Origin of the sequence: Amycolatopsis rubida (assembly GCF_900115345.1) — a bacterium.
GTDB classification, from domain to species: domain Bacteria; phylum Actinomycetota; class Actinomycetes; order Mycobacteriales; family Pseudonocardiaceae; genus Amycolatopsis; species Amycolatopsis rubida.
Genome location: NZ_FOWC01000019.1, coordinates 57672 through 115342, shown reverse-complemented (window position 1 = coordinate 115342; position 57671 = coordinate 57672). Strand labels below are relative to the sequence as shown.

24 protein-coding genes and 2 pseudogenes (2 of these 26 cut by a window edge) are annotated in these 57671 nt (G+C 74.0%); all 26 read right to left on the bottom strand.

Annotated features, from left to right (window positions below; translation table 11 throughout):
• On the bottom strand, positions 1-591 hold the 5' portion of the coding sequence (locus BM362_RS40975) for a GNAT family N-acetyltransferase (protein ID WP_167545630.1). Its footprint begins 288 nt before the window's first position; 591 of the gene's 879 nt are visible here — the first part of the coding sequence; the start codon lies at positions 589-591; its stop codon lies beyond the left edge, outside the window.
• Between the two features lie 55 nt (positions 592-646).
• Positions 647-2203: a VOC family protein gene (locus BM362_RS47975; RefSeq protein WP_167545629.1), complete on the bottom strand. Its 1557-nt coding sequence runs from the start codon at positions 2201-2203 to the stop codon at positions 647-649.
• Positions 2200-3360 (bottom strand): annotated as a pseudogene (locus BM362_RS40970) (DegT/DnrJ/EryC1/StrS family aminotransferase). Before BM362_RS40970 ends, BM362_RS47975 begins: the two are co-directional and overlap by 4 nt.
• Positions 3357-4340 carry an aspartyl/asparaginyl beta-hydroxylase domain-containing protein gene (locus BM362_RS40965; RefSeq protein WP_095213645.1) on the bottom strand — a complete coding sequence of 328 codons (984 nt, stop codon included), beginning with the start codon at positions 4338-4340 and terminating at the stop codon, positions 3357-3359. Before BM362_RS40965 ends, BM362_RS40970 begins: the two are co-directional and overlap by 4 nt.
• A 32-nt stretch (positions 4341-4372) precedes the next feature.
• A complete protein-coding gene (locus tag BM362_RS40960; RefSeq protein WP_093576808.1) occupies positions 4373-4936 on the bottom strand; it encodes an ankyrin repeat domain-containing protein in 564 nt (187 codons plus the stop codon).
• Positions 4937-4958: 22 nt separating this feature from the next.
• Complete coding sequence (locus BM362_RS40955) at positions 4959-6746, bottom strand: ABC transporter ATP-binding protein (protein ID WP_093576807.1); 1788 nt, start codon at positions 6744-6746, stop codon at positions 4959-4961.
• Positions 6743-7660, bottom strand: coding sequence for an aspartyl/asparaginyl beta-hydroxylase domain-containing protein (locus BM362_RS40950; protein WP_067594004.1), 918 nt, complete (start codon positions 7658-7660; stop codon positions 6743-6745). The genes BM362_RS40955 and BM362_RS40950 overlap by 4 nt, the downstream gene beginning before the upstream one ends.
• A 4-nt stretch (positions 7661-7664) precedes the next feature.
• Positions 7665-9158: a D-glycero-beta-D-manno-heptose 1-phosphate adenylyltransferase gene (rfaE2, locus tag BM362_RS40945; RefSeq protein WP_093576806.1), complete on the bottom strand. Its 1494-nt coding sequence runs from the start codon at positions 9156-9158 to the stop codon at positions 7665-7667.
• Positions 9155-9424: a phosphopantetheine-binding protein gene (locus BM362_RS40940; protein WP_067594013.1), complete on the bottom strand. Its 270-nt coding sequence runs from the start codon at positions 9422-9424 to the stop codon at positions 9155-9157. The genes rfaE2 and BM362_RS40940 overlap by 4 nt, the downstream gene beginning before the upstream one ends.
• Positions 9421-11055, bottom strand: a complete 1635-nt coding sequence (locus BM362_RS40935) for a carbamoyltransferase C-terminal domain-containing protein (RefSeq protein ID WP_093576805.1) — start codon at positions 11053-11055, stop codon at positions 9421-9423. Before BM362_RS40935 ends, BM362_RS40940 begins: the two co-directional genes overlap by 4 nt.
• The gene (locus BM362_RS40930) at positions 11052-12176 is read right to left on the bottom strand and encodes a glycosyltransferase family 9 protein (RefSeq protein WP_167545628.1); all 1125 of its coding nucleotides are present in this window, start codon (positions 12174-12176) and stop codon (positions 11052-11054) included. Before BM362_RS40930 ends, BM362_RS40935 begins: the two co-directional genes overlap by 4 nt.
• A gap of 413 nt (positions 12177-12589) precedes the next feature.
• A pseudogene (locus BM362_RS49685) lies at positions 12590-12799 on the bottom strand (MbtH family protein); the annotation flags it as partial.
• A gap of 13 nt (positions 12800-12812) precedes the next feature.
• Positions 12813-14090 (bottom strand): condensation domain-containing protein, encoded by a 1278-nt coding sequence (locus BM362_RS40920; protein ID WP_093576802.1) that lies wholly within the window; start codon positions 14088-14090, stop codon positions 12813-12815.
• Positions 14087-15133 (bottom strand): TauD/TfdA family dioxygenase, encoded by a 1047-nt coding sequence (locus BM362_RS40915; protein WP_093576801.1) that lies wholly within the window; start codon positions 15131-15133, stop codon positions 14087-14089. The genes BM362_RS40920 and BM362_RS40915 overlap by 4 nt, the downstream gene beginning before the upstream one ends.
• Entirely contained in the window at positions 15130-15333 is a 204-nt protein-coding gene (locus BM362_RS40910) for a hypothetical protein (protein ID WP_093576800.1), read from the bottom strand. Before BM362_RS40910 ends, BM362_RS40915 begins: the two co-directional genes overlap by 4 nt.
• Positions 15330-17903, bottom strand: a complete 2574-nt coding sequence (locus tag BM362_RS40905; RefSeq protein ID WP_093576799.1) for an AMP-binding protein — start codon at positions 17901-17903, stop codon at positions 15330-15332. The genes BM362_RS40910 and BM362_RS40905 overlap by 4 nt, the downstream gene beginning before the upstream one ends.
• Entirely contained in the window at positions 17900-25666 is a 7767-nt protein-coding gene (locus BM362_RS40900) for a non-ribosomal peptide synthetase (RefSeq protein ID WP_093576798.1), read from the bottom strand. The genes BM362_RS40905 and BM362_RS40900 overlap by 4 nt, the downstream gene beginning before the upstream one ends.
• Entirely contained in the window at positions 25659-27533 is a 1875-nt protein-coding gene (gene asnB, locus BM362_RS40895) for an asparagine synthase (glutamine-hydrolyzing) (protein ID WP_093576836.1), read from the bottom strand. Before asnB ends, BM362_RS40900 begins: the two co-directional genes overlap by 8 nt.
• A gap of 5 nt (positions 27534-27538) precedes the next feature.
• A complete protein-coding gene (locus tag BM362_RS40890) occupies positions 27539-29233 on the bottom strand; it encodes an aspartyl/asparaginyl beta-hydroxylase domain-containing protein (protein WP_093576797.1) in 1695 nt (564 codons plus the stop codon).
• Entirely contained in the window at positions 29230-30219 is a 990-nt protein-coding gene (locus BM362_RS40885) for an NAD-dependent epimerase/dehydratase family protein (RefSeq protein WP_067594034.1), read from the bottom strand. Before BM362_RS40885 ends, BM362_RS40890 begins: the two co-directional genes overlap by 4 nt.
• Positions 30216-31997 (bottom strand): condensation domain-containing protein, encoded by a 1782-nt coding sequence (locus BM362_RS40880; protein WP_093576796.1) that lies wholly within the window; start codon positions 31995-31997, stop codon positions 30216-30218. Before BM362_RS40880 ends, BM362_RS40885 begins: the two co-directional genes overlap by 4 nt.
• Positions 31984-40029: a non-ribosomal peptide synthetase gene (locus tag BM362_RS40875; protein WP_093576795.1), complete on the bottom strand. Its 8046-nt coding sequence runs from the start codon at positions 40027-40029 to the stop codon at positions 31984-31986. Before BM362_RS40875 ends, BM362_RS40880 begins: the two co-directional genes overlap by 14 nt.
• The gene (locus tag BM362_RS40870) at positions 40026-43415 is read right to left on the bottom strand and encodes a non-ribosomal peptide synthetase (RefSeq protein ID WP_093576794.1); all 3390 of its coding nucleotides are present in this window, start codon (positions 43413-43415) and stop codon (positions 40026-40028) included. Before BM362_RS40870 ends, BM362_RS40875 begins: the two co-directional genes overlap by 4 nt.
• Positions 43412-49075 (bottom strand): type I polyketide synthase, encoded by a 5664-nt coding sequence (locus tag BM362_RS40865; RefSeq protein ID WP_093576793.1) that lies wholly within the window; start codon positions 49073-49075, stop codon positions 43412-43414. The genes BM362_RS40870 and BM362_RS40865 overlap by 4 nt, the downstream gene beginning before the upstream one ends.
• Positions 49072-52236 (bottom strand): non-ribosomal peptide synthetase, encoded by a 3165-nt coding sequence (locus tag BM362_RS40860; protein WP_093576792.1) that lies wholly within the window; start codon positions 52234-52236, stop codon positions 49072-49074. Before BM362_RS40860 ends, BM362_RS40865 begins: the two co-directional genes overlap by 4 nt.
• Positions 52233-57671: the 3' portion of a non-ribosomal peptide synthetase gene (locus tag BM362_RS40855; protein WP_093576791.1), read on the bottom strand. The gene runs 870 nt beyond the window's last position; only the last 5439 of its 6309 coding nucleotides appear in the window; its start codon lies beyond the right edge, outside the window — the gene reads right to left on this strand; its stop codon occupies positions 52233-52235. Before BM362_RS40855 ends, BM362_RS40860 begins: the two co-directional genes overlap by 4 nt.

The following is a 57671-nucleotide window of genomic DNA, read 5'->3' as shown; positions in this document are numbered from 1 at the left end:
CAGCGCGGCGCGCAGCAGTTCGGTCGTCGCCGCGACGTCGGTCACCGGGAGCACCGGTTCGAGGTGCAGCACCGAGGTCGGCTCCGGATGCCGCGCCCGGCCGAGCACGATCATCTCGTGCGGGCGGTCGCGGTGCTCGTACCGCTGGGCGAGCCGTCCTCGTTCGGTCAGGCCGATCTTCCGGCACACGGCGATCGAGCGGGTGTTGGTCGATTCGACCCAGGCTTCGACCCGGTCGTGCCCGGCGGCGCCGAAGGCGTGCTCGACGATCGCGGAGGCCGCTTCGGTGGCGAAACCGTGTCCCCACTCCGATTCGGCCAGTATCCAGCTCAGCCCGGGGACCGCGGTGCCGCCGAGCAGGCCCGCCATTCCGATCGCGGCCGGGTCGCCTGCCCGCCGGATCGCCCAGAGGGCGGCGCCCGGCTGCGCGGCGTCCGCGGCGAGCAGCTGCCGGGTCTCCGCCTCGGTCGAGGTCGCGGGCCGGGTCCACCACGACATCACCGCCGGATCGCCGTAGGCCGCGTGGAGGGCGTCGGCGTGCTCTTCGGGGTCCAGCGGCGTCAGGTCCAGCCGGGAGGTCTTCAGTTCCACCGAGTTCCGTCCTTGGTCGCCGTGCGGCAGCGGCGGCCAGCATACTGACCGGGGGCTATTCCGGCCCGCCGAGGATCCGGTCGGCCGCCTCCGCGCCGATCCCGCGGTCGGCCACCAGGTGCTCGCGGATGAATTCCCGTGCCAGCAAGGGATCCAGGCCGGCCTCGCGCAGCTGCCGTTCGATCGTGGACCGCCGTTCCCGGTATCCGGGCGGCAGGCGGTCCACCGACGCGCGCAGGACGGAATATTCTGCGGCCAGGTAGAGCTTGCGGAACTCCGCAGCGTGAAAATAGCGGCCGTAGTAGCTGATTCCGCCGATGTGCACGAGTTCGTCGGACAAATCCTGCTGCCACACGTGTTTCCCGGCGGCCGCCGCCTCCGCGAACATAGCCTGCGTGCGGTGCGCGAGGGGCCGGACCGCGCGGGTCCGGTACCCCGCCGCCGCGGCGGCGATCTGGTAGCCGATCAAGGTGTCGAAGAACGGCGCCTCGCCCGGGGCTTTCGGCAACCCCCGCTCGTCGGCGGGCAGCACTTCGAGCAGCAGCCGCCGTTGCTCCGGAGTCGGAACGCGGCAGTACGTCCGGTGGTGCAGCAGCGGGACCATGCCGCCGTCCCAGGCGTAGTTGGCCGGGGAGAGATACCGGCCGCTGTCCCGCAGTTTCGCGATGATCCCGGCGTTGAGGAAGACGAGATGAGTGCAGGCGACCGGGACCCCGGGCGCCGCCGGATAGGTCCAGGCCGCGTTGACCGCCACGTCGTCGCCGATGGCGGCGAGGTCGGCGAACACCCGCGGGTCGAGCACGAAGCAGTCGATGTCCACGTAGCCGAAGTTCGTCGTGTTGGCCGCGAAAAGGATCTCCCACGCGGTGTTGTCGTCGATTTCCAGCTGGGAGTTGAACACCGGACGGCCGAGGTGCTCGCTCAGCCATCGTTGTTCTTCGGCAGGCAGGCCCGAGCCGAAGAACACCAGGTTCACCTCGGGCGGAATGTGCTTCGCCGAGGCGGCCACCCAGTGCAGCAAACCCTTGGTGAAGAACATGTACACCGGGTCCCGCCGGTCGGGCAGCTCCGCGTGGAACCGGGCGAACCTCGCGTGCTCCGGTCGCTCCTGCCTGGCGAACTTCCGGTCCCGCAGCGAAGTCCGCAGCCGCGCCGGGATCACCCGTTCGGCGAGCTCCCGCGTCGCGGGCCGCCATCCCCCGGCCGCTTCGGCGAACGCCAGCGCGTTGCCCCACTCGTCGCGGATCTCCAGCGTCCGGTACGCCACCGCCGAGACGCCGATGCCGACCTCGATCCGGACGCCGCCGTCGCGCAGTTCGCGCGCGACCCGGTCGAGGTCGCCGACGAAGAACAGGGCGTCCCAGTCGGAATTCCCCGATCGGCGGCGCCGGCTTTCCCGCTCCTCGTCCCCCGCCGCCCGGAGCAGCACGGTGGCGCCGTGCCCGGAGGCCAGCGCCGCGTGCGGCCGCTGGCCGCCGAGGAGTTCCGTCTCGCGGAAGCCCGCCCGGTCGCGGTAGAACGACACCGCCCGGTCCAGATCGCCCACCCACAGGCAGGGCACGCCTTCGCCGCCGCCGAGCGCCAGCTTCGCCGCTTTCCGGGCCCGGTTCACGGTTCCGTCCTTTCCCTCGCCGCGCCGAATTCGGCGACCGCGGCGGCGAGTTCGTCCGCCACCGTGTCGGCTTCCCGGTCGTCGAGCCCGTGGTGCAGCGGGATGCACAGGGTTTCCGCCGCGGCCCGTTCCGTGCCGGGGAGTTCCGGCCGCGGCGCCCCGTAGGCGGGCAGCAGGTGCAGCGGCGCGTAACGGAAACTCGTGTAGATCCCGCGTTCGTGCAACCGCGCCGCGACGTCGTCGCGGATCCGCGAGTCCATCCGGACCTAGTAGAAGTAGTACGAGCTTTCGTGTCCCGGCGGCATCCGCGGCGGGACGCGCAGCCCGGGCACCGCCGCGAGCCGGGCGTCGTAGCGACGGCAGATCTCGCGGCGGCGCCGGACGAACGACGGCAGTTTGCCCAGCTGCACCATGCCGATCGCCGAGCAGATGTCGTTGGTCACCGAACGACGGCCGAACGGGCCGACGTCGAATTCCCACCAGCGCTTGCGGGTTCCGGCCTCGGCGTAGCCGCTGAGCTGGCGCAGGCCGAGATAGGCCAGTTCGGCGGCCCGCCGGGCGAGCGCGGGGTCCTTGGCGTAGAGCATCCCGCCGTCGCCGGTGACCAGGATCTTCATCGCGTCGAAGCTCCACACGCCGAGGTCGCCGAAGGTCCCGCAGGCGGTCCCGGCCGCGCGGGACGCCACCGCGCAAGCCGCGTCCTCCACCAGGGCGATCCCGTGTTCCCGGCACAGCGCGGCGATCGTCGCCACGTCGCCGGGACAGCCGCCGTAGTGCAGCACCAGCACGGCCTTGGTCGCCGGGCCGATCCGGCGCGCGATCTCGGCGGTGCCGGGGTTCAGCGTGTCGGCGTCGACGTCGCAGAAGACCGGTTTGCCGCCGCGCGCCGCCACCGCGTTGGCCGCGCCGACGAAGCTCACCGAAGGCAGCACCACTTCGTCGCCCGGCCCGATCTCCAGCAGCTCCGTCGCCAGGAACAGCCCTTCGGTGCACGAGTTCACCGAGACGATCTGTTCTTCGGCCACGCCGAGATGATCCGCGAACGCCGCTTCGAACGCGCGCGTCCGCTTTCCCTTGCCCAGCCAGCCGTCGGCGAACACCTCGCCGATCGCCGCCAGCTCCTCCTCGCCGAGGACCGGCTCGAACAGGTTGATCATCGGGGCGCTCCCGCCGACGCGTCCGCGCGCTCCCAGCGCACCTGGTCGCCGTCGAGTTCGGCGCCGGTGATCCCGGTGCCGGACAGGTAGGTCGCGACCAGCTGCCGCACCGTGTCGTCCGGGGTCAGGGCGATCTCCCCGTCGCGGACCCGCACGCGCGCCAGGCCGCGTTCCCGCATGAAGGCGACGATCTGCTCCTCGAAGTTCCGCTGCCGCCGCAGCAGGCGTTCCTGGTGGTCGCCCGCCAGGTCCGGGTGCAGCACGTCCAGGATCAGCACCACGCGGTCCTCGGTGCCGCGGTGGTGCACCTCGTGTTCGAACGAATCGTCGAAGACGAGGCATTTCCCTTCCTGCCACCGCATTTCCCGGTCCGCGACGCGGATGCTCACCCCGGGCGGAACGGTGATCGGCAGGTGGATCCGCAGCAGCGCGTTCGTCGGCCCGCAGTGCGGCATGATGTGCGTTCCCGGGGAAACGCGGGACACGGTGATCACGCCGGGGCTGAGCGCGGTGACGTCCGGGACCTTGTCCAGGATGCCGGTGGTGACCGGGAACCGCGAGCAGATCCGGGTCTGCCACCGGCCGTCCCGGTAGAGGTGCGCCTGTTTCCACGCGCCCTTGCGGATCAGCCCGGCGTCGTCGGTGGTCGGCACGACCGGGTCGAGCGGGGTGTCGAGCACCTGCTCGATCTCCGCCCGGATCAGCGGGTAGTTCTCCTCCAGGTAGGCGGTGAACCAGAACTCCCCGGCGTCGTGCACCGGCCGCGCGCGCAGGCCGGGGATGTGTTCCCGGGCCCGCTGGAAGGGCTGGTCCCACACCCCCTGCCGGACCGCGGCGGCCGCGCATTCCATTGCCTTCTCCGGGTCGCCCGCGTAGTGCCAGGCGTCGATCAGGCTGGCGTAGTAGCGCCGGACCATCTGCTCGAGATACGCGCGCGCACCGACCGTGCCGGAAGTGCCCGCACCCTGGTTTTCGGTCATCGCTGACTTCCTTTCTCGAGATGCCGCGCGGGTCAGCCGCGGTCCGCCTCCGGGACGAGGTCGAGGTCGTCGGGTGCCGCGAATCCCAGTTCGTCGCGGCAGAACCGTTCCCATTCGGGCGTGACCGCCGCGAACACGACGTCCTCGCCGGGCCAGATCGCGGCGGTCACGGTGAAATCGTCGTGCAGGTAGACGAACTCCTCGGTCCGCTCCCCCGCGTCCTCGGGCCAGCCGGGGTAGGCGCGCACCGCGCTCAGCGGATAGGCGCGGCAGTACGGCGTCCAGCCCGGCGACCGGGTTTCGCCGCCCGCGCTCTCGCGCAGCAGGAGGGCCGCTTCGCGATGACCGGCCGCCAACGCGATGTCGTAAGGGGTGCGCTCGTCCTCGGCTTTGGCCAGCGGATCCGCGCCTGCCGCGAGCAGCGCGGCCACCGTCGCCGGATCGCCGTGCCCGGCGGCCCAGTCCAGCGCGCTCCACCCGTCCTCGTCCCGCGCGGAAAGCTCCTCGCCGGTCGGCGCCAGCTCGCGGATCTTCTCGCTGTCGCCGGTCTTGCTCGCGGCGGCCAGTGCGCCGCGCCGCCGTTTGCCCGCTGTCATCAGGACTCCTCGGTTCGATCGGTCATCGCGTTCCGCCGGTGCTCGCGAGCCTGCGGTACAAGGGATCGGAGCGAAGCAGCTCACGGTGCGACCCGGCCGCGCGCACGCCGCTTTCATCGAGCACGATCACCAGGTCGGCCTGGCTGGCCACGGTCATGCGATGGCTCACGGCCAGCACGATGCGCACCCTCGCCTGTTCGGCGATCGTCCGCAGCAGGGTCTCCTCGCTGTCCGCGTCGAGCTGCGAGGTCGCTTCGTCGAGCAGCAGGACGTCGGCGTGGCGCAGCAGCGCCCGAGCCACCGCGAGCCGTTGCCGTTGCCCGCCGGAGACCGCGACCGCGCGCTCGCCGATGGCGGTGTCCAGCCCGTCGGGCAGGCTCGCGACCCAGTCCGCGAGCCCGACCGCGTGCACGACGTCGAGCAGTTCCGTCTCGCCGGGGCTCGCCGCGCCGTAGCCGACCGCCTCGCGGATCGTCGCGCCCAGCAGCGGCGCGTCCTGCTCCACGTAGGCGAGCCTGCGCCGCAGTTCGCCGCGCTGGAAGGCCCTGATGTCGACGCCGTCCAGCAGCACCCGGCCCCGCCGCAGTTCCAGGAAACGCTCGACCACGTTGAGCACCGTGGTCTTGCCGATCCCCGACGGCCCGGTCACGACGGTGAGGCCGCGGGGAACGTGCACCGAGACGCCGCTGAGCACCGGCTGGTCCTCGTAGCCCGCCCACACCCCGTCCAGCGCGATCCCGGCCGGGACCCCGTCGTCGGCGGGCGCGGGCTCCGGTTCGGCGGACGCGTCCTGGTCGTCGGGTTCGGCCGGGATGTGCTGGATCTGCTCGATCCTGGCCAGCGCCGCGAGCCCTTCCGACATCGCGCTCGCGGCCTGCGTCAGCGCGGCCGAGGGCGTGCGCAGATACGTGACGTACAACAGGAAAGCGACGAGATCGCTGACCGACATCGCCCCGGAGGCGATCCGGGCCCCGCCCATCCCCAGCGCGGTCAGGAACATGATGTCCATCAGCACCCAGCCGGTGCCGCCGACGACCGCGTTCCAGCCCGCCGCGCGCACCCCCTGCCGGCAGGCGAGCCGGGCCTGCCCGACGACGGCGCGGGCCTCGTCCGCCTCGGTGCCGAACGCCTTGACCGTCCGGAAGGCGAGCAGGACCCGCTGCAGCCCGGTGAGCATCTCGCCGACCCCGGCCTGCGCCGCTTCGGTCGCCTTCGCCAGCCGGTGCAGGATCAGCCATTCCACCCCGGCGCCCACGGCCACGACCGCCAGCAGCACCAGCACCATCGTCAGATCGCTCAGCGCCATCAGCACCACGGTGGCGAGCAGCACGACCGGGGCGACCGCGCCCCGGACCAGCGCCTCCGACAGCGCGTGCTGCAACAGCGTGGTGTCGCTGCCGATCCGCGAGAGCACGTCCCCGATCGGACGCCGCTGCACCGTGCTGACCCTGGCCCGCAGCAGCGCGTCGATCATGCCCGCCCGCGCGCCGAGCACCATCCGCTGGCCGAGCTTGCCCAGCTGGTAGCTGCTGGTGACGATCAGGACTCCGGAGCACAGGGCGACCGCGGCGAGCGTCAGCAGGGCGGGCACGAAGCTCGCGCCCCGCGACACCGAGTCCAGCAGCCATTTCACCACCTGCGGCTGCACCAGCACGGTGGCGTAGGACAACAGCTCCAGCATCAGCAGCCCCGCCAGCGCCAGGCGCAGTCCCGGGCCCAGCCGCAGCAGCGCGGGCAGCCGCGACCAGCCGAACCGCCGCGGCGGCTGGTCCGGCCCGGGCTCGCCGGGGGGCGGAGCGGTCGTCGTCACTCGTACCTGACCTTTCCGTCCTTCAGCTCGACCGCCGAGGCGTCGACCTCGCGCAGATGCCGGGTGACCAGGCTGGCCGCCCCGCTGTCGGCGGTGAGCCGCAGGACGCCCTCGACCAGTTCGGCGCGTTCGATCCCGCGCTCGCCCATGTACGCCTTGATCCGGTCGTCGAAGGCGGTGCGGGCGGACAGGATCCAGTCCCGGACGCTTTCGTCGAGATCGGCGTGCGAGACGTCGAGCAGCAGCACGACGCGCGGTTCCGTGCCTTCGTGCCAGACCTCGTGTTCGAAGGAGTCGTCGAAGACCAGGCAGTCGCCTTCCCGCCAGCGCAGCACGCGGTCGCCGACCCGGATCCGCGGCCCTTCCGGGACGACGAGACCGAGATGAACCCGTTGCCGCGCATTGGATCCGCCGCAGTGCGGCCGGATGTGCGCGCCCGGGTGGAGCCAGGACAGGGTGACCACCCCGGGCCCGCCGCTGCTCGCCTCGGGGATGCCCTCGATGACGCTCGCGGTGACCGGGAACCGGTCGCAGGCGTCGGCGAAGCGGTGCCCCGCCTCGTAAAACGTCACCTGCTCCCAGCGTCCCTTGCCCAGCAGCGGTTCCTCGACCGGCAGGAACCCGCGCGCCGCCGGGTCGGTGACGGTGTCCAGTTCGGCGCGGATCCGCGGATAGCTTTCGCGCAGGTAGGCGGTGAACCAGAACTGCCCGGGGTCGTAGACCGGGATCGGCGGCAGGGACGGCACGTAGTGCACGGGGCGCTGCGCGGGATGGCGCCAGACGCCCTGTGCGACGGCGAGTTCCGCGCACGCCCGCGCCGCGGGTTCGTCGCCTTCGGCGAGCAGAGCCGCGATGAGGTCGGAGTACAGCTGCCGCGTCGCGTTCCCGCGCCGGGCCCCGGTGACCGGTCGCATCGGTTCACGCCCCCTTCCGGTCCGGGCCCGCGCGCTGCTCGTCCACCGCGGACAGAGCGCGGATCTCCCGGATGATCTTGCTGGTGGACAGCCCGCCGACGGTGCTCAGCAGTTCGACGACCCCGCCGAGCCGTTCGACCAGCGGCGCTTCGGGCAGGGTCTGGCGGGTGTAGTCGTCGCCCTTGACGTAGACGTCCGGCCGCAGCCGTTCGATCAGTTCCGCCGGGCTGTCGGCGGCGAAGGGCACCACGACGTCGACGCAGCCCAGCGCGGCCAGCACCCGCATCCGCTCGGCCAGCGGGAGCACCGGCCGGGCCGGGCCTTTGAGCCTGCGCACGCTCTCGTCGGAGTTCACGCCCACCACGAGCAGTTCGCCGAACGCCTTGGCCCGGCTGAGCAGGGAAACGTGGCCGCCGTGCAGGAGGTCGAAGCAGCCGTTCGTGAACACGACGCGGGATCCCCGGCCCGGCACGTCGGTCAGCCAGGCCGGGAGTTCGCCGCCGGGCTGGATCTTGCCGGCGCCGGCGAGCCTGCGCCGCAGTTCCGCGGGGTCGCAGTTCGCGGTTCCCGGTTTGCGCACCACCGTGTCGGCGGCCGCGGAGGCGAATTCCGCGGCGGCGCCCGGATCGGCGCCCGCGGCCAGCGCCAGCGCGAGCGCCGAGGTGAAGGTGTCTCCGGCGCCGACCGTGGTCTTGGCCTCCCCGTCGGCGTACGTGCGCAAGCTCGGCCGCCCGGCCTGCAGCACCACGGCGCCGTCCCGGTCCAGCGTGACCGCCGCCAGGTCCGCGCCGCTGCGCTCCAGCAGCAGCCCGGCATGGTCCTGGATCTGCCCAGCGCGGTCGCCTTCCGGGCCCAGCGGGGGCTGCCCGAGGAGAGCGACGGCTTCGGCGTAGTTCGGCTTGACCGCGTCCGGGCGGATCGCGCGAAACGCGGCCGGGGTCCGGGAATCCACCACGAGCAGCGGACGCCGCCGCGAGGCCGCCAGCACCTCGGTCACCTCTTCGGTGAAGGCGCCGTAGCCGTAGTCGCAGGCGATGACCACGTCGCACCACGACAGCTGTTCGGCCAGCCGCGCGGCCAGCGTCGCGGCGGTGCGCCGGCCGACCGGTTCCCGGCCGCCCTCGTCCATCCGCAGCAGCATCTGCCGCGGCGCCAGCACCCGGTGCTTGACCGCGGTCGGCCGCGACTCGTCGGTCACCAGGAGACCGGAGCCGAGCCCGGCCGCCGCCAGCGCCGCGCGCAGCCGCCGCCCGGCCGGGTCCGCTCCGGCCACGGCGAGCAGCCGCGGTTCGGCGCCGAGCGAGCGGAGGTTGGCCGCCACGTTCGCCGCGCCGCCGCACTGGTCGTGCGCGCCGGTCAGGTCGAGCACCGGCACCGGGGCCTCCCGGCACATCCCGGCGGGCGTGCCGACGAGATACCGGTCCACGATGGCGTCGCCGACCACCAGCGCCCGTGTTCCCCGGACGGCGGCCACGAGCCCGAGCAGGTCCCCGGTCACGGTCCGGCCTCCCCGTCGCCGGGCGCCAGCACCCGTTCGGCCATGCCCGCGACGGTCTGGGTTTCCAGCAGGACGCGCACGGACAGGTCCGTGCCGAGCCGGTCGGCGAGCGCGTTCACGATCCGGACGGCCGCGATCGAATCGCCTCCCAGGTCGGCGAAACGGTCCGTGCGGCCGATCCGCTCGCGCCGGAGCACGGCGCACCACACCTCGGTCAGCTCCCGCTCCAGCCTGCGCCGCCGGAACCACGCCGGTCCCCGGATCACGGCCGCCTCCGTCTCGTCACGACGGTGTGCGGCAGGACGAGGTGGTCGAGTCCCGCGGCCAGCAGGGTCCGCACGGCGTCCTCCGGGGTTTCCGCGATCGGCTCGCCCTTGGTGTTCAGGCTCGTGTTCAGCACCATCGGCACCCCGGTCCGGTCTTCGAACGCACGGATCAGGTCGTAGTAGACCGGGTTGTCCTCGCGGCGGACCGTCTGCAGTCGCGCGGTGCCGTCCACGTGCGTGACCGCGGGCACCGACGGCTTGCGCACCGGAGCGGCGCGGAGCATGAACGGGCTGTCCGCCAGTCCGAACCACTCGGCCGCCCGCTCGTTGCGCACCGACGGAGCGAACGGCCGGAAATGCTCGCGCTGCTTGATTTCCGCGTTCAGCCGGTCCCGCATCGTCGGGCTCCGCGGATCGGCGAGGATGCTGCGGTGCCCGAGCGCGCGGGGCCCGATCTCCGACGCGCCCTCGTACCAGCCGACGACCGCGCCCGCGGCGAGCAGGTCCGCGGTCCGGCCCGCGTAGTCGTCGACGATCTCCACCGACAGCTCGTCCGCGTGCGCGCGCAGCGCGCGCTCCTCCGCCTCCTTCGGGTACTGCCGGACCGAATACATCAGCTCGGTGTTCCGGTACGCCCGCCGCGGATTGCCCAGCACGTGGTGCCAATGCCACAGGGCGGCGCCGATCGCGGTCCCGTCGTCCCCGCAGGCGGGATGGAAGTGGACGCGTTCGAACTCGGACGCGGCGAACGCGGGCTCCGTCGCGACCACGTTCAGCGCGGTTCCGCCGGAGAGGCACAGGTTCCGGCCGGCCCCGTTGCGGGCCGCGATCGGGCCGAGTTCGGCGAACAGCGCCAGCAGCTGGACGTCGAGGCCGCGCTGGATGTAGTAGGAGAGGCGGGCGTTGAGTTCCCGGTCCCCCACCGCGACCGGCACCGGGTCCTGCCCGGCCAGCGCGACCAGCTCGTCGAACCGGGAGAGCTTGGCCGGATCGAACGCCGCCGGGTCGTCGAGCGCGCCGTACGGGGCCAGTCCCATCACCTTGCCCGCGCCCACGATGCTGGACCCGAACTGCAGTTCGGCGACGTAGCAGTAGCCGATGTTGGCGGTGAACCACGTGTCGAAGTCCTGCCGAAGGGCCACCAGCTTGGTGCCCCGCCCCAGGTACGCGCGGCAGCCGGCGGGATCGACGGCCACCGAAACCGCCGAGTCGAACGGCGAGGTGTAGAAGCTCGCGGCCGCGTGCAGCAGGTGGTGCTCCGGGTTCACCGTGCACGGAATGCGGACGCCGTCGAGGGAGACCCGCGCGTTGCGCTGGTCCACCCAGAACTCCAGCCAGGTCTCCTTGAGGTCGGATCCGTGCAGCAGCGCGATGTCCGGCGAGTCCATCGAATGCAGGTTGCACAGCAGCACGTGGTCCACATCGGACAGTGCGAGCCCGGCTTGGTCCAGCAGTTCGGCCAGGTCGCTCGCCCGCAGCCCGGGATGCTTCTTGCGCCGCGAGAACCGCTCGGTGGCGACGAAACCGGCCATCCGGCCGTCCGACAGCAGAACCGCCGCGCCGTCGTGGTTGAAGTTGATCGCCAGGATGTTCCGGACCGCGCGGTCCGGGACGGGGTGCCCGGTGGTCATAGCGGGGCCTCGATTCTCGCTGCCCTGGACTGCCCGAGCCGCCGCGAGACCGCCGCCCACACCCGGTCCACGGAGAGATCGGCCAGGCATTTCGGGTAGGGGCCGTCGGCCGAGACGTACGCGAGGGCGCAGTCGTGCTCGCAGCTCCGGGCGGCGAGCGCGGCGGCCGGATTGGTCGCGGACTGGCAGGGATAGCGCAGGGAAACCCCGGTGTGGTGCGGATAGACGCGAGCCCAGAGGAACTCGGTCCCGGTCGGGCCGTACAGGACGACCGCGGGCGTGCGCACCGCCGCGGCCACGTGCGCCAGCGAAGAATCGTTGCCGAGCAGCAGATCCATCTCGGCGAGCAGGTTCGCCGTCCGGTCGAGCGCGGCGTCCGCGACCACCTCGGCGCCGGTCCCGGGCCGGTGCGCGGCGATCGCTTCCGCGAGCCGGTGCAGATCGTCGCGTTCGGACCGGTCGCCGAACAGGTAGCAGACCGCGCCGGTGTGCCGCGCCGCGAGACGGCACAGCTCCGCGTAGTTCCCGAGCGGCCAGCGACGGTTCCACTGCGAGGAGCCGCCGGGATGCACAGCCAGCCGGGGAGCCGCCGGTCCGAGTTCCGGCGGCGGCTCGCCGCTGCGCGGCAAGGGCGGCACCGCCTCGGCCGGGCGGAGCGGGCCCGGCAGCTCGAGCGCCGCGGCCAGCGCCGCGGCGTGGTCGAACAGGTCCGGCCTGCCGAACAGCGGGCGCGGCAGCCGCAGCGGATGGGTGAGGTCGCCTTCGCCGTCGCCGGGCGCCGGCACGCCCAGCCGGACCGGGATCCCGGCTCGCCGCGCCTCGGCAGCACCCAGCCCCTTGCTGTCCGGGTCGACGAAGCACGCCTGCGGGCGGATCTCCGCCAGGCGCGCGGAGAACCGCGCCCATCCTCTCGGGTCCTGCTCGCCGGGATCGGGGCACGGCAGCACTCCGGTGGCGTAGCTGTGCCGCCCGAAGAACTCCGCGAACCGCGCCGCCACCGTCGCGCCGGTGACGACGGTGAGCCCGGCCGAGGGGAAAGCCCTGCGCAGCAAGGAGAACGCGATATTGCGCTGCACGAGGTCGCCGAGCCCCGGCCCGGCCAGCCGCGCGAACACGCACATCTGCGACACCATCGTTCCCGCTTTCCGTGGTTTCGTCACACCGGACGGACCGCCAGGCTCCCCCGCCCGGCGAGAGTGGCCAGATCGATCGAAGCGGTGCAGGCGACCGGCACGAAGTCCAGCTCCAGCACCCCGCTGAGCCGGACCTCCCCGGTGCCCGCGGCGAAATCCGCGCCGGCCAGCACGCAGTCCTCGGCGACCAGTTCCACCCCGAGTTCGGTGCCGCCTTCGGTGCCGGTGAACCGGAGGAAGACGAAACCCCGTTCGACGGCCTCGCCGAACGCGGCGGCGGTGCGGTCCGGGCGGAGCGAGACCTCGACCCGGTGGTCGCCGTCGCTGAGCCGGTCGACCAGGGACGGGGTGTCCGCGTACGGGTCCTCGGCCGCTTCTTCGGCCAGCCCGTCCGGATGTTCGGCCATGAACCGCCGCAGGCTCAGCGGCCGCATGTCGGTCCACACCTCGTCGATGTGGGACAGGCACTCCGCCCGGCCGCCGGTCTTGCCCGCGACCGTCCAGCCGTCCGGGAGTTCCTGTTCGGCGGGCCAGATCGAGTACTGCTCTTCGGCGTTGCGCACGACGTGGTACGTGCGGTCGTCGGCCGTCTCGTCCGTGGGGCCGGTCATGGCTTCGCTCCTTTCAGTCGGCGGCGCGCGGCAGCGGCGCCGCCGGAGTGCCGAGAACGTGGTCGACGGCCCGGTCCAGCTGGCCGAGCAGGCGGTCCATCGCCGCGTCGGGGATTTCGGGCCGGGCGTAGTCGAAAACGGCGACCATGTCGTCGCCGAGTTCGCCGAGGTGGACGTCGAGCAGCACGCCGTCGTCCGTTCCGGCGTGGGGGCCGCCCGCCGGGCCGAGCAGGTCGGCCTCGCGGAACAGTTCGATCGACACTCCGAGCGGGCCCGGCGTTTCCCCGCTCCGGGTCCGGACGCTGCGCGGCGGGTTGCGGCAGAAGTGCACGGTGACATTCCACAGCTCGGCGGCGCGCGGGGCGGTCAGCGCACCGGTGCGCACGCCGTGCTCGACCAGCTGCCGGTAGGGCAGGTAGTGCACCACCGAGTCCAGGAAGCCCGTCTGGGCGCGCATCAGGACGTCGGGGAACGCCGGGTCCGCCAGTCCGTCGAGGTCGACCCGGAAGGCCAGCCGGTCGGTGAGCGGGCCGAGGACCTGGCCCAGTCCGAAATAGTCCCGCAGGTCGAACTCGCAGCCGAACCCGGAACTGCCCGGCCTGCCCCGCGTGTGCAGGCACCAGGCCAGCAGCGCGACGAAGGTGAGCGAGCCGTTCGCGCCGAGCGGGCCGCTCGTGCCGGTGAGCGCCGTCCAGCGGTCCCCGGCGATCCGCAGCCGCCTGCGCCCGGCCGGGCCGGACGTGTCCGGGCCGCCGAAACCCCCGGTGCGGTAGCGCGGGAACTCCCGGCTCCACCACCGCCGCCGCGACTCGTGCGCGCGGGCGGTGCCGACCGGGTCGAAGCCAGCCGCATCGGCGCGACCGCGATACGCGCTGGGGCGGAACCTGCCGAAGTACGCCTGCCAGACCGCCCCGAGCACCGCGTACACCGAGCGGATGTCGAGCAGGTCCGACGCCGCGACCAGGCCGAGCACGTGCCGGTCCTCGGCGAGCCGCAGCCAGTGGAAACCGTTGCGCGGAAGGGGATCGCCCGCTGCGCGGCGATCGCGCTCCGCCAGCAACGCGGCCACGCACGCCGTCTCCGGGTCGCCCGCCGGAAGGTCGTCCGGGACGTGCAGCCGAGGACCGTCGCCCGGTCCGGCGGACAGCAGCGCCGCGGACACCTCGCGTACCGCCGCGGCGAGCCGCCCGGTGTCGACTTCGCCGTCCACTCGCAGCGCCCGGACCTGGTACTGCGCCGGAGAGTCGCGATCCTCCGCCGGCCGAACCGGGACCGGGCCGCCCGCCGTCACCGGTCCGCTCCGTCCCGGACGGCGGACCAGGACAGCGGACCGGCCATGCCGACCGCCACTTCGCGCGCACCCGTGTAGGGCTCGCGGCCGTGCGCGGCGAGGAGGTTGTCCACCACGAGGACGTCTCCCCGCTGCCACGGCGTCGCGACCAGCTCCGCGGCGTAGGCCGCCCGCAGCTCGTCCATGACCTCGGCCGGGATCGGGGCGCCGTCGCCGTAATAGGCGTTCGCCGGGAGGTCCGCTTCGGCGACCTGCTTCCTGATCTCGGCGCCGACCTCGCCCGGCAGGCTGCTGGCGTGGAAGAAGACCGCGTGGTTGAACCACACTCGCTCCCCGGTGCCCGGATGCACGGCGACCGCGGGCCGGACCTGGCTGGTCCGGAGCCGGTCGCCCGCTCCCCACTCGAAGTCGATGCCCTGTTCCCGGCAATGCCGTTCGGCCTGGGTCCGCTGCCGGGTCTGGAACGCCTCCTGCCACGACAGGCCGAGGCCGGTCCCGTAGTTCCGGACGTAGCGCACTCCGCGGCGGGCGAACCCGGCCAGCACCTCGGGCCGGATCCGGGCCAGCACCCGGCGGGTGTCGGCCAGCGGCGTGGCGCCGCCGCCGTCGGCGGCGCGCAGGCAGCAGAACACCAGCCGCCGCGGGAACTCGCGCTGGTAGGAGTTTTCGTTGTGCAGCAGGATCGGCTGGTCCGCCGGGTGGTCGGTGGCGGTGTAGATCCGGTCGCCGAGTTCGGTTCGCGGGGAGGACCGCTCCCGGTACGGGCTCGGCGTTCCGGCGAGCGCCCGCAGCACCGCGCCGAAGCCTTCGAGGCGGACGCCGAATCCGCGGAACAGCACCGCGCCGTGCACGTCGAGCCAGGCTCGCACGGTGTCCTCCGCGCCGGAGGCCCAGCGTCCGAGATCGGTCCCGGCTTCCCCGGCCAGCACTCGCGCCGGCAGCGTCGCGCCGTCCGGCGGCCCGATCGGGCGCACCCCGCCGCCGGGCCCGGACGGCGCCCGGCGCCGCAGCCCGGCCCGAGGCCCGCTCGCGCGCGGCGTCACGGCCGTTCCCCGGTCCCGGGGCGCAACCTGCCGGTGAGATCCGGGACCTGCCTGCTTCCGGCCCCGCCCGCCGCGGGCGCGGGCACTCGCGCCGGCAGCGTCGCGCCGTCCGGCGGCCCGATCGGGCGCACCCCGCCGCCGGGCCCGGACGGCACCCGGCGCCGCAGCCCGGCCCGAGGCCCGCTCGCGCGCGGCGTCACGGCCGTTCCCCGGTCCCGGGGCGCAACCTGCCGGTAAGATCCGGGACCTGCCTGCCTCCGGCCCCGCCCGCCGCGGGCGCGGGCACTCCGCCGAGCAGGGCGTGCACGAACCGGTCGTCCGGGCGCAGCCGCAACGGCGCGGTCAGCTCGGCGGGATCGAGCGTCCCGACCGGACAGAGCCCGAGCCCGGCCTCCCCGGCGACCGACATCAGCAGCTGCGCCATCGCTCCCGCCTCGAAAACCGAGAAATCCCAAGCCAGTTCGCCGTAGAGCGGGGTGATCGCGTCCATCCGGCTGATCAGGTAGAGCACGAAGGCGGACTCGGCGAGCGCCGCCCGGTTGACCTCGGCGTGCGCGGCGGCGGGCACCCCGGCTCCGGGACCGACCGGCACCAGTTCCGCGCGGGCGGGGTCGAGGTAGTAGACGCCCGCGCCGAGATCGGCGACCCGTCCGGGCGCGACGTCGAGATACGCGCCCAGCGGATACGCGCTGCCCGCCGAGGGATACCAGTACTTCGTCTCGCCCGCGTCCTCGGTGGTCCGCAGCGCGCCGAGCAGGACCGCGAGGTCCGCCAAAGCGACCGGCTCGGCCGAGAAACGCCGGTGGCTGCGGCGTTCGCGCGCCCGGGGGTCCGCCGAGCCGCCGAGCACGATCCCGGCCGTCCCGGCGTATTCCGCGCGGATGCCGGCGTGCGCGTCCTTGAACGCCTGGCGCTCCGCCAGGCCCAGGAGCAGGTCCCCGGCGGGAGGGCCGGACGGCCGGGGGTCGGCGACGGTGGCCAGATGCGGGCCGATCAGCACCGCGACCGACGGGAACCGCAGCAGTTCTTCCACGGCCACGCCGATTCCGAGTTCGTCCTCGACCACGGTGGCCAGCCGGACCAGCTCGACCGACGTCGCGCCGAGGTCGACGAGGTTCATGTCCGGCTCGATGTCGGCGACCCCGAGCACCCGGCAGGCGATCGCCGTCGCCGCGGCGAGCAGGTCTTCGCCGGCGCCCGCCGCCGGGGAGGCCGCCGCGGGAGGAGGCGGGGCCGGGCGGTCCAGCGCGGCCAGCGCGGTCCGGTCCACGCGGCCGTCCGGGGTGAGCGGGAAAGCGTCGAGGATCGCGATCCGGCCGGGCAGCAGGTACGGCGAAACCTTGCGGCGCAACTGGTCGAGCAGCTCGGGACCGGCGACGTCCGCGCCGGGCCGCAGCCGGGCGAACCCGATCGACGCGCTCTCCCCGGCCGTCGTGACCACCGCCGCGGCGTGCACCCCGGGCAGCCCGGCCAGCGCCACCTCGGCGTCGTGGACGTGCAGCCGCCTCCCGTGCACCGTCAGCTGCGCGGATTCGTCGCCGACGATCTCCACCACGCCCTCCGGCAGCACGCGGCCGAACTGGGCGGTGCGCAGCAACGGTTCGCCGGTCTCCGGATGGGTCGGCGGAGCGGTCACGGCCTCGGCCGCGAGTCCGCCGTAGTGCACCTGCCCGGTGACCCAGGCCGGGCAGACGCCGCCGTTCTCGCCCAGCACGTGGATCCGCTGGTTGCGCATCGGCCTGCCGATCGGCACGGTGGGCGTCTCCGGTTCCGCCGCGGCCGATTCGTGGCAGGCGGCCCACGGTCCGTGCTCCCCGGCGGCGGACAGGTTCGCGACGACGAGGTCCGGGCCGCTCAGCGCCCGCAGCCGCCGGACGAGAGAGCCGGGAAGCCGTTCCCCGCTCAGCAGCACCAGCCGCACCGGCTCCGGCAGCCGTTCCTCCCGCCGTTCCGCTTCGGTGACGAGGAGGTCGAGCAGCGTCGGCGTGGAATGCCACACGCTGACGCGTTCGCGGGCCAGCACCTCCAGCCAGGCGGCGGGGTTTCGCAGGTCGATGTCCTCGCCGAAGACCAGGGCGGCTCCGGTCAGCAGGCCCAGCGAGGTCTCCAGGACGCCTCGTCCGCTGGCGATCGGGGTCAGCGCGATCATCCGGTCGGCCTCGCCGATTCCGAACCGGCCGGCCAGATCGGCGGCCAGGTTGAGCAGATCCCGGTGCCGCAGCACGGCACCGTCGCCGAGCACGCACGCGGCCGCGTGCCCGTCGGGGCCTCCCGGTCCCGGAACGAACGACGCTTCGGGGAGGCCGTCGATCGCCACCGCGCCGAGGTGTTCCGGCCAGCGGAGCCGGTCGAACAGCCACGACTGCGAGACGACGACGGACGCACCTTCCCGCTCGGCCCGCCGCCACCGCACAGTCTGGGCCGCGCCGGGATCCACCGGCAGCGCCGCCGCGCCCGCCCGCAGGATGCCCAGCAAGCCGATCACCTGCCCGGCTCCCGGCTCCGCGCACAATACGACCCGGTCCCCCGCTCGCACCGCCCGGTTCCGCAAGGCGGCGGCCACGCGATCGGCCGCCGAGAGCAGTTCGGCGCGGGTCAATCCGCGCGCCGGTTCCCGTGCGGCGAGAGCGTCGCCGTGCGCGTCCGCGAGCGCGGCCACCGCGTCCGGCAGGGCGCCGTCCGGGACGTCGCCGGTCAGCTCGTTCATGCTCCGCAACAGTTCCCGCTGATCGGCGGGGAGCAGCGAAAGCCTCTGTTCGGCCATACTCATGCCGGGTCACCTCCAGATCGCACGGCCGTCGCGGCGACGTCGTCGAGTACCGTGTTGAACGCGTCGAACATGGTTTCCACCAGGCCGGGCGGGAACGCCTCTTCGACGAAATCCCAGGTGCAGACCAGCTTTCCGGCCTGCTCGCCGACCTGGTGGTCGAGCAGCACCTGCGGGGTCTGGCTCACCGCGTACACCGTTCTGGCGCGCCACGCCGGGGCCGCCGGGGCCGGGAGCGCGCCGTCGGAGAGCAAGGTGCTGGTGAAGACCACCGGCATCATCGCCTCGTCCCGGCGGGCCGGATCGCGGCGCAGCATGCGGAGCACCTCCACGCCGGTGACCAGGCGGTGCTCCAGATCCCGCCAGAGCCGGTCCTGCAGCCGCTTCGCCCGCTCCGGGAACGGGGAATCGCCCGAGACGTCCACGGCGAGCAGCGTCGTGGTGGTGAAGTCGCCGACCAGCGCGTCCACTCCGGGATGCAGCGGCAGCCGGTTGAACGTGGTGACGTTGAGCGTGAACCGCGGGCTGTCGCTCCAGACGGCGAGCACGTCGCTGAACGCGGCGCAGACCGCCGCGGACGCAGTGAGCCCGGCCGAAGCCGCCCACCCGCGCACCGCGCGCCACGCGTCCGGCGCGAGTTCGGTGTGCAGGCGGCGGAATCGCGGGCTGCCGAGGTCTTCCGGCCGCCGCAGCAGCGGCAGGCCGGGCGCGGCGGGCAGTTCGGCGAGCCGGCCCGCCCAGTAGCTGCGGGCCTGGCGATGCCGAGCGCTCCCCTTGAGCCGCTCGACGCCCAGCACGTAGTCGCGGAAGGTGCAGCCCGGCTCGGGCAGCGCGACGGCGGGATCGTGGTAGAGCGCCATCAGCTCGCCGGTGAGGATCCGGGTGCTGTGCGCGTCGGCGATCAGCAGGTCGACGCTCAGGTGCAGCCGGGTGACGAGATCGTCCACGCGATGCGCCCGCAGGTCGAACAACGGCCATCGGGCGGCGTCGGGGACCTGGTGCGACATCTCCGCGCGCACGGCGGCGAGCCGGTCCGCCGCGGCCTCCGGCGTCCGGTCGCGCAGATCCGCGGTCGCGATCCGGTAGCCGGGGACGGAGGACAGCACCTGCTGGTAGCCGTCCCGCCGGACGACGGTGCGCAGTGCGTCGTGCCGGTCGACGAGCAGCCGCAGGGCTTGCTCCAGCCGGGCGAGGTCGAGGTCCTCGACGTCGAGTTCCAGGTAGCTGTGCGTGGCCACGCCGCCGAGACCGAGACCGGCGCGGCGGCCCAGCCAGTACGCCTGCTGGAGATCGGTCAGCGGGAACGGTTCCGTGCGGTCTTGCGGGCACGGAACCAGCGCCGCCGGGAGGTCCGGCTCGGGGTCGGCGGCGGCCTGCGCCTCGGCCACCGCGGCGGCGAGCGCGGCCACGGTGGGGTCGCCGAACAGCCGGGGCAGCCGGATCCGGACGCCGAGCGCCTCCTGGAGTTTCGTGATCAACCGGATCGCTTCCAGCGACGTGCCGCCGAGGGCGAAGAAGTCGTCGTCGGGCCGGACGACGGGCACGGACAACAGGTCCGCCCAGATCGCGGCGAGCTGCTCGCTCAGCTCCGCGAAGCGCGCCGGGTCCGCCGCCGGAGTGTCTGCTGTGGACTTCGCGCGAGCGGGCGTGCGGGAACGCAGCGCGGACCGGTCGACTTTTCCGTTGGCGGTCAGCGGAATCCGGTCCAGCCGCACGAACAGCGACGGAACCATGTACCCGGGCAGGAGATCGCCGAGTCCCTCGCGCAAGGCCGCCGGTTCCGGCGCCGGTTCGCGCTCCGGCACGAAGAAAGCGACCAGCCGCCGCTCCGTCCCCGGTTCCCCGGCCGCGATCACCGCGGCGGCCCGGACCCCGGGCAGGCTCTGCACGCCCGCCTCGACCTCGCCGAGTTCGATCCGGTAGCCGCTGATCTTCACCTGGCCGTCCTCCCGGCCGAGGAACTCCAGGTTCCCGTCCGGCCGGTGCCGGGCGAGGTCGCCGGTCCGGTAGAGCCGTCCGCCGGTCGCGGGGTCCGGCGGGAACCGGAACCTCGTCTGCTCCTCGTCGCGCCAGTACCCGAGCGCCACGCCCCGGCCGCCGATGTACAGCTCGCCCGCCACCCAGTCCGGAACCGGCCGCAGGCGGTCGTCGAGCACCCGGATCGACTGGCCGGGCATCGGGACGCCGTACGGGACGCTGGGCCAGTCGCGGCCGGTCTCGCCGACCGGGTGCCAGACCGACCAGATCGACCCCTCGGTCGCGCCGCCGAGGCTGAGCACCTCCGCGCCGGGAGCGAGCGCGCGGATCCGGTCCGGCAGCGCGGTCGGGATCCAGTCGCCGGACAGCAGCACCAGCCGCAGCGTGGAGAGCGCGTCCGGGGCGAGCGGACTGGCGTGTCCGGCGAGCACCTCGGCCAGCGCGGGCACCGAGTTCCACACGGTGATCCGCTCGCGCCGGACGAGTTCGGCCCAGTGCGCGGGCTCGCGCCGCCGTCCGTGCTCGGGCAGCACCACCGTGCCCCCGGCGGCCAGCAGGCCGAACAGGTCGTAGACGGCGAGGTCGAAGCTGAGCGAGGACACGGCGAGGACCCGGTCGCGCGGCCCGACCCCGAAGCGGGCGTTGACCGCGTCCACGGTGCCGGACGCGCCGCGATGGTCGATCATCACGCCCTTGGGCGTTCCGGTGGAGCCCGAGGTGAAGATGACGTACGCGAGATCAGCGGGATCGACGGGCACTCGCGGCGGTTCGTCGGACGGGTCGAGGTCCGCGGGACGGTCGACCGCCACCACGCGCACGTCCGGCAGTTCCGGCGCCGCGTCCGCCTGGGTCAGCACGGTGCGCAGTTCCCCGCGCGCGATCAGGTGCCGCAGCCGTTCGCGGGGCAGGTCGGGATCCAGCGGCAGGAACGCCATCCCGGCCTCCAGCACCCCGAGCACGGCGACCGCCTGCGGCCAGCCCTTGGGAGCGGCGATCCCGACCAGCGTGTCCCGGCCGCCCCGCAGCAGCGTGCGCGCGACCCGGTGCGCGCGACTGGCCAGCTCGCCGTAGGTCATCCGGGTCTCGCCGTGGACCAGCGCGACCCGCTCCGGGTGTTCCCCGGCGACGCGGAACACCGGTTCGTGCAGGCAGCGCGGCGGCGCACCGGGGCCCGCCGCGACGGCCGCGCGCACCGCCCGCTGCGCGTCGGGAAGGCCGGCCTCCCCGGGGCGGCCCGCGGCCAGCCCGGCGAGGAAGCGCTGGTACGCCTCGAACATCCCGTCGACCACGCCGGGGCGGAACAGCTCGTCGACCGCGTCCCAGTTGAACACCAGCGCGCCGCGCTGTTCGCTGACCTGGTGGTCCAGGTGCACCTGCGGGGTCTGGGTGATCCCGTACTCCAGCTCGCCGAACACCGGGTCCCCGTCCGCGCCGCCGCCGGACCCCACCGGCAGGTTCGACGTGAACACCACCGGGGTGAGCAGTCCGGGCGGCCAGCCGCGGCTCCGGTTCCGCTCGCGCATCACCTCGACCCCGCTGACCTGCGCGTGGTCCAGGTCGTCCCAGAGCAGCCGCTGCACCGCGCGCGCACGGTCCGCGAAGGACTCAGCGGTGCGGTGGTCGACCTCGAACACCGACAGCGAGGTGAAATCGCCGACCAGCGCGCCGACTTCGGGATGCACCGGTTCGCGCCGGAAGACGGTGAGCATCAGGCTGTAGTGCGCGCTCCTGCTCCACCGCGTGACGATCTCGGCGAAGGCGGCCAGCAGCAGGGCCGACGGGGTCAGGCCGTGTTCGGCGGCGGTCGCTTTCAGCACCGCCCAGTCGCGCGGTTCCAGCCGTCCCGAACGTCGCACGAAGCGGGGCTGGTCGACGGTCTCCGGCGCGGCGGCCGTCGGAAGCTCCGGCCCGGCGGGCAGGTCGTCCAGCCGGTTTCGCCAGTACGCCAGCGCTTTCCGGTGCGCGGGCTCGCCGCGGCGGCGCTCGGCGGCCAGCACGTAGTCGCGGAACGTCAGGTTCAGCGGCGGGCGGGACTTCCCCGCGTAACGATCCGCCAGTTCGGTCATCACCAGGCCGAAGCTGTAGGCGTCGCAAATCAGCGCGTCGACGCTGAGGTGCACCAGCGCGGCGTCGCCGGGCAGCAGGGAGAGCCGGACCTCGAACAGCGGCCACCGGCCGGCGGGCAGGACCTGGTGGGACAGCTCCTCGCGCCAGCGGATCAGCCGCTCGCGGCGCCGGGGCCCGGTGTCCTGCCGCAGGTCCTGGCATTCGACCCGGTAGCGGGGCACCTGCGCCAGCACCCGCTGCGTCCCGTCGGCGGACACGACGGCGCGCAGCATCGGATGCTGCGCGATCACTTCGTTCAGCGCGGTCTCGAACCGGGCGGGGTCGAGCCGGGTCGCGGTCAGTTCCAGGTAGGCGTGGGTGGCGACCTTGCCGAGCGCGAACTCGGCGTCGCGGCCCGCCAGGTAGGCGCGCTGGATGTCGGTGAGCGGGAACGGCTCGTGCTGGGCGGCCTGGTCCGGCACCGCCCGGATCGTCTCCCGCGGGGCCGCCGTGCTCCGTTCCAGCCGTGCGGCCAGCGCGGCGGCTGTCGGCGCGGCGACGAGATCGCCCAGTCCGACCGCGACGCCCAGCCGTTCGCGCAGCACCGTCGCCACGTGCGCGGCGAGCAGGGAATGACCGCCCAGCAGGAAGAAATCGTCGGAGAGCGCCGGGCGCCCGGCGGCGGGCAGCACCTCGGCGAAGACGTCGAGCACGACGGCCTCGGTCGGCGTGAGCGCCTCGTCGCGCGGCCGTTCTTCCGGTGTCCGGCCGGGTTCGGGGAGCCGCAAACGGTCCACCTTGCCGCTCGGGTTCAGCGGCAGCGAGGGAAGCGGGGTGACGGTCGCGGGCAGCGCGTACACCGGAAGCTGGCTTCGCAGGAGAGCGGTCAAGTCGCCGGGAATCTCGGACACCGGCGCCACGTACGCGGCGAGCGCGGGATCGCCGGCGACGTCGCGATGGATGACGACGGCGGCCTCCCGGATGTCCGGGTGCCGCAGCAGCGCGTGTTCCACCTCGCCGGGTTCTACGCGGTGTCCCCGGATCTGCACCTGTGCGTCGAGCCTGCCGAGGTAGCCGAGCGTGCCGTCCGAACGGCGGCGGACCTCGTCGCCGGTGCGGAACCAGCGTTGCCCCGGAGCCGCCTTTCCCGGCACCGGAAGGAAACGCGCGGCCGTCTCGGCGGGACGCCGGTGGTAGCCGAGAGCCAGCCCGGCGCCTCCGACATGAAGTTCTCCGGTCCCCAGAGCGGGCACGGGGTCGCCGTGCGGGGTCAGCACCTGCGTGACCACGCCGTCGATGGCGGTGCCGATCGGAACTGCGGCCGGGTCGCCGCCGGGTTCCGTTTCGTGCCCGGTCGCGTCCGCCGCGACCTCGGCGCATCCGTAGAGGTTGAGCAGCCGCCGTCCCGGCAGCCGCCGGTGGAACCGCTCGGCGAGCCCGGTGCCGAGCGTTTCGCCGCTGCTGACCCAGGTGTGCAACCGGGGCAGTTCGCGGGACAGCTCCGGCCGGTCGTCGAGGAGGATGCGCAGCAGCGCCGGAACGGCCACCAGCCGGGTCACCCGCCGGGCGGCGAGCGCGGCGACCAGTCCGGCCGGGTCCGCGGCGTCCTCGGCGCTCACCAGGACCAGCGGCACGCCGGACAGCAGCGGGCCGAAGACCTCCCAGATCGCGTCGACGAAGCCGGGAGACGTTCTCGCCGCCCAGACTTCCGTCTCCCCCGCCGGATAGGCCCGGCTCGTCCACCGGAACCGGTTCGCCAGGCCGCGATGCGTGCCGAGCACGCCCTTGGGCTCGCCGGTCGAGCCGGAGGTGTAAACCAGGTAGGCCACCGAATCGCGGTGCACGGGCCGGGAGAGCCGGTGCGCGGGACCGGACGCGAGCCGGTCTCCCAGCTCGTCCGTCAGCCACAGTGGACTGTCCACTGTGGAGCATTTAGCGCGGAGCGCGGCGGTGGCGAGCACGCACGCGGGCCGCGCGTCGGAGAGGATCCGGCGCACCCGATCCGCGGGCTGATCCGGGTCGAGTGCCACGAAAGCTGCTCCCGCTTTGAGCACCGCGAGCATCGCGAGCACCGATTCGGCCGAACGCGGCAGACAGCAGGCCACGCGGTCGCCCGGGCGCACGCCGTGCTCGGCGAGCAGTCTCGCGAGCCGGTTCGCCCGCTGGTCCAGCGTCCGGTAGGTGACCGTGCGCGCGCCGTCCACGAGCGCGACCGCGTCCGGGGTGCGGTCCACCTGGTTTTCGACCAGGGCGGCCACGCTTTCGGTGCGGTCTGCCGGCCACGCGGGCGGGGCGAGCGATGCGGCCAGCAGCTCGGCTCCGGTCCGGCTGGCGTCCCGCGCGGCACCGGCGAGCACGGTGCGCAGGTGCCCGGCGAACAGCCGGATCGTGGCCTCAGCGAACAGGTCGACGTCGTACTGGAAGGAGATCCGGATCCCGCCGTCCCGTTCCCAGATCTCCACCAGCAGGTCGAACTGGGCGGCGCCGAGTTCGACGTCTTCCCGCTCCGCGGTCAGGCCCGGCAGGTCGAGGGACGGGTGCGGCTGCTGGGCCACGCAGAGCACGCGGACCGGCTGGCCGCCGCCGCCCGCTTCCCGGTGCAGTTCCAGCAGTTTCTCGTAAGGCAGCTCCTGGTGCGCCAGGCTCTGCCGCACCGATTCCCTTACCCCGAACCAGGTTTCCCGGAAACTGCGGCCGTCCGCGACGGTCAGCCGCAGCAGCACGACGTTGACGAAATACCCGACGAGGCGCTCGAACTCCGGCCGGTCGCGCCCGGACACGAGAGTGCCGACCGCGAGTTCGGACTGGCCGGTCGTCGCGCGCAGCACCACCGCCAGCGCGGTCAGCACCAGCATGAACAGCGAACCGCCGGTCCGCTCGCGCAGTTCGCCGAGCGCGGCGGCCAGTCCCGGGCCGAGTTCGACGCTGAAGCTGGCTCCCGCTCCGCGGCTGGCCGCCGGACGCGGGCGGTCGGTCGGCAGCTCGGTCCGCGGCAGGCTCGCGATCCGCTCGCGCCAGAAAGCGGCCAGCTCCGCGAACTCCGGTCCCTCGGCCCGCTCCCGTTGCCGGGCGGCGTAATCGCGGTAACCGACGGCGGGGGCCCGCAGGCGTACCGGCCGCCCGGCCGCGAGGTCCCGGTAGCAGGCGGAAAGATCCGCCGCGAGCACGCCGTTGGACCAGCCGTCGGTGACCGCGTGGTGGACGGCCAGCAGGACCAGGTGGTCCGCCGGGCCGAGCCGGAACACCACGGTCCGGAGCAGCGGCCCGCGGCCCAGGTCGAACCCGCGTCGGGTCTCGGCGCGCACGAGCCGGTCGAGCAGCTCCCCGGCCTCGCTCAGCGGCGCGAGATCGACAAGGCGGAAGGGGACCGCGACCCGTTCGGCGACCTCGCTGGCCAACGTCCCGTCCTCGGCCTGGATCAGGGTGGTGCGCAAGGATTCCTGGCACCGCACGACCGCGTCGACCGCCGCGCGCAGTGCGACCGCGTTGAGCGGGCCGCGCAGCCGCACGGCGGTGGCGTAGGTGTAGGCGCCCGGAGCGAGTTCGCCGAGCACCCACATCCGTTCCTGCCCGAAGGACGGCCGCGCCGGGCCAGCGGTGCCGGTCAGCGCGTCCGCCGCCAGTCCCTCGCGAAGGACTCGCTCGAACACGGCCCGGCCTTCCGGGGGCAGCGCGGCGATCCGCCGTTCCAGGTCGGCGTCCGCCGTCCCGGCGAGCAGGTCGTCCACGCGCGGCTCAGTCATGACCGGCCCCCACGGTCTGCCCGGCGTCGGCGGTCATCCCGAATTCGGCGGTGAGCACGCTCGTTCCGGCCACCAGGTGCAGCAGGCGGTCGCTGCCCGTCCGCGGCTCGGCCAGGAGCCGCCGCACCGCCGCCGGATCGAAGAAAGGGTTGTCGCGCAGGGCCGAATCAGCGTCCAGCGCGCGAAGGAAACCGCGCAGCCCGGCCTCGGGCGGAGCGAAGAAGCCGCGTTTGCCGCCCGTGTAAACCTCTTCGGACAGATCGTCCCGCGCGGCTTCGCGGAGCACGTGCTTGGTGCGGCCTTCCGGCGAGTACCAGGAAAGCGCCGCGCTCCGGGCGACCGCGAACAGGCGGTGGTCGAAGAACGGCAGCCGGACCTCGACCGCGTGCGCGGCGTCCAGCCGTTCCGCGGCGAGGATGTAGTTGGCCAGCCAGCTCTTGGCGAACAGGTAGATCGACTGGTGCAGCGGCGCGCGCCCGGCGAGCTGAGCGCGCGACTGGTCGAGGAGCGGGCCGCCGGCGTCGGTCTCGTCGAGGAGCCGGGCGAATCCGGGACGCAGCAGGGACCGCGCCGGGGCCAGCACGGCGAGGTGCCGCTCGGTGATCCAGTTCGGCAGGAAGCCGATCCGGTCCAGCACGGCGCGCAGGTGCCGGGGCGCGCCGAACTCGGCGAGCTTCCGGTAGCCCGCCCTGGCCCGTTCCAGCGCCGCGGGATCCTGGCTCAGCGCCAGATCCCGCTGGAACTGCGGGTACCCGGCGAACAGCTCGTCCCCGCCCTCCCCGGCGAGCGCGGCCTTGAACCCGCGGGCGCGGATCGCGGCGCTGTGCCGGAATCTCGCCACGCCGTGCGAGTTCTCCTGCACCATCTCCCCCGCCCGGAGCGTGGCGGCCAGGTGCTCGGCGAACGACGCCGGATCGAGGTCGACGCGGTGGTTCGGCACGCCGAGCCGGGCCGCGGTGCGCGCCGCGACCGGGCTTTCGTCCAGCGCGACGTCGGCGAAGCGGACGGTGAAGGTGGTGACCGCCGCGTGCCGGGCGGCCGCCGCGGTCATCGCCGAGGAGTCGATGCCGCCGCTGAGGTGGCAGGCCAGCGGCACGTCGGCGACGGTGCGCAGCCGCACGGCTTCGTCCAGCCCCGCCCGGACCTCGGCGACGTGCTCGGCGAGCGACTTCCCCGGCCGGGCCAGTTCCGCGGCCGTCGGGTAGTCCAAGTCCCAGTACCGGTGGACGGCGATCCCGCCCGCGCTCGCCCGCAGGAAACAGCCGGGCGGGAGCTGCCGGACCCCGGCGAACAGCGTCCGGTCCGGGGGCAGCGCCAGTTGCAGGTGCGCGGCGAACGCGCCCAGATCCCACCTCGCCGGGACACCGCAGGCCAGCAGCGCTTTGATCTCCGAAGCCAGGTACAGCCTGCCGCCCAGCTCGGCGTAGTAGAGCGGTTTGACGCCGAACCGGTCCCGCGCCGCGAACAGTTCCCCCCGGCGTTCGTCCCACAGCGCGAAGGCGAACTCGCCGCGGAGTTCGGCCAGCGCGCGGCACCCGTCCCGCTGGTAGAGGCGCAGGGCGAGTTCGCTGTCGCCCTCGGTCCGGCAGGGGTGTCCCGTCCGGGCGAGTTCGCGGCGGAGCCGCCGGTAGTCGTAGAACTCGCCGTTGACCACGACCTGGGTCTCGCCGGACTCGTCGCCGATCGGCTGGGCGCTGCCCGCCGGGTCGACCACCGCGAGCCGGGTGTGGCCGAGCACCGCCCGCCCGGACGGCGCGGCCCAGACACCGGCTCCGTCCGGTCCCCGGGGCCGCAGCACCGCCATCGCCGGAGCCACGACGGAGGCCGAAAGGCCGCCGCCCGCGAAAACGCCGATGATTCCGCACATCCCGGTCACCGCCCCGCTTCGACGGCGTGCCCGGCGGACGTGCTGTCCGAAGCGGACTGTCCCGGTCGCGGGACGCGGAAGCTCAGCACGACCGCCGGTTCGGCGCCCCGGTGCCAGCGTTCCCGCTCCAGCCCGTCGTCGAAGATCAGGCAGCCGCCCTCGGGCCAGGAACCGGTCTTCCCGCCGATCCGGATCCCGCTTTCCGCCGGGACCGCGATGCCGAATTCGACCCGCAGGAACGCGTTGCTCGGCCCGCAGCTCGGCGGAAGGCGCACCGGCGGGCGCAGCTGCCACAGTTCCACGGTCGCGCCGGGGAACACCAGCGCTTCCGGGATGCCGTCGAGGACCCCGGCGGTGATCGGCAGCGCCGCCGCGGCGGCAGTCCACGCGCCGTCGCGGTAGAGCAGCACCGGCGCTCCGGCCGGATCCGCCGGCGCGGCGCGCACCTCCGCCGCGATCGCCTCGTGCCGCCCGGCGAGATGCGCGGTGAACCAGAAGTCCGCGGCGTCGTGGTCCGCCCGCACCGGCAGGTCGCGGCGGTACTCGACCGGTCGGTGCAGCGGAGACGACCACAGCCCTTGGCGCACGGCGAGTTCCGCGCACTCCATCGCGGCCTCGCGCTGGCCGTCGGCGTGCAGTTCGTCGATGAGCGCGCGGTAATGCCGCCGAGCGCGGACCGCGGCCTCCTCGCCGACCCGCGCGCCGGTCTCCGGCGCGCTCTGCCGTCCCCGCGCGATGCGGGCCGCGAGCTTGGCGGCCTCGGCGGCCCGCTCGCGGCCGGTGCGCAGGAACAGCGCGTGGTCGGCGAAGGATTTCTCCCTCGTCATGCGGTGCCGCTGGTAGGTCTCGTCGAACGGGGCCTTGTAGTCCTGGTAGTGCCGGTGCTCGACGAAGATCCCGGAAACCGGGTACAGCCTGCCCAGCCGCTCGGCGAGGTCGAAGACCCACTGCTCGACCTCCCACTGCTGGAAGATCGTCGGCACGAAGTAGCCGAGCGTCTCGTACCAGGCCCGGCTGACGATCGGGAAGTCCCGGCCGTCGCCGGGGTACTGCGCGGCGTCGAAGTACAGGCAGAGCACGGAATCCTCGTGCAGCGCGGCGAGTTCGCCCGCGCGCCGGTCGAGGGCGGCGTCCCAGCCGTGGTCGACGTAGAGCTGGTCGTCGTTGGCCATCAGCAGGAACTCGCCGGTCGCTTCCGCGGCGAGCCGGTTCCAGGCCGCGGCGACGCCGATCGGCGGGCCCACGCGCAGTGCGCACCGCCCGAGCGGCCCGCGCCGCTGGCGCACCCCGCCGAACAGCTCCCGGTAGCCGGGCAGCGCCGGATCGTCCTCGTCGACATAGCACAGGACTTCGATCCGGCCGGGCGCCGCCGCCGTCCGCTGCACGCTGCGCAGGAACTCGGCGAGGCCGTCCACCCGGTTCCGGGTCGGGCACAGCAGCGACAGCGGCCGGGGGCGGGCCGGGACGGCCGCCGGGAACGCCAGCTTGGTCCGCAGCCGCCGCGGTTCCAGCCGCAGCGCGTAGGCCAGTTCCCGCCGGAACCGGATGGTGCTGTTCAGCGCGCCGATCATCCACGCGCGGCCGCCCTCGTCGTCCCGCAGCGCCTCGGTGACGACGTCCTGCAGCTTCCCGTCGCGGCACCGCCGGAAATGGCCCAGCAGGAGCCTGCCGAAGTCGCGGGCGTTCCCGCGCGGGCTCATCGCGCGACCCGCTCTTCGGCGCGGCCGGCGGCGACTTGTTCTTCGATCCAGCGGTAGGTGCGGCGCAACCCGTCGTCGAGCGCCGTGCCGGGCTGCCAGCCGAGCAGCTCGCGGCACCGCGTGTTGTCCGAGACCCGGCCTTTCGGCCCGACCGGTTTGTCGCTCCGGTAGCGCGGGACGATCTCCTTGCCCGCGATCGCCGCGATCCGGCCGACCAGGTCGGCGATGCTGACCCGTTCCCCGGACCCGATGTTCACCGGCTCGTCCGCCGCGGACTCCGCGAGCCGGAGCAGGCCGGTGACGCAATCGTCGACGTAACAGTAGGACCGGGTCTGGGTGCCGTCGCCCCACACCTCGATCTCGCCGCCGCGCCCGGGGACCGCGGCGACCTTGCCGCAGAGCGTCGACAGGGATTTCGCGCGCAGCCCGGTGAAACTGCCCCGCGGGCCGTAGACGGCGTGCAGCCGGGCGACCTTGATGTCCATCCGGTGGGTCCGGCGGTAGGTGGCGCACAGGATCTCGGCGGTGAGCTTTTCCCAGCCGTACTGCATGTCCGGCTCCGCCGGGAACACCGGCGTTTCGCGCAGCGGCGGGCTGTCCGGGCGGTCCTGCAGCGAGTTCGGGTACACGCAGGCCGACGAGGTGTAGACGACCGTGCCCGCCCCCGCCGCCCGGCAGGCGTCCACGGTGTTGACCGAGATCAGCAGGTTGTCGTGCAGGATCTCGGCGGGCGCGGCGTGCGTCCAGCCGATCCCGCCCATGTTGGCCGCCAGCGCGAACACGACGTCCGCGCCCGCCACCGCCTCCGCGCAGCGGGCCTGTTCGCGCAGGTCGGCGATCAGGAACTCGTCGGCCTCGCTCGGCCCGTACTCCGGAGGCCGCAGGTCCACCCCGCGCACCCGCGCCCGCGGATACCGCTCGCGCACCGCGCGGACCAGATGGCTGCCCACGAATCCGCCCGCCCCGGTCACCACCACCGTCGTCATGACCCCTCCCCCGCGTGTGTTCCGCCGATGTCCGCCGCGCCGCGCCGCCGCGCTGTCCGCAGTTGCTGTCCCGCGCTGTCCCGGCGGTCGAGGAATTCCTGCTCGCGGCTAAGCCGGTGCCGTTCGGCCAAGCGGGCGCGCAGCCGGGAAACCGGCTGCGCCGGATCGGCGACGAGCGCGTCGAGGCATCCGGTGCAGGCGTCGAGCATTCCGCGCACCTCCGCGGCGGTCAGCCGGGACGGATCGTGCCGGGCCCGCAAGCGGATCTCCGCGCCCGGAACCGCTTCGAGCACCAGCGGATAGCCTTCGTCGACGAGCGTGCGCACGTCCCCGATCGCCAGCGCGCCGGACGTCCCGCCGGTCACGGCGACGGGGAAGTTCTCGATCACGACGATGGTGTCGAACAGGGTCTCGCCGCGGTTCAGGCCGATCGCACGGGTGATCCGGGACAGCGGAAGATGGCCGTGCTCGCGCATTCCGGCCAAGCGGTCCCGCAGTTCGCGCAGCCAAGGCAGGACCGCGGCCTCGCCGGTGCAGCGCACCCGCAGCGGCAAGGTGTTGATCAGCATGCCGACCAGCTCGGTGGCGCCGGGCAACGAAGGCGGACGGCCGGAAACGGTGACGCCGAAGACAACGTCGGCACTGGCGCACAGTTCGCCGAGCAAGAGCCCCCAGACGCCGTACAGAACGGTGCTGACGGTGAGCCCGTGCCCGCGGCACAACGAGTTCAGTGCGGCGGTCGCGGATTCCGGCACGGTCACCGCGACCTCGCCGCGCCGAGGCGCGAGCACCTGGCCCCGGACGCATCCCGGCCCGGCGATCCTGGACGGCCCCGGCAGCCCGGCGAACTGCCGGCCCCAGAAAGCGAGGTCGGCGGCGGCGTCTCGCGGCCGGAGCCAGTCCAGGTAGTCCGGCATCGCGGGCCGCCGCGGCAACCGGGGTTCGGCGCCGGTCTGCAGCGCCGCGTAGCTCGCCAGGACGTCCGCGAGCACGAGCTGTTGCGACCAGCCGTCCAGGATCAGGTGGTGGTGGGTCCACACGCAGCGCCATCCGGTCGCGGATTCGCGCATCAGCGCCAGCCGGAACAGCGGGGCCCGGCCGAGGTCGAACCCGCGTTCGCGGTCCCGGTCGAGGTACTCCGCCAGCGCCTCGGCCCGCTCCGGAACGCCGCGGTCCCGCCAGTCGAGGAACTCGACGTCCGGTTCGGCCGTCGCGGCGACCACCTGATGCGGCTCGGCGCGGCCGGCCCAGCCGAACGACGCCCGCAGCGCCGGGGTGGCGGCCAGCACGGCGGCCCAGGCGGCGCGGAACGCCGCCGGGTCGAGTTCCCCGGTCAGCGAACAGCAGACCTGCACCACGTAAGCGCCCGGGCCGCTGCCCCCGGCCGAGTGGTAGAGCATGCCCTCCTGCATCGGGCCGAGCGGATGCTCGGTGCGCGACGGGCCGGGCGGCACGGACGGCACCGCGCCGAGGACGGCCCGTTCGGCGACGCCGCGCACGGTGGCCAGGTCGAACAGGTCCTGCGCGGTGATCCGCAGTCCGGCCTCTTCCAGCTTGGCCACGATCACGATGGCGTGCACGGAATCCCCGCCCAGCGCGAAGTAGTCGTCGTCGCGCCCGACCTCGCCGAGGTCGAGCACCTCGCGCCAGATCGCGGCGACGGTCCGTTCGGCGCCGGTCTCCGGCGCCGCGGCGGCGGGACTGCCGGCCAGCCACCGGGACAGCAGTTCCCGTTTCGTCCCGGACAGCCGCTCGACGCGCGGATCAGGCTCGGCCATCGTGACCTCCGGCTCGCGACGGGTTCCCCGGCTCGCTCGCTTCTTCGCCCAGCAGCTGGGCCGCTTCCTCCTCGGTGAGCCGTTCGAGCCGGTCCACCAGCCGTTCCCGGTGTTCCGGCCGCAGCGCCAGCGCCGCGTGGTCGACCTTGCCGCCGCGGGTCAGCGGCAGCGCGGCCAGCCACCGGATCTCGGCGGGCACGAGCCGGGCGGGCAGCCGCCGCGCGACCCAGCTCCGCAGTTCCGCCGCGGGCCGTTCCGGTTCCCCGCTCCAGTAGGCGACCAGCCGCGGGGATCCGGCCGGCGTCTCCCGGAGCAGGACAGCGGCCAGCGCCACGGCCGGGTGCGCCGCCAGCGCGTGCTCGATCTCGCCGAGATCCACGCGGTATCCGCGAAGCTTGACCTGCCGGTCGGCCCTCCCCCGGAACACGAGCGCGCCCCCGGGGAGGCGGTGCACCAGGTCGCCGGTGCGGTAGCGCCGGGCGCCGGGACGATCCGGATCGGGCACGAACACCGCGGCGGTGTCCGCGGACCTGCCGAGGTAGCCCCTGGTGACGCCGAAGCCGCCGACCGCCAGTTCGCCGGGCGTCCCGGGGAGCACGGTCGCGGAGGCGCCCGGGATCGGCCCGCCGATCGGGACCGGGCCGTCCGCCGCGCCGACCGGGTGCACGCAGCAGCCGACGACGGTCTCGGTCGGGCCGTATTCGTTGTACAGCAAGGCGTTCGGGACGGCGGACCGCAACGCGACGACCTGCTTTCCGTCCAGCTGCTCACCGCCCGCCACCACGGTGAGGCCGTCGAGCGCGCGAGGCCGCGCGGCGAGCTGCCCGGCCAGTGCGACCAGATGCGACGGGGTGATCTTCAGCAACGTGTGGCGGCCGGTCAGCGCCTTGCCCAGCCGGGTGACTTCGTTGCCGGGCAGCAGATGCGCGGTTCCCCCGGCGACCAGCGGGGCGAGCAGCGACGTGACGGTGAGGTCGAAGGCCGGCGCGGAGTGCACCGGGGCGACGGTGCGTTCGGTGAGCCCGTAATACGGCACGCACCAGCGCAGGTAACCGGCCAGGCCCCGGTGCGGCACGCCGACCAGCTTCGGGCGTCCGGTGGATCCCGAAGTGGGCATGACGCAGGCCAGGTGTTCTCCGCGCAGTGCCGGCCGCCGGTATCCCCGGTCCGGCCGGTGGAAGTCCGTGCGCAGCACGGTTTCCGGCTCGACGCCGCCGGGAGCCGGAACATTCGGAGGCAGCACCAGCGCGACCGCGCCCGCCTCGGCGAGCAGCGCGGACACTCGCTCCGGCGGGGTTTCCGGATCGATGGGCACATAGGCCGCCCCGGCGCGCAGGACGGCCAGCAGCGCGACGACGTACTCGACGCTGCGCTCGGCCCAGAGCCCCACCACCGTGTCCGGCCCGGCGTGGGCCGCCTGCAACGCTCCCGCGAGACGCGCCGAAGCGGTCCACAGGCCGCGATAGCTGAGCTGCTTTCCGTCTTCGAGCAAGGCGATCCGATCGGGTCCGTTGCGGACCGCCGCTTCGATCAGCTCGTGCACCGCACCGTCCGGTGGCACCCCAGCGGGAGTCTCCGTCGGCCCAGGCTCCACCGCGGACTCGTGCGGACGCCGAGCCGCGGCATCGAGCGCGGCACGGAACAATCGGCCGATCTCCTCGGCCTGCTCGGCGGTGAGCCTGGCGGGGTCCGCTTCCAGCAGCAGGCGCAGCTGGCCGGAGAGGGCGTCGACGTTGAAATGCGCCGTCAGCGGCACGTACGTCTGGTCGGGCGCGCGCAGGTCCGACACCGCCAGATTGTCCACTGTGGACATATCTCGGTAGAGGTGGAAATGGGTGAAGACGAAGAGCGTGTCGAACAGCCGCCCGGCACCGAACTCGCGGTTCAGCGCGACGAGCGGGTAGCGGCGGTGCGGCGAGGTCCGGCGTTCGGCGCCGTAAGCGGCCGAGGCGAGGTCCGCCCAGGTGGCCCCGTCCGGCACCGCGACCCGCAGCGGGAGGATGTTGTTGAACACCCCGACCACGCGGTCCCCGTCCCGACGCTCCGGCCTTCCGTTGGTCTCCAGTCCGGTGATCGCGTCCGCGGACCCGGTCAGCGACCGCACCACCCGCAGGTGCACGCCGAGCAGGACGTGCTTGAGCCCCACGCCGAGTTCGGCGGCGAGCGCGCCGAGCCCGTCCCGGACCTCGTCGCCGATCTCCAGCACGATCCGCTGCTGCAGCACCGGCCCCCTCGCCTCCGGCGCCCGGTACGGCAGCGCGGACGGCCGGGCGCCGCGCAGTTCCGCCGCCCAGAACTCCCGTTGTTCCGGCGAGCGCATCGCGGCGCGTTCCAGTTCGACGAAGTCCGCGTAGCCGACGCTCGGCGGCGCCGGATCCCAGCTCTCCCCGCGCGCGGCCGCCCGGTATCCGCGCAGCACCTCGGTGAGCACGAGCGCGGTGCACCAGCCGTCGAGGGCGAAACTGCTGACGGTGAGACGGAAACCGGCCCCGTCGTCGTGCGCGGTGAACCGCACGAGCGGCCCGTGGTCCAGGTCGAACTGCCGCTTGCGCTCGGCGGCCAGCCACGCGGCGAAGCGTTCCTCGCGGGCCGGATCGGCGCGCAGGTCCACCACCTCGACCGGCAGCCGGGGCACCGCCGACCACACCAGCTGCACCGGTTCCGCCTGACCGGCGAGGTCGAAAGAGGACCGCAGGTACGGATGCCGGGCCAGCACCTCGCGAACGGCCCGCGCCAGCGCGGCGGGAGCCAGCGGGAGGGCCACCGCCACGCTGGTCGCGTACACCTCGTACCCGGGGTCGTTGTCCCGGTGCGCCAGGACGGCCCGCTGCGCCATCGAGACCGGATACGCGTCGTCCAGTCCCGCGCGTCCGGCCAGCTCCGGGCACAACGCGAACGGCGGCAGGGTCGCTTCCGGTTCCGGGGCAACGGTTTCCGGCTGCGCGTCGAGGTGGGCGGCCAGTGCGGCGACGGTGGGGTTGGCCAGCAGTTCGGGCACGGTGAAACCGGACCCGGTCTCTCTCGCCGCCGCGGCGATCCGGATCGCCAGGATCGAGTCGCCGCCGAGGGTGAAGAAGTCGGTGTGCACGTCGACCGCGGGCCCGCCGAGGTGCTGTGCCCACAGTTCGGCGAGGCGGCGTTCGGTTCCGGTCCGCGCCGTGCCCGGCAGCGGTTCCGGCGCCGGTGCCGGAAGTGCTCGCCGGTCCAGCTTGCCGCTCGGGGTGACCGGCAGCGCGTCGACCGGAACGAGCTGGGCCGGGATCAGGTGGGCGGGCACCGTCCGGCGCAGCCGTTCGCGCAGCACGGCCGGGGCCGCCGGCCCGCTGACATAGCCGACCAGGCGGCCGTCCCGGACCACCGCCGCGGCGTCGGCGACCTCCGGCTGGGCACGGAGCAGTTCGGCCACTTCGCCGAGTTCGATCCGGTGGCCGCCCAGTTTCACCTGCTGGTCGGTCCGGCCGAGGAAGATCAGCGCGCCGTCCGCCCGGCGGCGGGCCCGGTCGCCGGTGCGGTAGATCCGGCCGCCCGTGCCGGACGGGTCCGGCAGGAACGCCGCCGCGGTCTGCCCCGGACGTCCGGCGTAACCGGTGGCGAGGCAGTCGCCGCCGAGGAACAGTTCGCCGGGAACCGGCCGCGGGACGGGAGCGAGCCGGTCGTCGAGCACCCGGGCCGAGGTGTTGCTGATCGGCAGGCCGATCGGCACCGGGCCGTCCTCGGACGGCGTGCAGCGCCAGGCGGTGACGTCGATCGACGCCTCGGTCGGGCCGTAGAGGTTGTGGAGTTCGGTTCCCGCGCCGAACACCTCGTGGAACCGGGTCCTGGCCGCGGCGGGCAGTTCCTCTCCGCTGCAGAGCACCCGGCGCAGCGGGGACGCGCCCGGGCCGAGTCGGGCCGCTTCGGCGAGGAACGGGCCGAGCAGGCTCGGCACGAAGTGGGCGGTGCCGATTCCGGCGCGGGCGACGAAGCCGGCCAGCCCCTGCGGATCGCGGTGCAGGCCGGGCGGCGCGAGAACGACGGTGCCGCCCGCGATCAGCGGCCAGCACAGTTCCCACCACGAGACGTCGAATCCCACCGGGGTCTTGTGCAGCACCCGTTCGCCGGCGCGGAGCCGGAAGTGCTCTTGCGCCCAGCACAACCGGTTGACGATGCCGCGATGCGGGACGAGCACGCCCTTGGGCGTCCCGGTGGAACCGGAGGTGTGGAGCAGGTACGCGGGCTGCTCCGGATGGACCCGAGCCGAATACCGGCCGCCGGTGCTCCGGGCCAGCTCCGCGGTGTCCAGGGCCCGCACCGGCAACGCGGCGGCCCGGTCCCGCGATTCGCCGTCGGTGAGCAGGAATCTGGCTCCGCTGCCGGAAAGCAGCACGGCGTGCCGGGGCGCGGGGTCGTCCGGATCGAGCGGCAGCACCGCGCATCCGGCGTGCAGCACGGCGAGATAGGCGATCGGCAGCGCGGCGCGGCGCCGGTGCAGCACCGCGACCGGCTCGCCCGGCCGGGCGCCGAGCGCGCGCAGCCCGGCCGCCGCTCCGGTCGCCGCCCGGTGCAGCGCGCCGTGGCTGAGCTGGGTCCAGCCGCCGGCGGCGTCCGGCGCGAGCACGGCCGTCGTGTCCGGTTTCGCGCTCGCCGCCGCGGCCGCGAGCCGGTGCAAGCCCCCGGGATCAGGCCGGTAGCGGACCCGGCCCCACCCGTCTTTTTCGGTGTCCGGCACCGCGATCGACGCGACTGGCCGGTCCGGTTCCGCGACCGCGGCGCGCAGCAGCTCGGTGAAGTGCGCGGACATCGCCGACACCGTGGCGGCGTCGAACAGGCTGGTGCGGTACTCCCAGCGGCCGGTCAGCTCGCCGCCCAGCCGGGCCATGCTCAGGCTCAGGTCGAGCTGCGACCAGCGGCGGGGCACCTCGACCGGCGAGACGGTCGCCGCCCCGAACCCGGTCTGTCCCGTGCCGCCCCGCGCCAGCGCGAACAGCCCCTCGTCCGGTTCGCCGTACTCCTGCTGGAGCACGAACTGGCTCTGCACCAGGGTGGCGCGACCGGCGTCCCGGGCCGGAGCCAGCTCCGTGACCAGCTGCCGGAAGGGATACCGGCCGTGCTCGACCGCTTCGCGCACCAGGTTTCCGGTGTCCGCGAGCAGCGCGCGGAACGAGGTCGCGCGCGAACAGCGGGAGCGGAGCGGGACCGGGTTGACGAAGTAGCCGACGGCCCCGGCGAGTTCGGCGCTGTCCCGTCCGGCGAGGAGGGTGCCGAGGACCAGGTCCGGCTGACCGGTGCAGCGGTGCAGCAAGGTCCGGTACGCCGCGAGCAGGACGGTGAACAACGTGCAGGACGAATCCCTGGCCAGCGCGCGCAGTTCCCGGACCAGCCCGGGCGGCAGCCGGAAGTCCACAGTGGAGCCGCGGAAGTCACGGCCGGGCGAGTGGGAGCGGTCGGCGGGCAGAGCGAGGCCCGGCGGCGCGTCCGCCAGCGTCTCGCGCCAGAAGTCCCGGTCCCTGAGGTACGCCGGGGAGTCCGCGTAGTCCTTCGCGACAGCCAGCGCGAAAGCGTGCGGGTTCCGGCTTTCCGGCAGGCTCGCCGGGATCCCCGCCTCGTAGGCCGTCCGCAGCTCGCCGAGCAGGACCAGGAACGACCACAGGTCGGCGATGAGGTGGTGCGCGGTCAGCACGAGCAGGTGGGTGCGTTCGTCCCGGCGCAGCAGCGTCGCGGCGAACGGCGGCGCCGCGCTCAGGTCGAACGGCCGCTCGGCGAGGTCGAGCAGCCGGGCCGCGAGGTCTTCGCCGGGCACGTCGAGCACCTGAAGACGCGGTCCGGCCGGCACCGGCTCGCACCACGGCCTGCCGTCGCGGACCGGGAATCTGGTGCGCAGCGCCGGATGCCGCGCGACGACCGTGTCCACCGCGCGGCGCAGGGCCGCGACGTCGAGCGGTCCGTCGAAGCGCAGCACTCTGGCGAGCGTGTAAGCAGCGCCGCCGGGGTCGAGTTCGTGTTCGAACCACAGGGCTTCCTGGCCCTCGGTCAGCGGATAGCGGTCGCCGGCGCCGGGAGCCACCGGGGCATCGACCGCACCGGCCAGCACTCGCGCGGCGAGGTCGTCCGGTGCGGCGGCCAGCGCGCTGGCGCCGAGGTCCACCCGGTACCGCCGCTGGACCCGGTGCCGCAGTTCGGTTGCGCCCAGGGAGTCGAGCCCGAGCCGTACCAGCGGTTCGTCCGGCCGGACGGAAACGCTGATCCCGGCCAGCGCCGCCGCGACCCGGCCGATCGCGTCCGCCAGCACCGCCGCCCGGCCCTCGGGCCCGGCCACCGCGAGTTCCGCGCGGCTCGGCAGTTCCGGGATCTCGGCCCGGCGGGCGCCGACGGCGCCGAGCACCGGCAGCTCACCGTCCAGATAGGACTGACGGCAGCGCTGCCTGCGCACCTTGCCGCTCGTCGTCTTCGGCACGCCGCCCTTGGCCACGAACACGACGAGGCGGGTTTCGACCCCGTGCCGCAGCGCGATCGCCCGCCGGACCCGCGCGGCGATCGCGGGAAGATCCGGCTCGCTGCCCGGAGAAGCGAGTTCGCAGCACAGCACCAGCTCTTCGGCGCCGTCGAAGTCCACCGGGATCGCCGCGCAGCAGGAACGCCGGAGGGCCGGGTCCGCGCGCTCGGCGGTGTACTCCACATCCTGCGGGAAGTGGTTCTCCCCGCGGATGACGACGAGATCCTTGCGCCGTCCGGTGAGATAGAGCTGGCCCGCCAGCAGGAAGCCGAGGTCCCCGGTCCGCAGCCACGGCGAGTCCCCGGTCCCGGCGAGGTGCGCGCCGAAGCTCTCCTCGGTCTCCGCGGGCCGGTTCCAGTACCCGGCCGCGATTCCGCCGCCCCGCAACCAGACCTCGCCGATCCGGCCGTCCGGCACCGGCTCGCGGGTCTCCGGGTCGACCAGCCGCGCCTCCGTGCCGGCCACCGGATACCCGCTGCTGACCAGGGTGCTGCCCGGCTCGTCCGAGGGCACCGGGGCGACCGTGCCGCGGCGGAGTCCGGCCGGGTCGGCCCGGAGCGTCGACGGCTCCTCCGCCACCGGGGCCGACGCCACGATCAAGGTCGCCTCGGCCAGGCCGTAGCAGGGAAAGTGCGCCGTCGGCGCGAAACCCGCCGCGCGGAACCCCTCGCCGAACCGGCGCATCGTGTCGTGCCGGACCGGTTCCGCGCCGTTGTAGGCCACCGCCCAGTCCGAGAGGTCCAGCCCCGCCCGGTCCTCCTCGCCGATGCGCCGCAAGCACAGCTCGTACGCGAAGTTCGGGCCGCCGCTGACCCGGGCCCGGTACTTGTCCACCGCGCGCAGCCACGCGAGCGGAGCCCGCAGGAAAGCGTCCGGCGGCATCAGCACCGAGCGGGAGCCGAGGTACAACGGCTGCAGCAGGTTCGCGATCAGCCCCATGTCGTGGAACAGCGGCAGCCAGCCGACGAAAGCGGAATCCCGGTCGTTGCCGCAGGCCACCTCGATCGCGTGCTCGTTGGCGAGGATGTTGGCCTGGGTGACCAGAACGCCGCTCGGCGTCCGCGTGGACCCGGAGGTGTACTGCAGGAACGCGAGATCGCCGGAACGGGCTCCGGGATCGGTCCAGCTTTCCGCCGCGTCGTCGGGCACGGTGCGCACGTCGAGCCGGGGCAGTCCGGTCAGCGGCTCCGCGTCGTTCTCCGGCAGGCACAGCGCCAGCGCGGGCCGGGCGTCCGCGCGGATCGCGGCGAGCCGTTCCGCGCCGGGCCCGCTCTGTCCCGCATCGCACGGCACCGCGACGCTTCCCGCGTACAGGCAGCCGAGGAAGGATTCGACGTACTCCATGCTCGACGGGTACGCGATCAGCACCCGCTCGCCCCGGCATCCGCGCGCCGCGAGTTCCGCCGCGATCGCCCTGGCCCGCCGATCGATGCCGCCGAAGTCACGGCTCGCCGATTCGGTCGTCCCGTCGGCGAGGAAAAGGTACGCGGGACGGCCGGGCGCGGTTTCGGCGTGCGCGCGGGCGATGTCGACGATGCTCCGCGCCGTGCGGGCGGTCATCGCGCCTCCTCCCGTCCGGCGGCTTCGGCCTGCCGCAGCGCTTCCCGGACCAGGTCGCGGCGCCGCTCGGCCCGGAGCCGGTCCACCGTGGCGGCCAGCGCCTCGACGTCCGGCGCTTGGTACACCTTCCGCACCGGCAGGTCGATCCCGAACTCGGCGACCAGCCGGAAGTGGAGCCGGGTGACGAGCAGCGAATCGCCGCCGAGGTCGAAGAAGTTGTCCTGTCCGCCGATCCCGGCGGGGCCGGGCCAGCCGAGCACCTCGGCGAGCAGCCCGGCGACGGTCCTCTCGGTCGGGGTGACCGGGGCCCGCCCGCGCGGCCCGTCCGGTTCCCCCGGCGGTTCGGGCAGCGCCGCCGAGTCGAGTTTCCCGTTCCTGGTCAGCGGAATCCGGTCCAGCACGACCGAGCGGGCGGGGACCAGATAGCGCGGAAGCGCGTCCGACAGGAAATCCCGCAGCGCTCCGCTCGACAGCTCCGAAACCGTCGTCCCCGGCTCGGCGACGAGGTACGCGACCAGCTGCCGCCGGTCGCCCGAGCCGTGCGGGACCACCGCGCAGTCGCGGACGCCGGGATGCGCCAGCACGGCGGCCTCCACTTCGGCGGGCTCCACCCGGAACCCGCGCAGGGACACCTGTTTGTCGATCCGGCCCAGGTAGTCGAGGTCGCCGGGCAGGACCCGGACGAGGTCGCCGGAGTGATACCTGCGCGCGCCCGGCCGGTGCGGCCCGGGCCGGAAGCGGTCCGCGGTCAGCCCGGGACGGCCGAGATAGCCCCGCGCCACCCCCGCTCCGCTCACCACCAGTTCGCCTTGGCCGCCGACCGGCAGCGCATGTCCTTCCGGGGCGAGGACTTCGACCCGCTGGCCGGGCAGCGCCCGCCCCAGCGGGCTGGCGACCGGACCCGCGATGTCGGCCTGCCGCAAGCGGCGGACGGTGACGTGCACCGTGGTCTCGGTGATGCCGAACATGTTGACCAGGACCGGAGCCTGGTCGCCGTGCCGGTCGAACCAGGGCGCGAGCCTCGCCACTTCGCAGGATTCGCCGCCGAAGACGACTACGGACAGCGGCAGGCCGCGCCGCGGCGCGGCGGGCAGCAGGGCGCGGAACGCCCCCGGGGTCTGGCTCAGCACGCTGACCCGCTCGGCCAGCAGCGCCGCACCCAGCTCGTCCGGGGCGCGGACGACCTCCGGCGGCACGATCAGCAGCCGGTCCCCGCCGGTCAGCGCGCCCCAGATCTCCCAGGCGGAGAAGTCGAACGCCGGGGAATGCAGCATCGCCCAGGTCTGCCGTCCGCGCAGCTCCGGCAGCGCGGCCCGGCACCCGGCCAGCACCGAGGTGATTCCGGCGTGGCTGACCAGCACGCCCTTGGGCGCGCCGGTCGACCCCGAGGTGAACACGACGTAGGCCAGATTGCCCGGGCTCACCGGCGCCCGGACCGGCGCGCGGTTCCCTGCCCCGTCGATGTGCAGAACCTCGACGCCGAGGTCCGGCGCGTGCCGCACCTCCGGCCGGGTCAGCAGCACCGAGATCCCCGCCGCGGCGGCCAGTTCCGCCCGTCGCCGGGGCGGATCCGCCGGGTCCAGCGGGACGTAGGCCGCGCCCGCCTTGAGGATCGCCAGCATCCCGGTCACCAGGTCGATCGACGGCCGCGCGCACAACCCGACCAGGGATTCCCGGCCGACGCCCCGGGCCCGCAGGGCCCGCGCCTGTCCGTTGGCGCGCCGGTCGAGTTCCCGGTAGCTGACCTGGCGCCCGCCGTCGCTGACCGCCACCGCGTCCGGTCGCGCGGCGGCGATCCGCTCGAATTCCTCGTGCAGGCACCCGCTTCCGGCGGGAGCCTCGGCGACCGGCCCGGACGGAACCGCCGCGGTCCAGCGGATCTCCGACACCGGCCGGTCCGGCTCCGCGCTCGCGTGTTCCAGCGCGGTCACCGTCCGGGTCACGATCTCGGCCGCCGTCGCGGGGTGCAGGCGGGTCTCGTCGAACTCCAGTTCCAGGTCCAGCCCCTCGGTTTCGGGAGACACCGTCATGGTGAGCGGGAACTTCGCCGAGACCGGCGGCGAAGGCAGCACGGCCGCGGCGAGCCCGGGCAACGCGATGTGCGGCGCGGGAGTGTTCTGGAACGCGAAGGCGAGCTGGACGAGCGGGGTGTCGGCGAACGACCGTTCCGGGCGCACCGCCTCGACGATCCGCTCGAAGGGCACCTCCTGGTCGTCGAGCCCCTGTCGGACGACTGCGCCCGCCCGGGCCGCCAGCTCCGCGAAACCCGGGTCGCCGAACAGGTCGATCCGCAGCGGCAGCAGGTTCGCGAAACATCCGGCCAGCGGCAGCAGTTCGCGCCGGGTGCGGCCCGCCACCGGAGCGCCGATCACCAGATCGCGCTGTCCGGCGAGGCTGCTCACCGCCAGCGCGAACCCGGCGAGCAGGACCGGGAACAGGGTCATGCGCCGCTGGGCGGCCAGCCGCCGGAGCCGGCCCGAAAGCTCTTCGCCGACCCGGGACCGCACCAGCCCGGCCGGGCGGCCGGTTTCCGCGGCGGACGCACGGCCCAGCAGGTCCAGCCGGGCGGGCGCGCCCGCGAGCGCGGCGGTCCACCGGGCGAGGCGCTCGGCGAATTCCGGGGTTTCGGCCCGATTTCGCTGCCAGGCCGCGAAATCGCCGTACTGCACGGCGAGACCGGCCAGCCGCGCGGGCGTCCCGCCGGAGTGCGCGCGGTACAGCTCGGCGAGGTCGGCCAGCAGGATTCCCAGCGACCACCCGTCGCTCGCGATGTGCTGGCGGACCAGTACCAGGTCGTGGTCTTCCGGGCGCCGCCGGAACAGCACGGCCCGCAGCACCGGACCGGTCGCCAGGTCGAACGGCCGGGTCGCCAGCGCGGCGGCCATCCGGCGGCTCGCCCGCGACGCGGGAACGCCGACGAGGTCCACCAGCGGCAGCTCCGGGCAACCGAGGGCAGGATCCGCCTCGGCGACCGGTTGCCCGTCCACGACCGGGTAGCGCGTGCGGAGCACGGCGTGCCTGCGGACCAGGCCGCCCAGTGCCGTGCGCAGAGCGGGCACGGCCAGCGTTCCGGTCAGCCGGACGCGCAGCGGGAGGTTGTACGCGCTGGCTTCGGGGTGGAACCGGTGGGACAGCCACAGCCGTTCCTGGCCGAAGGACAACGGGAACCGCGTCCTGCCGAGCGCCGGGATCGTTCCGGCGTCGCGCAGTTCGCGGAGGATCTCCGGTTTGCGCGCGGCGATTTCCGCGCGAAGCTCCGCGGTGAGGACGCCGTGCGGCGCGGAGCAGCGCAGCCGATCGCCCTCGGCGGCGACGGTGATCCCTTTGCCGCGCAGCTCCGCGAGAAACTCCGGAGTGTCCACAACAGACTCGGCAGAGGCGTTCACAGCAGCACCTCCTCCTGGTCCCCGCCCGCGGCACGGCCGATCGCCGCGGCCTGGGCCGTGATCGTCGGCGCGTCGAACAACTGCGCCATCGACAGTTCGACCCCGTACCGTTCCCGCACGACCGACAGCAGCCGGAGCGCGATCAGCGAATCGCCGCCCAGTTCGAAAAAGTCGTCGTGCACACCGATCGCGTCGTCGCCGAGCAGGCTCGCCCAGCAGGCGGCCAGGCCCCGCTCCAGCGACGAACCGGGGGCCCGGTATTCGGCGGACAGCGCGGCGCGGTCCCGTTTCGACGGCGCGATCCGCAGACCGGCGACCGCGGCGCGGTGGTCGTCGGTGCTGAACGCCTCGTGCCTCGCCAGCAGCGCGGCCAGGTCCTGCTTGCAGACCAGCACCCGCGGCGCCGGGCGGCCGGCGAGGACGCGGGCGAACAGCTCGGTCCCTTCGGCCCGGCTGATCCCGCCGAGCAGGTCTCCGCCCGGCCCGGCGACGTCCGGGCCCGGCGCCTCGTAGCGGGCGGTCAGCCGTTCCTGCGCGGAGGCCCACATCCCGGCTTCGGTCCAGTCGGTCCACCCGATCGACACCGTCCGGCCGCTCCGCCTGGCCGCGCGGTAGGCGGCGAACGCGTCGAGGAAGTCGTTGCCCGCCACGTATCCCACTTCGCCGAACTTCAGCTTGTGCAGCACGCTCCCGATCGAGGAGCACAGCACGAAGAACTCCAGCGGACGGTCGCCGAGGACGGCGTCCAGCACGACCGGCCCGAGGACTTTCGACGCGATCGCCTCGTCGGTCGCCCGCCGGTCGCGCCGCTGGATCATGCCCGCGGTGTCCGGGGTCCCGGCCGCGTGCACGACGCCGGTGACCGGCCCGAACCGCCGTTCCGCCTCGGCGACGACCGCCCGCATCCCGGCCTCGTCCGTCACGTCGGCCTGCCGGATCAGCAGACCGGTGCCGTCCGCGGTCAGCGCGGCGAGCCGGTCGATCAGCCGCGTGGTGTCGTCGCCGTCCGGACGGGCCGCGCGACAGCCCGGCCATGCGTCCGGCTCGGGGAACGGGGTGCGCCGGGTCAGCACCAGCGCGCGAGCGCCCGGCGCCAGGTATTCGGCCAGGCTGAGGCCGATTCCGCCGAGCCCGCCGCAGATCAGGTAGACCCCGTCGCCGCGCGGCGCGCCCGCCGGGTCGAGCCGCAGCGGCTCGTAGCCGCGTTCGAACCGTTGCCGCCCCCGGTAAGCGATCTCGGCGGGCGCGGCCGGGTCCAGCAGCTCCGCGACGATCCGCTCCGCCAGTTCGGCACAGCCGGTTTCGGCCGTTTCCAGGTCGATCGCGGTGCAGGACAACGCGGGCAGCTCCCGGGGGATCACCTTGACCGCGGAGGCCACCGTCGCGTGTTCCGGATGGTCCAGGTCGCCGAGCACCGGCTGCGCTCCCCTGGTGACCGCGACCAGCCGGACCGGCCGGTCGCCGGGTTCCGCGCCGAACGCCCGGGCCAGCTCCAGCAGGCTGTGCAGCCCGGCGAGCTGTCCTTCGCGCGCCGAGTCCGGATCGAGCGGCCGCCCCGGCTCCGCCGCCTCGAACGGCCGGAGATGCACGACCAGCTCCGGCGCCCGGCCTCGCGCGGCCAGCAGCGCGCGGAAATCGTCGTGCCGAGCCGGACCGAAAACCGCCTGGACGCCGAGCGCGCCGAGCCGTTCCGCGACCGCCGTGCCGAGCGGGCCGTCGGCCAGCAGCAGGCAGGTCCGGCCGTCCTGCGGGCCCGGTGCGGGCGCCGGGGCCGCGTGCCGCCAGCCGGGCAGGTAGACCCAGCCGCCGGGGTCCTCGCGGGACAGCGGATTCCCGGCGGTTCCCGGCGAGGCCGTTGTCCCGGGCCCGGTATCCGGCTGCACCCCGTTTCCGGGCCCGGCCGGGTTCGGCTGCCCCGCCGTCGCGGCCTCGGCCAAGATCAGCGCTGCGTCCGGCTGCCGCTGCGCCGCGGTGCGCACCGCAACGGCGGCGAAACCGGCGTCCGCGAGCGCTTCCCGCCAGCGCGGGACGTCGAGCAGCGGGCCGTGGTCGCGGAATCGGTCCGAGTAGCTCCACCAGCCGGTCGTCAGCCCCCAGATCATCGGCAGCCACCGGTCCTGCCGCACCGTCTCGACCAGCGCGAGCACCCCGCCCGGAGCCAGCAGGGACTTCAGGTGGCGCAGGCTTGCCCGCACGTCCGGGGCGGCGTGCACGACGTCCAGCCCGCACACCAGGTCGTATCCGCCGGAAACGCCCTGGGCGGCCGGATCGCGGGCGATGTCGAGCACCCCGGTGGTCAGCGGCACGCCCCGCGCCGCGGCGGCCTCGGCCAGTCCGGCGGCGAACAGCGGCGAAACGTCGGTGGCGTGGTACCGCAGCCGGTCCGGGCCGAGCCGGGCCGCGAGGCGCTGGGTGAGCGTGCCTTCCCCGGCTCCGGCCTCCAGCACCCGCACCGGACGGTCCAGTTCGGCGGCGAGCCGTTCGAGGGCGTCGCCGAGCGTCCGCAGCAGCGCGTCGACCGACCGGTGCCCGGCAGTCCGCTCCCCCAGTTCCCGGCGCAGCAGCGCGCCGTCCGCACCGGGGTAGAGCACGCCGAGCGCCGTCCGCGGATCCCGCAGCGCCTCCGGGTACGCCTCGCCGCAGCGCATCAGCAGGTCGGCGAGCCCGGCGAATCCGGGGTGCTCGCGGACCAGCCGGGCGTGCACGGCCGCGGACTCGTCGGTCCGCACGGGAAGGAAGACGATTTCGTCGCCGTCGCGGCGCGCGACTGCGTCCTCGGCGAGCACGGCGAGCGCGAAGTCCGGGAACCGCGAGAACTCCGCCGCCACGCCGAGCGCGGCGCGCAGTTCGGCCACCTGGTGGCGCGCGCCCGGCGCCGTGGAAATTCCTACCGCGCCCAGATAATCCAGCAGGAGCGCCCGGCACAGCAGGTCGAGTTCGGCGCGCAGCCCCGGATGGCTGTCGATGCCCGGCGCCTCGCCCGGCACCACCGGATCCGGCAGCAGACCCGCCAGTCGCCCCGGCTCGCCCGGCGCGTCGATCCAGTACCGCCGGTGCTGGAACGGATATCCCGGCACCGATGTCCGCTGCGGCCGCTGCGGCCGCTGCGGCCGGTGGAAAGCCGCCCAGTCGACCGCGCACCCCGAGGCCCAGGCGCCGGCCGCCGCGCGCACCAGATGCCCGGTCTCCCGCTCCGGTTCCGGAGGCAGGCAACTCGCGGCGAAGCTCGTGCCGGGACGGAGCTTGCGGCCCGCCAGCCGGGCCAGCCCGGCGCCGGGACCGAGTTCCAGCACCGCCGCCGGGGGCGACTCGGCCAGCCGGTCCAGCGCGGCGTCGAAGAGCACCGGGCCGCGCAGCTGGGCCAGCCAGTACTCGGGACGGGCCACGTCGGCCGGATCAGCCCAGTCCCCGGTGACCGTCGACAGGAACGGCAGCCGTGGGACGCCGAATTCCGCTCCGGCCAGTGCGTCCCGGAACCGGCCGAGGATCCCGTCGACCGCCGCGGAATGGAAGGCGTGCCGCACGGCCAGCAGTCTGGTCGGCACCCCGTCGCCGGACAGCCGGGCGGCCAGCGCCGACACCGCGCCGGGAGGCCCGGAGACCACGCACCGGTCCGGAGCGTTGACAGCGGCCAGCGCCACGTCGTCCCCCAGCATCGGCCGCAGTTCGCCCGCGCCGAGCGGCACCGCCAGCATCCGGCCGTCCGGAAGAGCGGACTGCGCCTCGGCGCGCGCGACCACCACATCGAGCGCAGTGGACAGCGAGAACACCCCGGCCACAGTCGCCGCGGCGTACTCACCGACGCTGTGCCCGAGCACGGCGCTCGTCTCGACACCCCAGCCGGTCAGGGTGCGGGCCAGCGCGTACGACACCGAGAACCCGGCGATCTGGTCCATGGGCGTCGCACCGGGCGCGTCGATCAGCTCGCGCAGCTGCACACCGCGCTCCGCCAGCAGCCGGACGCAGTCGCCGAAATGCCGCCGGAACCCCGGATCGCCAGCGCACAATCGGGTCCCCATGCCCGGATAACCGTTGCCCTGCCCGGAAAACAGGAACGCCGCCCGCGCCTCGGCGGCAGCGGTCCTCGGCGGTGCCTGCTCGGACAGCGCCGCGGCGGCTTCCTCGGCGGTCGCGGCCACCACGAAGCGCCGATGCCGATGCGCGCGCCGCCCGGCGAGCGTCGCGGACACGTCGGCCAAGTCGGTCTCCGGGTTGTCCCGCAACCATTCCGCCAGCTCGACGCCTGCCTGCTCCAGCGCCGCTGGCGTGCGCGCCGAAAGCAGCAACGGCTGGACCGGCCGCCGTTCCCGTTCGACCGGCACCGGCGCGGGCGGCTGTTCCAGCACCACATGAGCGTTCGTGCCGCCGACGCCGAACGAGCTGACCCCGGCCCGGCGCGGGGCGCCGGTCTCCGGCCACGGGACGGTGGAAGCGTTGACGCGGAACGGAGTGCTCGCGAAATCGATCGCCGGGTTGGGCGCGCGGTAGTGCAGGCTGGCCGGGAGCACGCCGTCCCGCACCGCGCCGACCGCCTTGATCAGCCCCGCGATGCCCGCCGCCGCGTCGAGGTGCCCCACGTTCGTCTTCGCCGAGCCGAGCGCGCAGAACCCCGTGCGGTCCGTGGTGAGCCGGAAGGCCGCGGTGAGCGCCTCGACCTCGATCGGGTCGCCGATCGCCGTGCCGGTGCCGTGCGCCTCGACGTACCCGATGCTCTCGGCGGAGACTCCGGCCGCCGCCTGCGCCTCGACGATCACGTCGCGCTGGCCCTGAACGCCCGGCGCGGTGTAGCCCGCCTTGTGCCCGCCGTCGTTGTTCACCGCGGACCCGAGCAGCAGCGCGTGCACCCGGTCGCCGTCCCGGCGCGCGTCCGACAGCCGTTTGAGCAGCACCAGCCCCACGCCGCTGCCGCCGACCGTGCCGGAGGCCGAGGCGTCGAACGCCGCGCACCGGCCGTCCGGCGAGTAGATCCCGTCCTCGGCGTACACATAGCCCTGCGCTTGCGGCACCTGCAGCGAGACCCCGCCCGCCACGGCCAGGTCGCATTCGAAGGATTCGAGACTGCGCACGGCCAGATGCACGCCGACCAGCGACGAGGAGCACGCCGAGCCGACGCAGACGCTCGGTCCGGTGAGGCCGAGCTTGTAGGAGATCGTGGTGGCCGCGAAGTCCTTGTCGTTGTGGATCAGCAACGGGAAACCGCCGAGGTCGCGCAGCAGCGCGGCGTTCGGCAGCAGGTTGCGCACCAGGTACGAGCTGAGGCTCGCGGAGAGGAACACCCCGGCCGGGACGCCCAGCGCCGCCGGGTCGTACCCGGCGGTGTCGAACAGGGTCCACGCCGCTTCCAGGCAGATCCGGTGCTGCGGATCCATCACCTCGGCCTCCCGGCGGGAGCAGCCGAAGAACTCCGCGTCGAAGCCCGCGATGTCCCCGAGCACGCCTTCGGCGCCCACGAAACGCGGGCGGGATTCCGGCGCGGGATCGGGGAACCGGGCGATGCTCTCGGTTTCCGCGCGAAGTCCCGCCCAGAACCGCTCGACGGTGTCCGCGCCGGGGAACCGGGCGGCCAGCGAAATCACCGCGACGGGTTCGGGGCCGGGCGCGCGGTCCTCGGGCAGCGAGTTCCCGGGCGACGGGCTGGGGGGTGACGGGGTGAGGGTCATGGCCGCCGCTCCGGTCCCCGCCCGGCGAGCTGCCTGCGGCGACGGCCGCGGGCCTGAGCCGGGTCGGCGGGCCGCGCGTGCGGTCCGGGTTCCGCTGGCCGGTCGAGATGCCCGGCGAGACTGGCGATGTCCGGGAACCGGAACAGATCCACCAACCGGAGTCCGGAATGGACGGTGCTCGCCAGCGCGTGGTGCAGGCGGAGCAGGCCGAGGGAATTCCCGCCGAGGGCGAAGAACCCTTCGTGCACCCCGACTCGCTCGATCCCGAGCACCCGCTGCCATTCCCGCGCGATGTCCCGCTCCAGCGCGGTGCGGGGAGCCTGCCCCGGACGGCGGTCGCGGTGCGCGGCGGAAGCACGGTGCGCGAGCGCGGCCCGATCGAGTTTTCCGTTGGCAGTGTGCGGAAGTTCCGCCAGCACGACCATCGCCGAGGGGATCATCACCGCCGGGAGGAGCGGACGCAGCGCGGCCAGCGCCCGTTCCGGTGAAAGCCGCTCCCCCGGCACCGCGCTGGCGAACGCCACGAGCCGCCGGTCCCCGGCCGTCTCCCCGTCGGCCAGGACGACCACGTCGCGGATCGGGGCCACCGTGCGGAGCACCTGTTCCACTTCGCCGAGTTCGACGCGCACCCCGCGCACCTTGACCTGGGTGTCGCGGCGCCCGGCGAAAACCAGTTCGCCGCCGGACCGCCGCCGCACCAGGTCGCCGGTGCGGTAGACGCGGCTGCCGGGAGCGCCGAACGGATCGGGCACGAACGCCTCCGCCGTCCTCGCCGGAAGACCGTGGTAGCCGCGGGCGAGCGCGGGCCCGCCGATGCGCAGTTCGCCGGTCACCGTGTCCGGCACCGGGCGGCCGCGGTCGTCGGCCGCCCACGCACGGACCGTGCCGACCGGAGTGCCGATGGTCGGCGGACGGCCGTCGGCGGCGACCACTCCCGCGGTGGCGTAGGTGGTGGCCTCGGAGGGCCCGTAGAGATTGCGGACCACGATCCGGCGGCGCTGAAGCCGGTCGGCCAGCTCCCTCGGCAACGGTTCCCCGGCCAGGTTCACCGCGTCGACCGAAGCGGGAACGCCGTTGACGTCCAGCAGCGCGGCGACCGCCGACGGGACGGAGTTCAGCAGCGTCGCACCCGTCGCGGCGGGCATTCCCGGCACCCGCAACGCGTCCTCGGCCAGCACCGCGGTCCCGCCGTGGGCCAGCGGCGCGAACAGCTCGAAGAACGCGAGATCGAAGCCGATCGAAGTGGTCGCGAGGACGCTCCGGAGCCCGTCCGGCCCGAACTCCCGCCCCGCCCAGCGCAGGAACGCCGCCGCGCTGCGGTGTTCGATGGCCACGCCCTTCGGCCTGCCGGTGGATCCGGAGGTGTAAAGCACGTAGGCGAGCGCCCTCGGCGAGACCGTCGTCCGGCGCGCCGGCCCCGGCCCCGGTGCGGGGACCCGGATCGCCTCCGGCAGCGCGACCGTCGCGGCTCCGCGCCGGGCCAGCAGTTCGTCGTCGCCGAGCACCAGCCGGGAACCGGTTTCGGCGAGCATCAGCCGGACCCGTTCCGCGGGCTGTTCGGTGCCGATCGGCAGGAAGGCCGCGCCCGCTTTCAGGACGCCGAGCACGGCGGCGACCAGCGCAGGAGTCCGCGGGAGCCAGACCCCGATCACCTCGTCCGGCCGGCTGCCCCGGGCGCGCAGGTCCGCGGCGATCCGGTCGGCCCAGGCGTCCAGCATCCGGTAGCTCAGCCGGGCTGAGCCGTGTGCGACGGCCACCGCGTCGGGCTGCCGCGCGGCCGCGGCTTCCACCAGGCGGTGCACCAGTTCGCCTTCGCCGGGGTCGATCGCGGCCGGGGCGCGCAGTGCCCGCCGCTGTTCGGGGGTCGTCAGGTCCAGCCGCTCCACCGGCCGGTCCGGTTCGGCGAGCGCGGCGGCGAGCAGAATCCGGAACCGGCGGCAGCACTCGGCGAGGTCCGGCTCCGCACAGGAACCGCCGTCCGCCTCGAAGATCAGCTCCAGCCCGTCGGCGGTGTCGGCCCCGGTGACCGTCAGCTCGTACTTCGCGGCCGCGGCGGGCACGTCGATCAGCCGGGCCGCGATCCCCGGCAGGCCAGGCGGTTCCGGCGGCCGCTGATAGGCGAAAAGCACCTGGAAAAGCGGCGTGCTCTCCAGTTCGCGGGGCACGCCCAGCTCGTCGACGATCCGTTCGAACGGCAGCCAGCGGTGGTCGAGCGCGTCGAGCAGCGCGTTCCTGGCCCGCCGGAGCACCTCGGCGAATCCCGGCTCGCCGTCCAGCCGCAACCGCAACGGCAGCATGTTGATCAGCAGGCCGACCGTCCGCGCCGACCGCTCGCTCTCCCGCAGCGCGACCGGCGAGCCGAGCACGACGTCGCGCTGCCCGCTGTACCGGCCGACCCAGCAGCCGAGCACGGCCAGCAACGCCATGAACGTGGTGCTGCCGGTGCGGCGGCACAGCCTGGCCAGCGCGGCGAGTTCGCTCGGGCCCAGCCGCACGACCTGCCGGGACACCCGCACCGGCTCGCCGCCCCGCGCGTTGCCGAAGGGAGAGCTGCGCGGCGGCGCGGCGGCCAGTTCAGCACGCCAGAACGCCCGCGAAGCGGTGTCCTGGTCGCTGAGTTCCTGTTGCCGGGAAACGAGATCCCGGTAGTCCGCCGCGGGCGGCGGCGGCTGCGCCGGCACTCCGCTGACCGCGGCGCGGTACCATGCTTCGAGTTCCTCGCGCACGACTGCCAGCGAGCCGCCGTCGAACACCAAGTGGTGCAAGGAAAGCACCAGCACATGCCGTCGCGGAGCTGTCCGCAGGAGCAGCCATTCCACCGGCGGCCCCGCGCCGAAGTCGGCCGGGCGGGCGGCGACGGCGGCGAGCAGCCGGCGCAGCTCCGGTTCGCCCGCGGCGGCCTCGATCAGCCGCAACCGCGGCGCGGCGGAAGCGATCCGCTGCCCCGGACCGGCGCCGTCGTCGGCGAACACCGCGCGCAGCATCTCGTGGCGGTCGCCGATCCGGGCGATCGCCCAGCGCAGCGCGGCCGGGTTGAGCGGCCCGGCGAGATCGATCGCCGTGCAGATGGTGTACGCCGGATTGTCCGGAGCCAGCCGCTGCAGGAACCACAACCGCTGCTGAGCGGCGGCGAGCGGCCCGGACGCCGCCGGCAGGGTCATCCGCGGCCTCTTCCGGGCCCCGCGCCGGACAGCTCGGCCCCGCTCCGCGCCCCGTCCACCACGAGCGCGAACTCCGCGATGGTGGGCGCGTCGAACAGCTTCCGCACCGACAACGCGATCCGGAAAAGCTTGTTCGTCGCGGCGATCACCTGCATCGCGCGCAGGGACTCGCCGCCGACGTCGAGGAAATGGTGGCGCACCCCGACCCGGTCGAGCTTGAGCACGGCGGCCCAGATGTCGGCCAGCAGCTGTTCGGTCTCCGTCTGCGGCGCGGTGTAAGGCAGTTCCTGCGCCGGACCGGGTTCGGGCAGCCGGGCCCGGTCCACTTTCCCGGTGCTGGTCAGCGGCACCGCGTCGAGCACGACGCAGGCGCTGGGCACCAGATACCGCGGCAGCCGGTCCCGCACGTACTGCTGCAGCTCCGCCTGGGCGGGCTGCTCGCCGCTCTCGGGCACCACGTACGCGACGAGCTGTTTGTCCCCGTCCTCCCCGCGCGCGATCACCACCGACCGCCGCACCGCCGGATGGGCGTCCAGGACGACCTCGACCTCGGCCGGTTCCACCCGGAAGCCCCGGATCTTGACCTGCTGGTCGGTGCGGCCGAGGAACTCGACGTCGCCGGACGGCAGGAACCGGCCCAGGTCGCCGGTGGCGTACCGCCGGGAGCCGGGAGCCGGGCTGTCCGGGTCGGGCCGGAACACCGCCGCCGTGGCGGCCGGGTCGCCCAGATAGCCGCGGGCCACCCCGGCGCCGCCGATGTGCAGTTCGCCCGCCACCGCGACCGGCGCGATCCGGCCGTGGTGATCCAGCGCCCTGACCCGGGTGTTGGCCACCGGGCGGCCGATCGGCAGCTGCGGCGACCCGGTGTCCCCGGCCCCGGTCCACACCGTGCTCCACACCGTCGCCTCGGTGGGCCCGTACTCGTTGGACAGCAGGCATCCGGGGGCCTTGCTCCGGCATTCGCGCGCCAGCGCCGCCGGGGCCGCCTCCCCGGCGGTGATCAGCCGGACCAGCGAGGCGAGTTCGCCCGGGCCCGCCTGGTCCAGCAGCGGTGCGAGCAGCGACGGGATGCCGAGGGTGTGGGTCGGCCGCGACCGGGCGATCGCGGCGACCGCGGCCGGCGGGTCGAGCTGGGCGCCCTCGGGCGGGAGGATCAGCGTGCCGCCGGCAGTGAGCGTCCAGAAGATCCCGGCCACCGAACTGTCGAAGGCGAACGACGACAGCAGCAGGAACCGCTCGACGGGCTCCTCGTAGGCGGCGCTCCGGGCCTGGAGCGAAGCCAGCACGTTGCGGTGCTCGACGACGACGCCCTTCGGCTCGCCCGTCGACCCCGAGGTGTAGATGACGTACGCGGCGTTCGCCGGATCGGTCTCCGCCGCGGGTTCCCCGCCCGCCGGGCCGGGATCCCGGCCCGGAACGAACGGTTCGGCGGCCGCCGGGATCCGGGATTCCAGCTGCCGCTGGGCGAGCACGACCGTCGCCCCGCTGCCCGCCAGCACCGCCGCGGTGCGATCGTCGGGTTGCGCCGGATCGAGCGGCAGATAGGCCGCGCCGGCCTTGAGCACCCCGAGCAGGAACGCGATCTGCTCGGGCGAGCGTTCGGCGAAGACGCCGACGAGGTCCTCGCGGCCGATTCCCCGCCGCCGCAGCCCGTGCGCGATCCGCCCGGCCCAGCGGTCGAGCGCCCGGTAGCTGAGCGCGCCGCCCTCGGACTCCACCGCGATCCGGTCCGGGGCCGCCGCCGCCTGAGCTGAGAACGCCTCGTGCAGACTGCGCCGAGGCGAGGGCGCGGACCCGCCGTCGGCGAACCGGTCGAGCAGCGCGCGGTCCCGCGCGGGCAAGTGGTCGAGGGTCTCGAACCGGCCCGCCGGATCGTCCGCGATCGCCTCCAGCACCCGCACGTAGCAGTCCCGGACGCTTTCCATCACCTCCGCGGAGAACTGGAGGCGGTCGTACTCGATCCGGACCTCCAGCGCGCCGGACTCGCGGTTGAGCCGGAAGATGCCGCAGAACGGGAAGGTCGACTCGCCGTACAGCTCGTTCGCCACGTGCGCGACCCCGCGCCGGATCCACCGGTCCAGCACCCCGAACACGTGGTAGTTGGTGAAGAAGAACAGCGTCTCGGCCAGCGGTTCGTTGCCCTGGTGCCGTTTCAGCTCGGCCATCGGCAGCCGCCGGTAGGGCATCGACTGCCGCTCGGAGCGCAGGGTGTCCTCGATCAGCCGCTGCCAGCTGCCGCCGTCCATCCGGACCCGCAGCGCCAGGCTGTTGACGAACAGCCCGATGGCGGTGCTGCCGTCGGCGACCTCGGGCCTGCCGTTGGTCACGGTGTAGGTCAGCGTGTCGGCGTTGCCGCCGTAGGCCGACATCACGGCGAGGTGCGCGGCCAGCAGCACGCTCTTCAGCGGCACGGCGAGCCCGGTCGCCACGCGCTTGAGGGCGTCGGACAGCTCGCCGGGCACCGGCACGACGATCCGGACGATCTCGCGGGCGCCCTTGTCGGCCGCCGGGCCGGAACCGGTCCTGGGCAGCCGCATGAGCGTCGCGCCGTCGAGGTAGGCGTTCCAGAAGTCGTAGTTCTCCTGCCGCGCCAGTGCTTCCAGCTCGAGCGCGACGGCGTCGCGCATCCCGGATTTCGGCGGCTTGATCGCGATCGGCTCGTCGAACACGAGCGAGAAGTAGTGGCTGAACAGCTCGGTGATCATCAAGGCCTCGCTCCAGCCGTCGACGATCTCGTGGTGGAAGCCGTAGGTGAACTGGAAGTCGCCGTCGCCGCGGAGCTGCACCATGAACCGGATCAGCGGATAGTCGTGCAGTTCGAACCCGCGCAGCTTCTCCCGCTCGATCCACCCGGCGACCTTGCCCTCCTGCTCCGGCTCCGGCAGCCCGCGCAGGTCCTCGAACACCAGCGGCGTCTCGAACTCGCTGTGCACCAGCTGCAACGGCCTGCTGTAGGCGGTCATGTCGAACGACGTGCGCAGCATCGGATGCCGCTCGACCAGTTGCCGCACCACCGTGCGCAGAACGTCCAGATCGAACGGGGCGCGCAGCCGGACCGACGCGATGGCGTGGTAAACCGCCGATTTCGCGGCGAAGTCCCGGTGGAAGATCATCCCTTCCTGCAGCAGGTTGAGCGGGAAGGCGTCCTCCACCTCGGCGGGCAGCCGGTCCCGGTCCGGCCCGCTGATCAGCGCGAACGGGCTGGTGACCGGCGGATCCGCGACCGGCTGGCCGCGGTCCAGCTCGGCGGCGCAGTCCTCGATGACCGGGTTGTCGTGCAGCGTCGCGACCGTGACGTCCAGCCCGCTGGCCTGCGCCCGGCTGGCGACCATCACGCTGCGGATGGAGTCGCCGCCGAGCACGAAGTAGTTGTCTCCCATGCCGACCCGGTCCACGCCGAGCACCGTGGCGACGGCCCCGGCGAGAATCTCCTCGGTCTCGGTGCGGGGAGCCACGTACTCGACCGCCGACCCGCTTTCCTTGGCCGGCTTGGGCAGCGCGGCCCGGTCGAGCTTGCCGTTCGCCGTCGTCGGAAGCGCGTCGAGCACCACGAACGCGGCCGGCACCATCGGCTCGGGCAGCTGTTCGCGGCAGTACCCGGCCAGCGCGGCCGAGGCCGTGCCGCTTCCCGGGCCGGGCACCACGTAGGCCACCAGGCGGAGTTCCCCCGCGAGCGGCGACGAACCGCCGGGGTCCTCGTCTTGCCGGGCGAGCACCACCGCGTGCGCGACCCCGGGATGCGCGCGGAGCACCCCTTCGATCTCCGCGAGTTCCACACGCACGCCGCGGATCTTGACCTGCTCGTCGGAGCGGCCGAGGAATTCGAGGGTTCCGTCGGCGCGGCGGCGGGCGAGATCCCCGGTCCGGTACATCCGGGCGCCCGGAGCGCCGAACGGATCCGCGACGAACCGCTCCTCGGTGAGCCGGGGTTGCGCGAGATAGCCGCCGGCCACGCCCGCGCCGCCGATGAAGATCTCGCCGATCGCCCCTTCCGGAACCGGCCGCTGGCGCGGATCCAGCAGACAGACCCGCGCGTTGGCGATCGGCGTCCCGATCGGCGCCATGCCGTGCCGCGGGGCCGACTCGTCGATCCGGTGCGCGGTCGCGCCCACTACGGTCTCGGTCGGGCCGTATTCGTTGACCGTCTCCGCGCCCGCGTCGAGGAACAACGCGGCGCTCCGCATCCGAAGCGCCTCTCCGCCGACCACGACCGTGTTCACGCTGCCGGAGATCTCGTCGGCGGCGACCAGCTGGCCGAGGACATCCAGATGGGTCGGCGTCAGCTTGACCATGGTGAGATCCCGCCGCGTGCGCAGCGTCGCCGCGAGCCCGGTGATCCCGGCGCTCTCCGGCAGCAGAACGACCCGCTGGCCGACGAGCAACGGGCCGAGCAGCCCGGTCAGCGTGAGGTCGAAACTGATCGAGGTGTGCACCACCGCGCCGTCGCCCTGGTCGAGCCGGTACGCGGCCGAAGCCCAGGACAGGTAGTTGACCAGGCCGCGATGCGGTACGACGACGCCGTTGGGCTGGCCGGTGGTGCCCGAGGTGTAAAGGACGTACGCCGGGTCTTCGGCACTGACCGGCGCGCCGACCGGCGTCTCCGGCTGCCCGGCCACCTCGGCGGACTGCCTGTCCAGCGCCAGCGTCGGCACCGCGCAACCGCCGAGCCGGTCGAGCACCTCGCTGGTCGCCAGCACGGCTTTCGGTTCCGTTTGCTCGATCGCGAGAGCCAGCCGGGCGCGGGGGTAGCCGATGTCGACCGGGACGAACGCCGCCCCGGCTTTGAGCACCCCGAGCAGCGCGACGAGAAGTTCGGGAGACCGCCCGACCGAGACGACGACCTTGTCGCCGCGAGCCGTTCCGGAGGCGCGGAGGTGATGCGAGAGCTGGTTGGCTCTGGAGTCCAGTTCGCCGTAACTGAGTTCGAGGTCCGCACAGCAGACCGCGACCCGGGCGGGGTGCTGCGCGGCCCGCTCCGCGATGAGTTCGTGCACGGCCTGATCCGGCACCGGCACCACCGGCCCGCACGCGGCTTCGAGCACGGATTCCCGTTGTGCGGCCGAAAGAATCTCGACGGCCCCGATCCGCACGGCGCCATCGGCCAGCCCCGCGCGGAGCACCGCCGCGAACGTGTCGGCGAGCGCCCGCGCGGTGGCCGGGTCAAGCAGACCGGGGTCGTACCGCACCGCGGTCTGGAGGGTCCCGCCGGACCGCACGCAGGTCAGCGCCGGTCCGGGAGTGTCCGGCTGCTCCAGCCGGGTCACTGTCCACTGTGGCTCTTCGGTGCCCGGCAGCTCGCCTGCTTCGCGGAAGTCGAACCGGGGAAGCACTTCCGCGCGGAGGCGGTCCACCAAGACCGGGTCCAGATGGTCGACCCGGTGCTCCGCCGACCGAAGCCACTCGGCCGCCGTTCGCGCGACCGTCAGGAACTCCTG

Excerpts from the sequence above, each read along its gene's own strand:
- BM362_RS40950 (WP_067594004.1), bottom strand. The coding sequence starts at position 7,660 with ATGCGACCGGTCACCGGGGCCCGGCGCGGGAACGCGACGCGGCAGCTG.
- BM362_RS40875 (WP_093576795.1), bottom strand. The coding sequence starts at position 40,029 with ATGACCGCCCGCACGGCGCGGAGCATCGTCGACATCGCCCGCGCGCAC.
- BM362_RS40905 (WP_093576799.1), bottom strand. The coding sequence starts at position 17,903 with ATGAGTATGGCCGAACAGAGGCTTTCGCTGCTCCCCGCCGATCAGCGG.
- BM362_RS40885 (WP_067594034.1), bottom strand. The coding sequence starts at position 30,219 with ATGACGACGGTGGTGGTGACCGGGGCGGGCGGATTCGTGGGCAGCCAT.
- BM362_RS40890 (WP_093576797.1), bottom strand. The coding sequence starts at position 29,233 with ATGAGCCCGCGCGGGAACGCCCGCGACTTCGGCAGGCTCCTGCTGGGC.
- BM362_RS40880 (WP_093576796.1), bottom strand. The coding sequence starts at position 31,997 with ATGGCCGAGCCTGATCCGCGCGTCGAGCGGCTGTCCGGGACGAAACGG.
- BM362_RS40900 (WP_093576798.1), bottom strand. The coding sequence starts at position 25,666 with ATGACTGAGCCGCGCGTGGACGACCTGCTCGCCGGGACGGCGGACGCC.
- BM362_RS40935 (WP_093576805.1), bottom strand. The coding sequence starts at position 11,055 with ATGACCACCGGGCACCCCGTCCCGGACCGCGCGGTCCGGAACATCCTG.
- BM362_RS40960 (WP_093576808.1), bottom strand. The coding sequence starts at position 4,936 with ATGACAGCGGGCAAACGGCGGCGCGGCGCACTGGCCGCCGCGAGCAAG.
- BM362_RS40865 (WP_093576793.1), bottom strand. The coding sequence starts at position 49,075 with ATGACCCTCACCCCGTCACCCCCCAGCCCGTCGCCCGGGAACTCGCTG.
- asnB (WP_093576836.1), bottom strand. The coding sequence starts at position 27,533 with ATGTGCGGAATCATCGGCGTTTTCGCGGGCGGCGGCCTTTCGGCCTCC.
- BM362_RS40930 (WP_167545628.1), bottom strand. The coding sequence starts at position 12,176 with ATGTGCGTGTTCGCGCGGCTGGCCGGGCCGGGGCTCGGCGACCTCGTG.
- BM362_RS40860 (WP_093576792.1), bottom strand. The coding sequence starts at position 52,236 with ATGACCCTGCCGGCGGCGTCCGGGCCGCTCGCCGCCGCTCAGCAGCGG.
- BM362_RS40965 (WP_095213645.1), bottom strand. The coding sequence starts at position 4,340 with ATGACCGAAAACCAGGGTGCGGGCACTTCCGGCACGGTCGGTGCGCGC.